Annotated in this window: 49 protein-coding genes and 3 tRNA genes; 19 read left to right on the plus strand and 33 right to left on the minus strand. The window is 73.2% G+C overall.

Annotated elements, in window-relative coordinates:
- Positions 1–169: 169 nt before the first annotated feature.
- Complete coding sequence (locus AB0I89_RS24635) at positions 170–643, minus strand: NUDIX domain-containing protein (protein WP_357131132.1); 474 nt, start codon at positions 641–643, stop codon at positions 170–172.
- Complete coding sequence (locus tag AB0I89_RS24640; RefSeq protein WP_357131267.1) at positions 640–1,362, minus strand: XRE family transcriptional regulator; 723 nt, start codon at positions 1,360–1,362, stop codon at positions 640–642. Before AB0I89_RS24640 ends, AB0I89_RS24635 begins: the two co-directional genes overlap by 4 nt.
- Positions 1,363–1,610: 248 nt before the next feature.
- Here AB0I89_RS24640 and AB0I89_RS24645 point away from each other — a divergent pair, with 248 nt between their 5' ends.
- Entirely contained in the window at positions 1,611–1,868 is a 258-nt protein-coding gene (locus AB0I89_RS24645) for a flavin reductase (protein ID WP_357131134.1), read from the plus strand.
- 2 nt (positions 1,869–1,870) lie between these two features.
- On the opposite strand, the gene recG is transcribed toward AB0I89_RS24645, so the two are convergent.
- Positions 1,871–4,069, minus strand: coding sequence for an ATP-dependent DNA helicase RecG (recG, locus tag AB0I89_RS24650; RefSeq protein ID WP_357131137.1), 2,199 nt, complete (start codon positions 4,067–4,069; stop codon positions 1,871–1,873).
- The gene (locus tag AB0I89_RS24655; RefSeq protein ID WP_357131140.1) at positions 4,066–5,679 is read right to left on the minus strand and encodes a DAK2 domain-containing protein; all 1,614 of its coding nucleotides are present in this window, start codon (positions 5,677–5,679) and stop codon (positions 4,066–4,068) included. The genes recG and AB0I89_RS24655 overlap by 4 nt, the downstream gene beginning before the upstream one ends.
- Positions 5,680–5,982: 303 nt before the next feature.
- Between AB0I89_RS24655 and rpmB the strand changes: the two genes are divergently transcribed.
- Positions 5,983–6,174: a 50S ribosomal protein L28 gene (gene rpmB / locus AB0I89_RS24660; RefSeq protein ID WP_091671657.1), complete on the plus strand. Its 192-nt coding sequence runs from the start codon at positions 5,983–5,985 to the stop codon at positions 6,172–6,174.
- Positions 6,175–6,267: 93 nt separating this feature from the next.
- On the opposite strand, the gene AB0I89_RS24665 is transcribed toward rpmB, so the two are convergent.
- On the minus strand, positions 6,268–6,729 hold the full coding sequence (locus AB0I89_RS24665) for a GNAT family N-acetyltransferase (protein ID WP_357131143.1): 462 nt from the start codon (positions 6,727–6,729) through the stop codon (positions 6,268–6,270).
- Between the two features lie 29 nt (positions 6,730–6,758).
- Positions 6,759–7,691, minus strand: a complete 933-nt coding sequence (locus AB0I89_RS24670; RefSeq protein ID WP_357131270.1) for a thiamine-phosphate kinase — start codon at positions 7,689–7,691, stop codon at positions 6,759–6,761.
- Between the two features lie 153 nt (positions 7,692–7,844).
- Between AB0I89_RS24670 and AB0I89_RS24675 the strand changes: the two genes are divergently transcribed.
- Complete coding sequence (locus tag AB0I89_RS24675) at positions 7,845–8,078, plus strand: Lrp/AsnC ligand binding domain-containing protein (RefSeq protein WP_007456453.1); 234 nt, start codon at positions 7,845–7,847, stop codon at positions 8,076–8,078.
- A gap of 9 nt (positions 8,079–8,087) precedes the next feature.
- Entirely contained in the window at positions 8,088–8,768 is a 681-nt protein-coding gene (locus AB0I89_RS24680) for a DUF3515 family protein (protein ID WP_357131146.1), read from the plus strand.
- A 52-nt stretch (positions 8,769–8,820) separates the two neighbouring features.
- On the opposite strand, the gene AB0I89_RS24685 is transcribed toward AB0I89_RS24680, so the two are convergent.
- Both AB0I89_RS24685 and AB0I89_RS24690 read right to left on the minus strand, forming a co-directional pair.
- Positions 8,821–9,921 (minus strand): D-alanine--D-alanine ligase family protein, encoded by a 1,101-nt coding sequence (locus tag AB0I89_RS24685; RefSeq protein WP_357131149.1) that lies wholly within the window; start codon positions 9,919–9,921, stop codon positions 8,821–8,823.
- Positions 9,922–10,092: 171 nt separating this feature from the next.
- Positions 10,093–10,311 carry a hypothetical protein gene (locus tag AB0I89_RS24690; RefSeq protein ID WP_088946586.1) on the minus strand — a complete coding sequence of 73 codons (219 nt, stop codon included), beginning with the start codon at positions 10,309–10,311 and terminating at the stop codon, positions 10,093–10,095.
- A gap of 274 nt (positions 10,312–10,585) precedes the next feature.
- On the opposite strand from AB0I89_RS24690, the gene AB0I89_RS24695 reads away from it, so the two are divergent.
- On the plus strand, positions 10,586–11,431 hold the full coding sequence (locus AB0I89_RS24695; protein WP_357131152.1) for a helix-turn-helix transcriptional regulator: 846 nt from the start codon (positions 10,586–10,588) through the stop codon (positions 11,429–11,431).
- 7 nt (positions 11,432–11,438) lie between these two features.
- On the plus strand, positions 11,439–11,639 hold the full coding sequence (locus AB0I89_RS24700) for a DUF397 domain-containing protein (protein ID WP_357131155.1): 201 nt from the start codon (positions 11,439–11,441) through the stop codon (positions 11,637–11,639).
- A 73-nt stretch (positions 11,640–11,712) separates the two neighbouring features.
- Here the strand turns inward: AB0I89_RS24700 and AB0I89_RS24705 are convergent, their stop codons facing one another.
- From AB0I89_RS24705 to AB0I89_RS24725, 5 genes are all read right to left on the minus strand, one after another.
- Positions 11,713–12,762: an ROK family protein gene (locus AB0I89_RS24705; protein ID WP_357131159.1), complete on the minus strand. Its 1,050-nt coding sequence runs from the start codon at positions 12,760–12,762 to the stop codon at positions 11,713–11,715.
- 192 nt (positions 12,763–12,954) lie between these two features.
- Positions 12,955–13,740 carry a putative protein N(5)-glutamine methyltransferase gene (locus AB0I89_RS24710; protein ID WP_357131162.1) on the minus strand — a complete coding sequence of 262 codons (786 nt, stop codon included), beginning with the start codon at positions 13,738–13,740 and terminating at the stop codon, positions 12,955–12,957.
- A complete protein-coding gene (locus AB0I89_RS24715) occupies positions 13,741–14,859 on the minus strand; it encodes a cystathionine gamma-lyase (RefSeq protein WP_357131165.1) in 1,119 nt (372 codons plus the stop codon). It lies immediately after the preceding gene.
- A 7-nt stretch (positions 14,860–14,866) separates the two neighbouring features.
- Positions 14,867–15,874: an NAD(P)H-dependent glycerol-3-phosphate dehydrogenase gene (locus AB0I89_RS24720; protein WP_357131168.1), complete on the minus strand. Its 1,008-nt coding sequence runs from the start codon at positions 15,872–15,874 to the stop codon at positions 14,867–14,869.
- Complete coding sequence (locus AB0I89_RS24725) at positions 15,871–16,605, minus strand: lysophospholipid acyltransferase family protein (protein WP_357131171.1); 735 nt, start codon at positions 16,603–16,605, stop codon at positions 15,871–15,873. Before AB0I89_RS24725 ends, AB0I89_RS24720 begins: the two co-directional genes overlap by 4 nt.
- Positions 16,606–16,733: 128 nt before the next feature.
- Between AB0I89_RS24725 and cofC the strand changes: the two genes are divergently transcribed.
- The 5 genes from cofC to AB0I89_RS24750 are packed head-to-tail and all read left to right on the plus strand — an operon-like array spanning position 16,734 to position 22,441.
- Complete coding sequence (gene cofC, locus AB0I89_RS24730; protein WP_357131174.1) at positions 16,734–17,381, plus strand: 2-phospho-L-lactate guanylyltransferase; 648 nt, start codon at positions 16,734–16,736, stop codon at positions 17,379–17,381.
- A gap of 51 nt (positions 17,382–17,432) precedes the next feature.
- Positions 17,433–17,630, plus strand: a complete 198-nt coding sequence (locus AB0I89_RS24735; protein WP_007456426.1) for a hypothetical protein — start codon at positions 17,433–17,435, stop codon at positions 17,628–17,630.
- Positions 17,631–17,684: 54 nt separating this feature from the next.
- The gene (locus AB0I89_RS24740; RefSeq protein ID WP_357131178.1) at positions 17,685–20,030 is read left to right on the plus strand and encodes an RNA degradosome polyphosphate kinase; all 2,346 of its coding nucleotides are present in this window, start codon (positions 17,685–17,687) and stop codon (positions 20,028–20,030) included.
- 24 nt (positions 20,031–20,054) lie between these two features.
- Positions 20,055–21,575, plus strand: coding sequence for a CYTH and CHAD domain-containing protein (locus AB0I89_RS24745; RefSeq protein WP_357131181.1), 1,521 nt, complete (start codon positions 20,055–20,057; stop codon positions 21,573–21,575).
- Positions 21,563–22,441: an NUDIX hydrolase gene (locus tag AB0I89_RS24750; RefSeq protein ID WP_357131184.1), complete on the plus strand. Its 879-nt coding sequence runs from the start codon at positions 21,563–21,565 to the stop codon at positions 22,439–22,441. The genes AB0I89_RS24745 and AB0I89_RS24750 overlap by 13 nt, the downstream gene beginning before the upstream one ends.
- Positions 22,442–22,577: 136 nt before the next feature.
- Here the strand turns inward: AB0I89_RS24750 and AB0I89_RS24755 are convergent, their stop codons facing one another.
- The 4 genes from AB0I89_RS24755 to leuC all read right to left on the minus strand — a co-directional run bounded on the left by AB0I89_RS24755 (position 22,578) and on the right by leuC (position 27,674).
- Positions 22,578–24,638, minus strand: coding sequence for an endonuclease/exonuclease/phosphatase family protein (locus AB0I89_RS24755; RefSeq protein WP_357131187.1), 2,061 nt, complete (start codon positions 24,636–24,638; stop codon positions 22,578–22,580).
- Positions 24,639–24,783: 145 nt separating this feature from the next.
- Positions 24,784–25,455: an HU family DNA-binding protein gene (locus AB0I89_RS24760; protein ID WP_357131190.1), complete on the minus strand. Its 672-nt coding sequence runs from the start codon at positions 25,453–25,455 to the stop codon at positions 24,784–24,786.
- 171 nt (positions 25,456–25,626) lie between these two features.
- Entirely contained in the window at positions 25,627–26,214 is a 588-nt protein-coding gene (gene leuD, locus AB0I89_RS24765) for a 3-isopropylmalate dehydratase small subunit (RefSeq protein WP_357131193.1), read from the minus strand.
- Positions 26,215–26,228: 14 nt separating this feature from the next.
- Positions 26,229–27,674, minus strand: coding sequence for a 3-isopropylmalate dehydratase large subunit (gene leuC / locus AB0I89_RS24770; protein WP_357131196.1), 1,446 nt, complete (start codon positions 27,672–27,674; stop codon positions 26,229–26,231).
- 49 nt (positions 27,675–27,723) lie between these two features.
- Here leuC and AB0I89_RS24775 point away from each other — a divergent pair, with 49 nt between their 5' ends.
- Positions 27,724–28,410, plus strand: coding sequence for an IclR family transcriptional regulator (locus AB0I89_RS24775; protein WP_091671614.1), 687 nt, complete (start codon positions 27,724–27,726; stop codon positions 28,408–28,410).
- 433 nt (positions 28,411–28,843) lie between these two features.
- On the opposite strand, the gene AB0I89_RS24780 is transcribed toward AB0I89_RS24775, so the two are convergent.
- The 4 genes from AB0I89_RS24780 to AB0I89_RS24795 form a co-directional block, all read right to left on the minus strand.
- A tRNA-Glu gene (locus AB0I89_RS24780) sits at positions 28,844–28,916 on the minus strand.
- Positions 28,917–29,263: 347 nt separating this feature from the next.
- Positions 29,264–29,336, minus strand: a tRNA-Glu gene (locus tag AB0I89_RS24785).
- 135 nt (positions 29,337–29,471) lie between these two features.
- Positions 29,472–29,543: transfer RNA gene (locus AB0I89_RS24790), tRNA-Gln, on the minus strand.
- A gap of 108 nt (positions 29,544–29,651) precedes the next feature.
- Positions 29,652–30,455 (minus strand): fumarylacetoacetate hydrolase family protein, encoded by an 804-nt coding sequence (locus tag AB0I89_RS24795; RefSeq protein WP_357131201.1) that lies wholly within the window; start codon positions 30,453–30,455, stop codon positions 29,652–29,654.
- Positions 30,456–30,845: 390 nt separating this feature from the next.
- On the opposite strand from AB0I89_RS24795, the gene AB0I89_RS24800 reads away from it, so the two are divergent.
- Together AB0I89_RS24800 and AB0I89_RS24805 are read left to right on the plus strand one after the other, a co-directional pair.
- A complete protein-coding gene (locus AB0I89_RS24800) occupies positions 30,846–32,234 on the plus strand; it encodes a hypothetical protein (protein ID WP_357131273.1) in 1,389 nt (462 codons plus the stop codon).
- Between the two features lie 34 nt (positions 32,235–32,268).
- Complete coding sequence (locus tag AB0I89_RS24805; protein WP_357131204.1) at positions 32,269–33,132, plus strand: 3-methyladenine DNA glycosylase; 864 nt, start codon at positions 32,269–32,271, stop codon at positions 33,130–33,132.
- An 8-nt stretch (positions 33,133–33,140) separates the two neighbouring features.
- Here the strand turns inward: AB0I89_RS24805 and AB0I89_RS24810 are convergent, their stop codons facing one another.
- From AB0I89_RS24810 to AB0I89_RS24850, 9 genes are all read right to left on the minus strand, one after another.
- The gene (locus tag AB0I89_RS24810; RefSeq protein WP_357131207.1) at positions 33,141–33,734 is read right to left on the minus strand and encodes a TetR family transcriptional regulator; all 594 of its coding nucleotides are present in this window, start codon (positions 33,732–33,734) and stop codon (positions 33,141–33,143) included.
- A gap of 74 nt (positions 33,735–33,808) precedes the next feature.
- Positions 33,809–34,807 (minus strand): aldo/keto reductase, encoded by a 999-nt coding sequence (locus AB0I89_RS24815; protein WP_357131210.1) that lies wholly within the window; start codon positions 34,805–34,807, stop codon positions 33,809–33,811.
- Positions 34,808–34,919: 112 nt separating this feature from the next.
- Entirely contained in the window at positions 34,920–35,345 is a 426-nt protein-coding gene (gene arfB / locus AB0I89_RS24820) for an alternative ribosome rescue aminoacyl-tRNA hydrolase ArfB (protein WP_357131213.1), read from the minus strand.
- 34 nt (positions 35,346–35,379) lie between these two features.
- Positions 35,380–35,676 carry a hypothetical protein gene (locus AB0I89_RS24825; protein ID WP_357131218.1) on the minus strand — a complete coding sequence of 99 codons (297 nt, stop codon included), beginning with the start codon at positions 35,674–35,676 and terminating at the stop codon, positions 35,380–35,382.
- 99 nt (positions 35,677–35,775) lie between these two features.
- Positions 35,776–36,636 carry a trypsin-like peptidase domain-containing protein gene (locus AB0I89_RS24830; RefSeq protein WP_357131220.1) on the minus strand — a complete coding sequence of 287 codons (861 nt, stop codon included), beginning with the start codon at positions 36,634–36,636 and terminating at the stop codon, positions 35,776–35,778.
- A 34-nt stretch (positions 36,637–36,670) separates the two neighbouring features.
- A complete protein-coding gene (locus AB0I89_RS24835; RefSeq protein WP_357131223.1) occupies positions 36,671–37,630 on the minus strand; it encodes a VWA domain-containing protein in 960 nt (319 codons plus the stop codon).
- Entirely contained in the window at positions 37,627–38,652 is a 1,026-nt protein-coding gene (locus AB0I89_RS24840) for a DUF58 domain-containing protein (protein ID WP_357131226.1), read from the minus strand. The genes AB0I89_RS24835 and AB0I89_RS24840 overlap by 4 nt, the downstream gene beginning before the upstream one ends.
- Positions 38,649–39,698 carry a MoxR family ATPase gene (locus AB0I89_RS24845; RefSeq protein ID WP_357131229.1) on the minus strand — a complete coding sequence of 350 codons (1,050 nt, stop codon included), beginning with the start codon at positions 39,696–39,698 and terminating at the stop codon, positions 38,649–38,651. The genes AB0I89_RS24840 and AB0I89_RS24845 overlap by 4 nt, the downstream gene beginning before the upstream one ends.
- Before the next feature lie 232 nt (positions 39,699–39,930).
- Positions 39,931–40,440: a hypothetical protein gene (locus tag AB0I89_RS24850; protein ID WP_357131232.1), complete on the minus strand. Its 510-nt coding sequence runs from the start codon at positions 40,438–40,440 to the stop codon at positions 39,931–39,933.
- A 295-nt stretch (positions 40,441–40,735) separates the two neighbouring features.
- Between AB0I89_RS24850 and AB0I89_RS24855 the strand changes: the two genes are divergently transcribed.
- Positions 40,736–41,737, plus strand: a complete 1,002-nt coding sequence (locus tag AB0I89_RS24855) for an endonuclease/exonuclease/phosphatase family protein (protein ID WP_357131235.1) — start codon at positions 40,736–40,738, stop codon at positions 41,735–41,737.
- Between the two features lie 162 nt (positions 41,738–41,899).
- On the opposite strand, the gene cimA is transcribed toward AB0I89_RS24855, so the two are convergent.
- Positions 41,900–43,483 (minus strand): citramalate synthase, encoded by a 1,584-nt coding sequence (gene cimA / locus AB0I89_RS24860; RefSeq protein WP_357131238.1) that lies wholly within the window; start codon positions 43,481–43,483, stop codon positions 41,900–41,902.
- Between the two features lie 246 nt (positions 43,484–43,729).
- On the opposite strand from cimA, the gene AB0I89_RS24865 reads away from it, so the two are divergent.
- The 3 genes from AB0I89_RS24865 (at position 43,730) to AB0I89_RS24875 (ending at position 45,651) form a co-directional block, all read left to right on the plus strand.
- A complete protein-coding gene (locus AB0I89_RS24865; RefSeq protein WP_357131240.1) occupies positions 43,730–44,260 on the plus strand; it encodes a carboxymuconolactone decarboxylase family protein in 531 nt (176 codons plus the stop codon).
- 129 nt (positions 44,261–44,389) lie between these two features.
- On the plus strand, positions 44,390–44,848 hold the full coding sequence (locus AB0I89_RS24870) for a PRC-barrel domain containing protein (protein WP_357131243.1): 459 nt from the start codon (positions 44,390–44,392) through the stop codon (positions 44,846–44,848).
- A gap of 56 nt (positions 44,849–44,904) precedes the next feature.
- Complete coding sequence (locus AB0I89_RS24875) at positions 44,905–45,651, plus strand: tyrosine-protein phosphatase (RefSeq protein ID WP_357131246.1); 747 nt, start codon at positions 44,905–44,907, stop codon at positions 45,649–45,651.
- Between the two features lie 61 nt (positions 45,652–45,712).
- Here AB0I89_RS24875 and AB0I89_RS24880 read toward each other — a convergent pair whose 3' ends face one another.
- A complete protein-coding gene (locus AB0I89_RS24880) occupies positions 45,713–46,810 on the minus strand; it encodes a branched-chain amino acid aminotransferase (protein WP_357131249.1) in 1,098 nt (365 codons plus the stop codon).
- A gap of 163 nt (positions 46,811–46,973) precedes the next feature.
- Positions 46,974–48,005 (minus strand): 3-isopropylmalate dehydrogenase, encoded by a 1,032-nt coding sequence (locus AB0I89_RS24885; RefSeq protein ID WP_357131252.1) that lies wholly within the window; start codon positions 48,003–48,005, stop codon positions 46,974–46,976.
- Between the two features lie 224 nt (positions 48,006–48,229).
- Between AB0I89_RS24885 and AB0I89_RS24890 the strand changes: the two genes are divergently transcribed.
- The gene (locus tag AB0I89_RS24890; protein WP_357131255.1) at positions 48,230–49,072 is read left to right on the plus strand and encodes an FAD:protein FMN transferase; all 843 of its coding nucleotides are present in this window, start codon (positions 48,230–48,232) and stop codon (positions 49,070–49,072) included.
- Positions 49,073–49,246 lie beyond the last annotated feature (174 nt).

Consider the following 49,246-nt stretch of genomic DNA (forward strand, 5'->3'; position numbering starts at 1 on the left):
GGGGGTGCCACCCCCCCCCCCCTCCCCCCCGCCCGCGCCCCCCGGCGGCGCCCCCCCCCCGCGGCCCCCCGCGCCCTCGGTCGTTGTGCGTTGACAGCATCTGCGGTGCAGTCAGCGGTCCCGCCCTCCGCAAGCAGGAGAGGGTCGTCAGCGCGCCAAGGAATCGACGCTATCCGAGATAGGGAGTGTCACGGCCTTCGAGGTGATGCTTGAGGCGGAGTCGAACGGTGTCATGGATGGGGATGTGAGGGAATTCGGCAGGGTCGATGAAGCGGACGTCCGTCGACTCGTCGCTGATGCTGATCGTGCCGCCGATGACGTGGGCGCGGTAGGTGACCGTGAATTCCTGGCGGACTTCGCCGTCGGGGTAGGCGATGACGTGCGCAGGGTCGCTGTAGATGCCCAGCAGACCGGTGACCTCGACGTCCAGGCCGGTCTCCTCCCGTACCTCGCGGACGACGCACTGTTGCAGGGTTTCGCCGATGTTCATTGCGCCGCCGGGTAGGGACCAGTTGCCGGAGTCGCTACGCCGCTGGAGCAGCACGCGGCCGTACTGGTCGGTGACGACGGCGGCGGCGGCGGGGACGAGACTGTTGGCGACCGGTGCTTGCGGGTCGTGGTAATAGTCGCGCCGGCCGGTCACCGGGCTTCCCTCGGGTAGGCGGTGGTGGTCTGCCATACCTGCTCGAACTGGTCGGCGTGGGCGGCGAAGATGCCGTGCGGCGAGAGTTCGCGCAGGTGCAGGGCGGGGTGTTGGTAACCGCGTGCGCGGTACAGGTGCGGGGTGACGATCATCTGGTGGTCGAACCGGAACACCGAGTTGTACAGATGCACGGCGTGCAGGCCGATCTCCACACCGGGCACGTCGTGGAGGGGTGCGCAGAAGTTGAGGGCGTTGCGGATCCGGCCAGGTAGTGTGCCCCCGATCTGTTCGAGGGCGTCGCGTTCGGCGACGTGCGGGCAGTCGGGATCGGCGAACGCGAGCCGGACCTGAGCGCCGTCCGCAGCCTTGTCGGAGATGAGCTGCATCGTGTTGGGCAGCAACTCAAGCAGAAACGGGTAGGCGTAGCCGAGCAGGTCGATCCGAGTGGTCGCGCCGGTGAGCAGCGCGGCCCAGACATGGTGCGGGATGTCGGCGCGGTGGGCGTAGGCGGCGACGACCTCGGCGGTGGCCTCCGCGCCGGGCGCCTGGTCGGGACGGGTCTGGGGCCAGAGGTCTGCTTCGGTCTCGCCGAGGGCGTCGGCGACGGCGAGCCGGGTGCGCTGGTGCGGGACGCGGCCGGCGAGCCACCGGGTGACGGTCTTGACATCGACACCGACAGCCGTGGCAAGAGCGGCCGAGTCGAGGTGGGCGCGGAGCATGGCCGCGCGGAGGCGGTGACTCATACCGCCCCACGGTAGTGGACACGTCGGGACGCATCAGGGGCGTGGAAGTGTCCGGCATGGTGTCTATCGGGACGTTGGGGTGCCGTGGGCCGGCTCTTAAGTTCAGCGGCAGGGCCTCGCCGGTCCGCTTGCGGCAGATTCGCCGGGCTGGCGAGCGCCAGGGGGAAGGGGTCCTCGACTCCCCCGGAGGGCCTCTTCCCCTCTCCAAACTATCCAGGAGGGTGGTGGGACTGTTGTCTGCGCATCAGCCGGTACGGCCGCAGTGGACCTGCACGGCGTGCGGAGCACCGTGGCCGTGCAGAACCAGGAAACGGCAGCTCATCGAGGAGTTCAGGGGCGCGCGGATATCGCTGCTGCTGTATCTGTCCGCGTACCTGGTACAGGCGTGTGCCGACCTGCCGCTTACGCCGTCTGGGCTGTTGCACTCGCGGTTTCTCGCCTGGCCGCGCTCAGCCCCCCTGCGCGACGAGCCGCCGCAGTGACGTCAGCCCTTCTCCAGGTACTCCGCGCGGTCCTCGTCCACCAGCGCGGCCACCGACGCGGCCAGCGCCGGATTGCGGGTCAGCTCCGGGTCGTCCCCGATCAGGCTGATGGCCTCGGCGCGGGCGTCGCGGATCAGGTCGGCGTCGCGTCGCAGGGACAGCAGCCGCAGGTGCGAGCGGTGCCCGGACTGGGTGGCCCCGAGCACGTCGCCTTCGCGACGCTGTTCGAGGTCCAGTTCGGCGAGCTTGAAACCGTCGCTGGTGGAGGCCACCGCGTCCAGCCGCTCCCGCGCCGACGAGCCCTCGGCCGCCTCGCTGACCAGCAGGCAGAGCCCGGCGGCCGCGCCCCGGCCGACGCGGCCCCGGAGCTGGTGCAGTTGCGAGACGCCGAAGCGGTCGGCGTCCAGCACGATCATCACCGTGGCGTTCGGCACGTCCACGCCGACCTCGATCACCGTGGTCGCCACCAGCACGTCCAGGTCGCCGGCCGCGAAGGAGCGCATCACCGCGTCCTTCTCGTCGGCGGGCAGCCGACCGTGCAGCACCCCGATCCGCAGCCCGTGCAGCGGTCCCTCGGCCAGCAGCGGCGCCACCTCGGTCACCGCCAGCGGAGGCCGCCGGCCGTTGTCGTCCTCGGGCGGCGGCTCCTCGTCGGACACCGGGCCGTCCCCGATGCGCGGGCACACCACGTACGCCTGGTGGCCGGCGGCCACCTCCTCGCGCAGCCGACGCCAGGCCCGGTCGAGGAAGGCCGGCTTCTCGGCGGCCGGGACCACGTGCGAGGCGATCGGCGACCGTCCCCGGGGCAGCTGGGAGAGGGTGGACACCTCCAGGTCGCCGTAGACGGTCATCGCCACCGTTCGCGGGATCGGCGTCGCCGTCATCACCAGCGTGTGCGGCGGCTGGTCGGCCTTGGCGCGCAGCGCGTCGCGCTGCTCCACCCCGAAGCGGTGCTGCTCGTCGACCACCACGAGACCCAGGTCGGCGAAGTCGACGCCCTCGTAGAGCAGCGCGTGGGTGCCCAGCACGATGCCGGCGGCACCGCTGGCCACCTCACCGAGCGCCCGGCGACGGGCCGCCGCGCCCAGCGAGCCGGTGACCAGCTCGACCCGGGTGGCGTGGTCGGCGGAGTCCAGCTCACCGGCCCGGCCCAGCGGCCCGAGCAGGTCGAGCATGCCGCGGTAGTGCTGCGCGGCCAGCACCTCGGTGGGGGCCAGCAGCGCGGCCTGCCCGCCCGCGTCGACCACCTGGAGCATGGCCCGCAGGGCCACCACCGTCTTGCCCGAGCCCACCTCGCCCTGCAGGAGGCGGTGCATCGGGTGCGCGGCGGCCAGGTCCTCGGCGATCTCCGCGCCCACCTCGCGCTGGCCGGCGGTCAGCTCGTACGGCAGCCGGGCGTCGAACGCGTCCAGCAGCCCATCGACGCGCGGCGGCCGGGGCCGGGCCGGCCAGTCGGCGGCCCGGTGCTTGCGCTGCACCAGCGTCAACTGGACGGCGAACGCCTCGTCCCACTTGAGCCGCCGTCGCGCCCGGTGCAGGGCCTCCTTCGTGGACGGTCGGTGGATCTCCCGCAGCGCCGCGCCCAGGTCGACGAGGTTGCGGCTGGCCCGGACGGCGGCCGGCAGCGGATCGTCCGGCGGGGTGAACGTGTCCAGGACGACCCGTACACAGCGGGCGATGACCCAGGTCGGTACGGCAGCGGCGGCCGGGTACACGGGGATCAGCGCGCCCGCGAACTCCTCGATCTCGTCGTTGACCGCCGCCTCACCCTCGCCGCCCTCGCCGAGCAGGACGTACTCCGGGCCGTTGAGCTGCCGTTTGCCCCGGAACTCGGTGACCTTGCCGGCGAACAGCCCCCACCGGCCGGGCCGCAGCTCCCGTTCGCGCCACGCCTGGTTGCCGAAGAACGTCAGCGTCAGAACACCGCCGGAGCCGTCGCCGACGGTCACCTCGAGCAGGTTGCCCCGACGTTGCCGCATCGGCCGTACGGCGGTGCGTTGCACCTGGGCCAGCACGGTGACCTGCTCGCCGACGTCCAGCGACCGGATGTCGGTGTGCTCGCCCCGCTCGTCGTAACGGCGCGGGAAGTGGTAGATCAGGTCGCCCGCCGTGTGCAGGTCGAGCTGGGAGGCCAGCGCCTTCGCCGTCTTGTCGCCGACGAGCTTCTTCAGCGGCGTGTCCACCGTGGCCGGCTCACTCATTCGACCCCCACCAGGAGCGGATAGAACGGCTGACCGCCCGGGTACGCCTGCACCTCGACGAACGGCCAGCGTCGCGCGACGTGCGCGCGGACGGCATCGGTGAGCCCGGCGGGGGCGTCCACCCCGGCGAGCAGGGTGACCAGATCCCCGCCACCGCCGAGCATCCGGTCGACGACGGCGGCGCAGGTGTCGGTGAGGTCGGTGCCGATCAGGTGCACCTCACCCTCGACCAGCGCCAGCACGTCACCTGGGCGGCAGGGGCCGGCGACCGTGAGCGCCTCGCGGCTGGCGTGGCAGACCTCGGCGTAGCGGCAGGCGCCGGCCGCCTCGGCCATCGCGATCACGTCGTCCTCGAACCGGCGGGTGCCGTCGCGGACCGCGAGGGCCGCGAGCGCCTGCACCGGTGAACGGGTCGGCACCACGCTCACCTTGACGCCGTGCCGGTGCGCCTCGCGGGCCGCCGCGCTGGCGACCGCCTCCGTGTTCGGATCGTTCGGCAGGACGACCACCCGGGCCGCCCCGGTGCCGCGCACCGCGGCCAGCAGGTCACCGATGGACGGGTTGCCGCGCACCACCGTCGCGCCCTCGGCGGCGAACAGCTCGGCGATCCCGACGCCGGTGGCCACCACCACGGCGGCCCGGCCGTCCTCGGTCGCACCGCCGGACGGCTCCGGCTGATCGGCGAAGCGGGTCACCGAGATCCGGTACGGACGGCCGGCGGCGATCCCCGCCTCGACCGCCGCGCCCACGTCGTTGACGTGCACGTGCACGGTCCAGGTGCCGTCCGGCTCGCGTCCGTCACCAACGACGACCAGCGAGTCGCCCAGCGCGTCCAGGGTGCGGCGCAGCGCGGCCACCGCGTCGGCGGGTGCGTCGAGCAGGTACTGCACCTCGTAGGCGTACTCCTCGGAACCGGTCTCGCGCGCGACGGTGGCCGCCGGACGGGCGGTGCGCGGCGGCGGCGCGGGTGGGGTGGCGCTCTCCCCGGTGAGGACCTCGACCAGGGCGTCGAGCAGGACACAGAGCCCGCGCCCGCCGGCGTCGACGACGCCCGCGCGGGCCAGGGCCGGCAGTTGCTCGGGGGTACGGGCCAGGGCCTCGGCCGCCCACCGCGCCGCGTCCCGGGCCACCACCGCCAGGTCGTCGCTGCCCGCCTGCTCGGCCCCGGTGGCCGCGGCGGCGACGACGGTGAGCAGGGTGCCTTCGACGGGACGGCCGACCGCGGTGTACGCGGCGGTGGTCGCCGCCCGCAGCGCGCCGGCCAGGGCCCGCCCACGCACCGCCGGCACGCCGACGACCGCGTCGGCGAACCCGCGCAGGATCTGCGAGAGGATGACGCCCGAGTTGCCCCGCGCGCCCAGCAGCGCGCCCTGCGCCATCAGCCGCAGCGCGTGCCCGTGGGCGGTCGGGCCGCTGTCGGGGAGGGTGTCCAGGTCCATCGAGAGCGCCTGCTGCGCCGAGGTGAGGGTGAGCACCAGATTGGTGCCGGTGTCGCCGTCCGGCACGGGGTAGACGTTGAGCTGGTCGATCTCGCCCTGGTGGCGCTTGAGCGCGACCAGCCCGCTCGCGCACCAGCGGCGGACCGTGGCGGCGTCGAGGGTGTCCAGCACGGGCAGAAGCCTACTGGCGCGCGCCGACACACGTCGGACTCGTCCGGCGTGTCCGGTTGCGCCGACGCCCGACGGGCCCCCACCCTCCCGGCCCGCACGAGCGGGATCCGCCCGCCAGGTACAGTTGCCGCCGGAACCACCCCCGTCACCCGGCGGGCCGGCCACCAGCCACTGAGCGGTGGGGCGGCTGCTCCGCGGGTCAGGGCGGTTGGTCACCTCGGCGGGGCATCGGGTAGGCTGACGCGGTTGCCCGGGCAGCACCTGCCGGCGACCTCATGAACGTTTCAATCCCAGGAGTATCCCGTGGCTAGCGTGTGCGACGTCTGTGGCAAGGGACCGGGCTTCGGCCACAACGTGCCCTGGTCCAAGAAGAAGACCAACCGCCGCTGGAACCCGAACATCCAGTCGGTGCGCACCCCGGCCGGTGGTGGCAACACCAAGAAGCTGCAGGTCTGCACCTCGTGCATCAAGGCCGGCAAGGTCACCCGCGCCTGACGCGGCAGCACCAACTCTTCTCGTTCGGCTCAGCCGGCGGGCCCTGCGGCCCGCCGGCTCTGTCGTGTCCGCACCCGGCTTGACGCCGGCCGCTCAGAGCGTGCGGCCGAAGGAGACGCAGCCCTCCGCGTCCTGGTAGAACCCGAAGTTGGGAATCCGGTCATAACCGGCGGACGCGTACATGGCGATCGCCTCGGGCTGCTTGTCCCCGCACTCCAGGACCATCCGCTTGCGGCCGTGCTCCCGGGCCGAGCGCTCGACGGCCGCGAGGACCGTCCGCGCCACGCCGCGTCCACGCGCGGTCGGGGCGGTGTACATCCGCTTCAGCTCGGCGGTGTCCGTGCCGTGGCTGCGCCAGCCGCCGCAGCCGACCGGCTCACCGGCCAGGTAGGCGACGAGGAACGCGCCGTCCGGCGGCTCGAACTCGCTCGCCGCCACCGGGGTGTCGTCGCCGGTGCCCCCGTACCGGGCGGCCAGGTCAGCCAACGCGGCCTTGATCAATTGTTGCGCCACCGGCGCGTCGAACCGCACCAGCCGAATCTCGATCTCACTCACGGTATCCAGGGTACGGCCGCCGCGTGGCCTCAGCGGAAGTGGTCCCAGCCCCGGGGCCCGTCGTAGGCACCGCCGTCGACCGTCACCCCGACACCGTCCGTCACCGTGCCGATGGGCCGCCACTGCGGCGGCAACGCCACCGTCGCAGGGAAGGTCGCGGCCAGCGCGTGGTCCTCGCCACCCGCCAGGATCCAGGTGTACGCGTCGACACCGAGCGCCTGCGCGGCATCCGCCATCTGCCGGGGCACCTCGAAGGCGTCGCGGCGCACGTCGATCGCCACACCGCTGGCCCGCGCCACGTGCCCCAGGTCGGCGAGGAGCCCGTCCGAGACGTCGATCATCGAGGTCGCGCCGAGCTGGGCGGCCTGCGGCCCGGCCGGGTAGGGGACGTTCGGTCGCCGGTACGCCTCGACCAGCAGCCGGGGAGTGCGGAAGCCGCGGCTGAGCACGGTCAGCCCGGCCGCCGCGTACCCGATGCGGCCCGCCAGGGCCAGCACGTCGCCGGGACGGGCGCCGGAGCGCACCACCGGCGCCCGGCCACCGAGGTCGCCCAGCGCGGTCACCGCGATGGTCAGGGTGGGGCTCGACGACATGTCCCCGCCCACCACGCTCGCGCCGACCGTGGCGGCCTCCGCGGCCAACCCGTCGGCCAGCTCCTCCGCCCAGCTCGCCTCGAGGTCGGCGGGCATGCAGAGGGCGACCAGCAGTGCGGTCGGGACGGCGCCCATCGCCGCGACGTCGGCCAGGTTGGCGGCGGCGGCCCGGTGACCGACGTCGCGCGCCGACCCCCAGTCCCGCCGGAAGTGCCGCCCCTCGACGAGCACGTCCGTGCAGGCGACCACCCGGCCGTCCGGCGCGGCCACCACCGCCGCGTCGTCACCCGGACCGAGCACCGTCGTCGGGCCCATCGCCAGGCGGGCGGTGACCCGCCCGATCAGCCCGAACTCGCCGATCCCGGCCACGCTGGCGGCACTGCCGGCGTTCGACCCGTTCTGCCCGGCACCGCCGCGCTCGCTCACCGCTGCTCCTTGACCACCGATAGGGATCAGACCTGGTCCGTAAGGTAGTTTCACCCTTCGGGCCGCCTTCGGGCGGCGACGGACGGAGGTCGAGTCGTGGTACAGGCGTACATCCTCATCCAGACCGAGGTCGGCCGCGCACGGGACGTGGCGGGTCTCATCGCGGACATCGCCGGCGTGGTACGCGTCGACGCCGTCACCGGGCCGTACGACGTGGTCGTCCTCACCGAGGCGAACACCGTCGACGAGCTCGGCAAACTCATCGTCAGCAAGGTGCAGATGGTGCCCGGCATCACCCGCACCCTCACGTGTTCGGTGGTGCGGCTGTAAGTGGACGAGATGACGACCCCCTCGGCGGTTCGGGACGACGGCGAGCGGGAGCCGGCGGACACCGCGCCCGAGCCGGCTGAAGGTACCCACGCGGACGCCGATCCGGCCGTCGACGCGCCGGCCGGCCGGGACCGGACCGTCCGGGGAGCGGCCCTGCTCGCCACGGTGATCGCACTACCGGTCACGCTGCTGGTGGCCGTGCTGGCCTTTGCCAAACTCGCCCCGGAGACGCCGACCGCCGCGCCGAGCCCGTCGGCGAGCACCACCCGGGCACAGTCCAGCGCGCCGGTCGAGATGGCCGCGCCGGCGCTGGCCGAGCGCCCGGCCACGGTCTGCCGGGCGCTGCTCTCCCAGCTCCCGCAGACCATCCGCGACCTGACCCAGCGTCCGGTCACGGCGGGCCCCGAGCAGAACGCCGCCTACGGCGACCCCGCGCTCACCGTGGCCTGCGGCGGCGCCGAGCCGACCATTCCGGCCACCGACGAGGTCTGGGTGGTCAACCGGGTCTGCTGGCACCCCGTCGAGGGGACCGACATGACGGTGCTCACCACCGTCGACCGGGAGACGCCGGTGACGGTCCGGATCCCGCGCTCCTACCCGCAGCCGCTGCAGTGGGCCGCCCCGATCTCCAGCGCCATCGTGGCGTCGGTGCCCTCGGGCGGCGCCGTCCCCGCCGGCTGCCAGGGCTGACGCGCCGACGCATGGCCCGTACGACGGGCCACGCGTCGAGGACGTCCTCGGCTCAGTGCAGGCCGACGCCGCGCCGCTGGGCGGTACGGATCAGCCGGCTGACCAGCTTGGGGTACTCCAGGCCGGAGGCCGCCCACATCCGGGGGAACATCGACGTCGGGGTGAACCCGGGCATCGTGTTGATCTCGTTGAGGTAGACGTCCAGGTCCGGGGTGACGAAGAAGTCGGCCCGAGCCAGGCCGGCGCAGTCCAGCGCGGTGAACGCGCGGACCGCGTACTCCTGCACCTGGCGGGTCACCTTGTCGGGCAGGCCGGCCGGGATGTCGTACTCGCAGGAGTCGTCGAGGTACTTGGCCTCGAAGTCGTAGAAGTCGTGGTCGGCGACGACACGCACCTCGGCCAACACGGACGCCTCGGGGGTGCCACCGGCCTCGCCCTCCAGCACACCGCACTCGATCTCGCGGCCGACGATCGCGGCCTCGATAATGACCTTGGGGTCGAACTGCCGGGCGGTGGCGACCGCCTCGTCGAGCTGCGCCCAGTCGGTCACCCGTGTGATGCCGAACGAGGAGCCGGCGCGCGACGGCTTCACGAAGACCGGCAGGCCGAGCCGCTTCTTGTCCTGCTCGCTCAGCGTCATCCCGTTGCGCAGCACCGCGTACGCGCCGACCGGGATGCCCTCGATGGCGCAGAGCTTCTTGGTGAACTCCTTGTCCATCGCGGCGGCGGAGGCGAAGACGTTCGCCCCCACGTAGGGGATGCCGGCCATCTCGAGCATGCCCTGGATGGTGCCGTCCTCGCCGTACGTGCCGTGCAGCACGGGGAAGACCACGTCCACGTCGGCCAGCGCCCGGGGCCCTTCGGTCGGGTCGAGCACCATCAGCCCGTTGCCGGTGGGGTCGGCCCGTAGCACGATGTCCGCGCCCGACTCGGCGGTGATCTCCGGGAGCTGGCGGGCGTCGATGGCGAGTTGGGCGGGATCGCCACTGGTCAGCACCCACTGGCCGGCGCGGGTGATGCCGACCGGCACCACCTCGTACTCGTCGGGGTCGAGGGCGCCGAACACGCTGCCGGCGCTGACGCAGGAGATGCCGTGCTCCGGGCTGCGGCCGCCGAAGACGATCGCCACGCGGGTCTTGCCTGGGGTGGTCACTCCGGTCACCTCTTCGTACGCGGCTGCGGCTGGTCGTGCTCGCCGGTGGCGCTCACCCGGTTGACCTTACTGTGCGTGGCGATCAGGCGCGGCGATACCCGGCGAGCCACGACGCGACACGGCATTCGGTCAACAGAGCATATACGGTGTGTGACGGAATGGTGGGGTCGATCAGTCCCGGGAGTGCCGGCGACCGACCGCGATCACCTTGACCCGCTGCCGGCCGGCCCGGACCATGCCCAGCGCCATGAAGGCGCCGGCGATCCGGTCGGCGGCCTCCCTGCTGCTCGCGCCCACGACCTGGCGGCGACGCTCGGGGGCGACCCGCTCGTTGCGGTCGATGCCCTCGACGGGACGCACGTCGGTGAGCACGACCAGGAAGCGGGTCATCCCCGAACCCCGGGGCGCGGGGGCGGAGACTTCGGACCGGTACGCACGTCGTCCCCTTCCGGCGGTCGGGCACGGGCGGCACGCGGCGATCGGGTACGGGGGAGAAACCCGATCGCCGCGCGCCCTATCCCCTCCGGTCGCTCACCACCACCGTCGCCACGACAACCGGCGGTGAGGACGCGATAACAGATTGACACGTCTACAGCCATGAATGCAACTCTCATCGGCCATCTCTCATGTACCCGTTCCCATAAATGTGTGCGACCATCGATGCATGGCCCCCAAGACCGCCCGTGCCCGCCGACTCGGCATCGCCCTACGCCAGTTCCGGGAAGCCGCCGGGCTGACGCTGGAGTCCGCCGCAGACGAGATCAACAGCACCCGCAGCACCCTCTCGCGCTACGAGAACGCCCAGACGCTGATCAGCCCGGCCACCGTGCGCGCCCTGCTCACCTCGTACGGGGTGACGTCCGAGGAGGTGGCCGCCGCGGTGCAACTCGCCAAGGACGCCCGCAAACCGGGCTGGTGGGTGTCGTACTCGTACCTGCTCGACCCGCGCACCATCGACTTCATCGCCCTGGAGGCGGAGGCCACCGCGATCTCCAACTTCGAGCCGTCGGTGGTGCCCGGCCTGCTGCAGACCGCCGACTACATCCGCGGAGTGATGCGCGGCGGCCCGCACACCCTGGGCGACGAGCTGGTCGAGCAACGGGTCAAGATCCGGCTCGACCGCCAGCAGCGGCTCACCGCCGACACCCCACCCATCCTCGACGCGATCATCGACGAGGGCGCGCTGCTGCGCCCCGTCGGCGACGAGTCGGTGATGGAGGGCCAGCTGCGGCACCTCGTCAAGATGGCCGAGCTGCCGAACATCACCGTCCAGGTGATTCCCCTCTCCGCCGGCTACCACCGGGGCACCCGTGGCTCGCTGCACATCCTGGAGTTCGCCGATCCGGAGGACCCGATCATCGCGTCGGTGGAGACCGTCGCCGGTCAGATGATCCTCGACCGGGCGGGCGAGACGCGTACCTGCACCAAGATCATGGAGCATCTGCGCAGCGTGGCGCTCAGTCCGGCGGACAGCCGGGCGATGCTCCTGTCAGTCCTGAAGGGACGGTAGGAGACCGATGACACCGACGATCTCAGCGGCGTTGGCCACGGCGGCGTGGCGCAAGAGCAGCCGTAGCGGCGACGAGGGAGCCTGCGTGGAGGTGGCCGCGATCCCCCGACTGGTGGCCGTCCGCGACTCCAAGGACCCGGCCGGCCCGGCCCTGCTGTTCCCCCCGGCGGCCTGGGCCACCTTCGCCCAGGCCCCACCGCGCCGCTGACCACTCAGTAGGACCCGCGCCCCGCCGACCGGGCTGGACACAGCCCGGAACGCGGGGCGCGGCCAGGTGGGGGTCAGGCGACCAGCGGGCGGGGCTCCGGCGCGGCACGTACGGCCTCCAGGGCGGCGATCGCCACGCCACGGGCGCCGGCCATGTCGCGGTCCGGCACGAGCGCGAAGGTGGCGACGGCGGCCTGCTCCGCGCGGAGCACGGTGTGCTCGCGGACCGTCGCCAGGAACCAGTCCCGGAATGCCGGCGCGGCCTCCACCACACCGCCACCGACGAAGTACGCGTGCGGGTCGGTGAAGTTGGCCGCCAGGGTGAACAGGCGGCCCAGCGCCATCGCCTGCTGGGTGAAGAGGTCCCGGGCCAGCGCGTCACCCCGCTCGCCGTAGCCCCGCACGAGCTTCGCCGCCCGTGCCACCGGCTCGGCCGCGAGGGGGTGGTCGGGATACCGGGCCAGCCAGTACGGCAGCAGGTTGCGCTCGATGCCGGTCAGCGACGCGATGCTCTCGACATCGCCGGTGAAGCCGCAGGCGCAGGTCGGCTCCGACTGCTCCGCGCCGAGCAGGCCGCCCAGCGGGATGTGCACGTGACCCAACTCGCCGGCCATGCCGGCTGCGCCGGCGATCACCCGGCCGCTCTCGACCACCCCGCCGCCGAGGCCCGTGCCGACGATCGCCGAGACCGACGACCGGGTCATCGCCTCGTCACCGAAGTACACGTGGTGGGCGTAGAGCGCGGCCGCGTTGCCGTCGTTGTGGTAGATCACCGGCAGGCCCAGCCGACGCTCCAACGCGCCTCGGACGTCGAAGCCACGCCAGGCCGGCTGCGAGAAGTTGGTCGAGCCGCGCGACGAGATGACGCCGGTCGCGCTCGCGGGTCCGGGGGTGTCGAGCCCGACCGCCCGGACCAGCTCGCGCGGAACAGCGGTCTGCGCCAGCGCCCCGTCCAGCGCCCGCGCCAGCGCCTCGATCGCCGCCTCCGGGCCGGCCTGCACCTCGCTGGGGATCTCCAGCAGGCCGTCGACCAGGAAGCGGCCGTCCACCGTCAGCACGGTGGCGTTGTTGCTGGTGCCGCCGTTGTCCAGGCCGACGACCACCGGCACCCCTGCGCTGCCCACCGCAACCGCCTCCCGCCCTCATGAGTGTGAGCCGAGGCTAGTGCCAACCCCGCTCCCCCGCCACGTCACTCCCCCTCCCGACCCCGGATCCCCGCGATCTTGCACTTTCTGTGGCGACAAAGGGCACGTATAGCCACATCTAGACCACCGAAAGTGCAAGATCGCGGCGAGCAGGCGCGCGGGAGAGCGGGGTCAGCGGGGGCGGCGGGCTGTTATGGCTGTCGCGTCGCGGTCTTCGTCGTGGTGGACGGCGGGGGTCAGGCCGGCTGCCTGGAGGGCCGCGCACAGCGCGTCCACCTGCGTCTCGCCGGCCTCGACCACCAGGTGACCGCCCGGGGCCAGCCAGGTAGCCGCCTCGACGCCCACCCGGCGCAGCACGGCCAGCCCGTCCGGCCCGCCGTCGAGCGCCACCGGGGCCTCGTGCAGCCGCGCCTCCGGCGGCATCAGGGCCACCGCGTCGGTCGGCACGTACGGCGCGTTGGCGACCACCAGATCGAGTCGCCCCCGCCAGCGCTGGGGCAGCGGGGCGAACAGGTCACCCTCGTACACCTCGGCGGCCAGCCCGGCGAGGTTGCGCCGGGCGCAGGCCACCGCCACCGGGTCGATGTCGGCGGCGGCCAGCCAGCGCGGCGCGAGCCGGTGCGCCAGCGCGACGGCGGCAGCCCCGGAGCCGCAGCAGAGGTCGACCACGGCCGGGGCGGGACCGGTCAGCTCGACCGCCACCTCGACCAGCAGGGCCGTCCGGCCGCGCGGCACGAAGACGCCCGGGTCGACGCCGATCCGGAGGCCGCAGAACTCCGCCCAGCCGAGCACGTACTCCAGCGGCTCACCGGCCACCCGGCGGTCGGTCAGCTCGGCCAGTGCCACCGGATCGTCGGTGGCGGCGAGCAGCAGCTCGGCCTCGTCCTCGGCGTACACACAGCCGGCGGCGCGCAGCCGACCCACCAGGGCCGACCGGTCGATCGGCGGTGACTTCACTCAGGCCCCCGCGCTGGCGTCCAGCGCGGCGGCGATGTCGGCCACCAGATCGGCCGTGTCCTCGGCGCCGCAGGAGAGCCGGACGAAACCGGGGTCCGTGTCGTCGCCCCACTGGGCCCGCCGGTCCGCCGTGGTGTGCAATCCGCCGAAGGAGGTGGCAGCCGCCACCAGCCGGGCGGCCTCGACGAAGCGGGCTACCCGATCGGCGTCGCCCAGGTCGAACGACAGCACCCCGGGCATCCGGCGCATCTGCGTCGAGGCCACCGCATAGGCGGGGTCGGCCGGCAGCCCCGGCCAGCGCAGCCCGGTCACGTCCGGACGGGCCGCCAGCAGGTCGGCGACGGCGGCGGCGTTCGCGCTCTGCCGGGCCAGCCGCAGGTCGAGGGTCGCCAGCGACCGGTGGGCCAGCCAGGCGTCGAACGCGCCCGGCACCGAACCGGTGCTGGTACGCCAGAGCGTCACCGCCTCCACCACCTCGGCGGACCGGCTGGCCAGGTAGCCGAGCAGCAGGTCGGAGTGGCCGGTGAGCGCCTTCGTGCCGGAGGCCACCACCAGGTCGGCGCCGAGGTCCAGTGGACGCTGCCCGAGCGGGGTGGCCGTGGTGTTGTCGACCGCGAGCAGGGCGCCGGCGGCGTGCGCCCGCTCCGCCAGGGCGGCCACGTCGACCACGTCCAGGCCCGGGTTGGCGGGGGTCTCCACCAACACCAGCCGGACGCCCTCGAACGACGGGTACGGGCCGACGGTCGGCACGAAGAGCACCCGTACGCCGATCGTCTCCAGCACGGCGGTGGCGAACGCCCGCACCGGGAAGTACCCGTCGGAGGGCAGCACCACCGTGTCCCCCGGGCGCAGCAGGGTGAACAGCGCACCGGTGATGGCGGCCTGACCGCTGGCGAAGACGCGGCAGTCCCCGCCCTCCAACTCGCCCACCGCGGCTTCCAGCAGCCGCCGGGTCGGGTTGTCCGGGCGGCCGTAGCCGTTCGGCGACGCGTCCGGCCCCTGCCGCGGGTCGAGGTGGTACGGCGCGGCGAACACCGGCCCCGGCAGGAACGGGTCACCCGGTGCCGGCTCCGGCAGGCCGGCGCGGACACAGCGGGTACCGTCTCCCCACTCGCTCATCAGGTCCTCACTCGTACGACTCGGGCTTGGCGGTGCGGCTCATCAGCGCCTGGACGGCGAGGCGCGGGTCCATCCCCTCATGGCAGATCCGTTCGACGTGCTCGGTGATCGGCATCTCGACGCCGTGCGCCCGCGCCAGGTCGCGGATCGCGAGGCAGCTCTTGACGCCCTCGGCGGTCTGTCGCGTGGCCGCCTGGGCCTGTTCCAGGGTCTCGCCCCGACCCAGGTGCTCGCCGAAGGTGCGGTTCCGGGCCAGCGGCGACGAGCAGGAGGCGACGAGGTCGCCCATGCCCGCCAGGCCGGCGAAGGTGATCGGGTCCGCGCCGAGCGCCACGCCCAGGCGGGCCGTCTCGGCCAGCCCCCGGGTCATCAGCATGGCCCGGGTGTTGTCGCCGAAGCCCATCGCCGTGGCGATGCCGTAGGACAGCGCGATCACGTTCTTGACCGCGCCGCCCAGCTCGCAGCCGATCACGTCGTCGTTGGTGTACGGGCGCAGGTACGGCGTCCGGATCGACGACTGCACGAGCGTGGCCCGGTCGGCGTTCGTGCCGGCCACCACCGTCGCGGCCGGCTGCTCGGCGGCGATCTCCGGGGCCAGGTTCGGGCCGGAGACGACCACCACCCGGTCCGCGGCCACCCCGGCGGTCTCCACGATGACCTCACTCATCCGCCTGGTGGTGCCGAGTTCGATGCCCTTCATCAGCGACACGAGCGTCGAGTCCGGGTGCAGGTGCCGGGCCCACTCGGCGAGGTTGCCGCGCAGGGTCTGCGACGGCACGGAGAGCACCACCACCTCGGCGCCGGTGATCGCCTCGGCGGCGTCGGTGGTGGCGGTGACCCGGGCCGGCAGCAGCAGGTCCGGCAGGTACTCGGGGTTGCGACGCTCGGTACGGATGCTCTCGGCGACGGGGGCCCGGCGGGCCCACACCGTCACGTCCCGGCCCGCGTCGGCCAGGATCTTGGCGAAGGCGGTGCCCCAGGAGCCGGCACCGAGCACCGCGACGTGGCCGCTCATGCCGCTTCGCCCTCAGGCCGCTCGACGGACCGTCGGACCGGCCGTTCCCACAGGGGTGGCGGGGTCCCGCCCCGGATCTCGGCGAGCATGTCCCGCAGCCGCAGCATGATGGCGTCCGTCATCTCTTCGAGGGTTTCCCGGGTCGGCGGCGCGTCCGCCCAGCGGCTGAGGTCGACCGGGGCGCCGGCGACCACGGTCACCGGGATCCGGGGGCGCGGGTTGAGCCGGCTGGTACGCGGGTCGAAGATCCGCTCCGGCCCCCACATCACCACCGGCACCACGGGCGCGCCGGTGGCCAGCGCCAGCCGGGCGGCACCGGTCTTGGCCTTCATCGGCCACAGCTCCGGCTGCCGGGTGGTGGTGCCCTCCGGGTAGATCACGACCGCACCGCCCTCGTCGAGCGCGGCGACCAGCGCGTCCAGCGAGCGGACCGCCTCGACGCTGCCCCGCTCGACCGGGATCTGCCGGCAGCGGTGCAGGATCCAGCCGACCACCGGCACCCGGAACACGCTGGCCTTGCCCAGGAACTGCGGCCACCGGCCGGAGTCGTAGACGAAGTGCGCGGAGACCAGCGGGTCGGCGTGCGAGATGTGGTTCGGCACGATGATCACACCGCCGTCACCGGCGAGGTGTTCCTGGCCGCGCCAGGTCCGCCGGGTCCAGACGGTCATCACCGGCTTGACCAGCCCCACGGCGAACCGTTGCCAGAACCCCAGCCTCCGCCGTGCCACTGTGCCTCCTCGTCGCGCCCCGACCACACGCGCGCGCCCCACCCGCGACACCCGCAGCGGAAATCATGCCTGCTCGCCCCCGGTACGGCCAGCGAGGGTCCCGTCGTCCGGCTGGCAGGATTGCGGACGTGAGTCAGCCGAGGTGGGCCGTCGTGGTGCCGGTGAAGCGTCTGACCGAAGCCAAGAGCCGGCTGCGGGGCGCGCTGCCCGGCGTACCCCATGAGGAGCTGGCGCTGGCGCTGGCGGCCGACACCCTGCGCGCGGTGCTGGCCTGCCCGGCGGTCGCCGAGGCCCTGGTGGTGACCGACGACCACCGGGTGGCGCGGGCGGCGCGGGCCCTCGGCGCGCGCACCCTCGCCGACCTGCCGGACGCCGGCCTGAACGCGGCGTTCCGGCACGGCGCGGCACAGACCGAGGCGCGGTGGGTGACCGGACTCACCGCCGACCTGCCGGCGCTGCGCCCGCAGGACCTGGCCGCCGCGTTGCTCGCGGCGCTGCGCGGGGCCGAGGGGGTACGCCGGTTCGTCGCGGACGCGCCCGGTACGGGGACCGTGCTGCTCACCGCCCCGCCGGGCGTCGACCTCGATCCGCGGTTCGGGATCGACTCGGCGGCGGCGCACGAGGCGAGCGGAGCGCTGCCGCTGACCGGCGACTGGCCGAGTCTGCGACGTGACGTGGACACCGCGGACGACCTGGCCGAGGCCGCCCGCCTGGGTCTGGGACCGCGCACGGCCGCGCTGCTCGCCACGGTCCGCCCGGCGCGCGCCACGAGCTGAGGGTGCCGGCCGCGCAGCACCGGGGTGACCCCGCCGGTGTACGGTGCCAGCATGCAGGGCACGGTGGCCAGCTACGACGCGGCGACGCGCAGCGGCGTCCTGCTGCTCGACGACGGCACCGAGCTGCGCTTTCCCGCCCGGGCGTTCGACGCCTCCGGCCTGCGGCTGCTCCGGCTCGGCCAGCGGGTCCGCATCGACACCGATCCCGACGGCGAGGTCGTCCGGGTGACATTGCCGACGATGAACTGAGCTGGCAGGGCCAAGTTCATTTTGCGTTAACTCGAATCGGGTGATTATGAGCGGGTGAGCACCCCTCGCGAGCACCCGGTCACCCCGCCCGCCACCGACCCCCGCAACGGCGCCCGCATCCGCGGCACCGACGGCCGTTTCCGCCCGTCCCGGGCCGAACGGGCCGGCGCCGCCCGCGCCGACACGCTCGCCGACGACCCGGGGGGCGCCTCCTCCGGGCTGGACGAGGTCCTCGACCCCGCCGTCACGACCACCGAGACGGACGGCCCGGCGGCCGGTGGGGTCCAGCCGGGGTCGCCATCCGCCGGGGACGACGAGCAGGCACCGACCCCTCCCCCGCTGCCGGAGGACCGCTTCCTCAACCGCGAGCTGTCCTGGCTCGACTTCAACGCGCGGGTGCTCGCCCTCGCCGAGGACCAGCGCACTCCCCTGCTGGAGCGGGCCAAGTTCCTGGCGATCTTCGCGAGCAACCTGGACGAGTTCTACATGGTGCGGATCGCCGGTCTGAAGCGGCGGCTCTCCGCTGGCCTGCCGGTACGCGGCGGCGACCGCCTCCCGCTGCGCACGCAGCTCGAACTGATCGCCGAACGGACCGCCGAGCTGGGCGCCCGGCACGCGGCCTGCTTCGTCGACGACGTGCTGCCCAAGCTGGCCGACGAGGGCATCCGCATCCTGCGCTGGGGCGATCTGGGCGACGGCGAACGGGAGCGGCTGCGCACCTACTTCCGGGAGCACATCTTTCCGGTGCTGACCCCGCTCGCGGTGGACCCGGCGCACCCGTTCCCGTACATCTCGGGACGGTCGCTGAACCTGGCGGTGGCCGTCCGCGACCCGGACGGCGGCTCCGAGCTGTTCGCGCGGGTGAAGGTGCCCAACAACGTCCCGCGGTTCGTACGCGTCGACCGGGACCAGCCGGGCGTACGGATGCTGCCGGTCGAGGACCTCATTTCGGTGCACCTGGGTCAGCTCTTCAGCGGCATGCAGGTGGTCGAGTGTCACCTGTTCCGGGTGACCCGTAACGCCGAGGTGGAGGTCGACGAGGACCGCGACGAGGACCTGCTCCAGGCGCTGGAACGGGAGTTGGCCCGCCGCCGGTTTGGTCCGCCGGTGCGGCTGGAGGTCGCCGCGTCCATCTCCGACCACATGCTGGAACTGCTCGTCCGCGAGTTGGACATGGACGACCAGGACGTACTTCGGGTGCCCGGCCTGCTGGACCTGTCCGCGCTCTGGCAGGTGTACGGCGAGGCCGATCGCCCGGACCTGAAGGACCCGCCGTTCGTACCGGCCACGCACCCCCGGCTCACCGAGGGCGAGGTGCCGCGCAGCGTCTTCTCCACCCTGCGCGACGGGGACATCCTGGTGCACCACCCCTACCACTCGTTCGCGACGAGCGTGCAGCGATTCATCGAGCAGGCCGCCGCCGACCCGAACGTGCTCGCCATCAAGCAGACGCTCTACCGGACCAGCGGTGACTCGCCGATCGTGGACGCGCTCGTGGACGCGGCCGCCGCCGGCAAGCAGGTGGTGGTGCTGGTCGAGGTGAAGGCCCGCTTCGACGAGGTGGCCAACATCGGCTGGGCCCGGACCCTGGAACGCGCCGGCTGTCACGTGGTGTACGGGCTGGTGGGGCTCAAGACGCACTGCAAGACCGCGTTGGTGGTCCGGCAGGAGGGCAACCAGATCCGCCGGTACTGCCACATCGGCACCGGCAACTACCACCCGAAGACCGCGCGGCTGTACGAGGACTTCGGCATGCTCACCGCCGATCCGGAGATCGGAGCGGACCTCACCGACCTGTTCAACGTGCTGACCGGCTACAGCCGGCAGACCGCGTACCGGCGGCTGCTGGTCGCCCCCCAGGGCATCCGCAGCGGACTGATCGAACGGATCGAGCGGGAGATCGCGCACGTCCGCCTCGGCATGCCCGGCCTGGTCCAGTTCAAGGTCAACTCACTGGTCGACGAGGGCGTGACCGACGCGCTGTACCGGGCCTCCCAGGCCGGCGTCCACGTCGACCTGCTCATCCGGGGTATGTGCACGCTGCGTCCGGGGGTGCCGGGGCTGTCGGAGAACATCCGGGTCCGCTCGATCCTGGGCCGGTTCCTGGAGCACTCCCGCATCTTCCGCTTCGGCAACAACGGCGAGGCCGAGTTCTGGATGGGCTCGGCGGACCTGATGCACCGCAACCTGGACCGGCGGGTGGAGGCGCTGGTGCAGGTGAGCGACCCGATCGCCCGAGCCGAGTTGGACCACGTGCTGACCGCCGCGATGAGCCCGGACGTCGACGCGTTCGAGCTGGCCGGCGACGGCACCTGGACCCGGCGCGCCGGCGGCGACGAGACGTCCCGCGTCCATCTCCAGGAACTGTTGCTGCGCCGCGTCGGTGGCACGGCCGGCTGAGCGATCACCGCCTAGGCTGAGCTGATGGTCGAGGAGGAGCAGAAGTACGAGGTGGACGACACCTTCGTGATACCCGACCTGTCCGCCATCGCACCGGTCGGCGGCCGGGTCCGGGCGCTGCCGCCGGTGACGCTCGTCGCCCGCTACCTCGACACGGTCGACCTGCGGCTGGCCCGCGCCGGGGCGTCCCTTCGCCACCGTGACGGGGACGAGCCGCCGTGGACGGTGAAGCTGCCCACCGGCACGCCCGGCGTCCGGCACGAGATCTCCCGTCCCGGGCCGGCCGGGCAGCCGCCGCCGGAGCTGGTCGAGCTGGTCACCGCCCTGCACCGGGGTACGCCCCTGGCACCGGTCACGGTGGTGCGTACCGTCCGGCACGCCCACGAGGTGCGCGCCGAGGACGGCACGGTGCTCGCCGAGGTGGTGGACGACCGGGTGCGCGTCCTCGACGACGCCGGCGCCACCACGGGTGAGTTCCGCGAGGTGGAGGTCGAGCGCAAGGCCGGCGACCGCAAGCTGCTGGGCCGCATCGGGGCGGTGCTGCGCGACGCCGGGGCGCGAGCCGGCTCGTTCACCCCGAAGCACGTACGGGCGCTGGGGGCCGTGGCACAGGCCGAACCGGACCTGGTCGCACCCGGCGAGCTGGCCGACGACCCGAGCGCCGGGGAGGTGGTCACCGAGGCGGTCCGCAAGGAGGTACGCCGGCTGCTGGCGCACGATCCCCTCGTCCGGCTGCACCACTCCACCGGCGACGGCGACAGCGCCGTCCACCAGATGCGGGTGGCCTGCCGACGGCTGCGCAGCGACCTGCGGACCTTCCGTCCACTCGTACGTCGGAGCTGGGCCCGTCCACTGCGCGACGAACTGCGCTGGCTGGCCGGGGTGCTCGGCGGGGCGCGCGACGCCGAGGTGCTGCGCGAGCGGCTGCGGCGCACCTCGACCGCCGACCCGCTCAGCCCACTCGACGCGGACGCGGTCGACCGGCTCGACGACGCGCTCGCGCAACGGCAGCGGCAGGCGCTCGCCGCCATCGACGAGGCGCTGCGCTCCCCGCGCTACCTGGCCCTGTTGGACGCCCTCGTGCTGGCCGCCCGCGCGCCCCGGCTCACCCGGCGGGCGGCCACCCCGGCGGCCCGGACGCTACCGAAGCTGGTGGCCCGACCATGGCGGCAGCTCACCGGCCCGGACGGCGTCGACGGGCTCGACCCGCTCGCGCCCGACGACCGCTGGCACGCCGTCCGCAAGCAGGGCAAACAGGCCCGGTACGCGGTCACCGCCGTCCTCCCGGCGGTCGGCCGGGACGCACGGCGGCTGGCCCGCGCGCTGGCTCGCGTCCAGGACGTGCTCGGTGAGCACCAGGACGCCGCGGTGGCCGCCGAGACCTGGCTCGCCCTCGCCGCCCAGCGTCCCGGCGACCACGAGATCGCGGTCACCGCCGGGCGGCTGGCCGAGCGGGAACGCGACACGGTCCGTCGGATGCGGGCCCGGTTCCCCGACGCGTGGCACCGGGCGACCCGGCGACGGCGGACCAGATGGCTGCCGTGACGGGCATCCGGGCCGCCGGCGGGGTCTGCTGGCGACCGACCGACGACGGCGTACGGGTCTGCGTGGTGCACCGCCCGCGCTACGGGGACTGGACGCTGCCCAAGGGCAAGCTGGAACCGGGCGAACACCCGCTCGTCGCGGCGGTCCGCGAGGTGGCCGAGGAGGCCGACGTGCGGGGCGTACCGCAGGTGCGGCTGCCGTCGGTGCGCTACCGCAGCGAAGGACAGGCCAAACTGGTCGACTACTGGTCGATGCTCGCCGTCGCCGAGGGGGGTTTCCAGCCGGGCACCGAGGTCGACGACATCCGGTGGTTGACCGTCGACGACGCGATCCGGCTGGTCAGCTACCCGCACGACGCCGAAGTGCTGGCCGCGTTCGCGGAGCTGCCGTCGGTGACCGCGACGATCGCGCTGGTCCGGCACGGGCACGCGGGCAAGCGGGCCACGTGGACCGGCCCGGACACCGCCCGGCCGCTCGACGACGAGGGGTGGGCCCAGGCGTACGCGCTGGCGCCGCTGATCGCCGTGGTCCGGCCGGCCCGGCTGCTGTCGGCGTCGGCACGCCGCTGCGTGCAGACCCTGGACCCGGCCGCCGCGCTGCTCGACCTGCCCATCGAGGTCTGCGGCGACCTGGACGAGCCGCATCCCGGCCAGCAGCAGGACGAGCGGGTGCTGGCGACCGCCGCGCGGGTGCTGGAGTTGGCCTGCGCCGGCGGGCAGGTGACGGTGTGCAGCCAGGGCAAGGTGCTACCCGGCGCGTTGGAGCGGCTGACCGGCCGCGCCGAGGAGGACTTCACCACCCCGAAGGGCGGCGGTTGGCTGCTCGCCTTCGTCGGCGATCGACTGCTCGCCACCGATCGCCTCTGACGCCTGGGCGCTGATCCGTACCGATTCGTCGACGCACCGGACACCGCGGCATCGTCGGCCCGACGCACCGGGTCAGCGCGGCCTCGCCGGCACGGCGCACCGGGTCAGGACGGCATCGTCGGCCCGGCGCACCGGCTCAGCGCGGCGGCAGCGTGACGGTCACCGCCACCGGCAGGTGGTCGCTGGCCTCGCCACGCGGCGCGACCGGGTCCGCCGCCGTCAAACCGGGTGAGACGAAGACATGGTCGATCTGCTGCCGGGGGTCGTCGGCGGGGCTGGTCGCCAGCGGCCGGGCGGCCGCCAACGCGTCCACCAGACCCGCCCCCGTGAACTGGCCGAACGCCTCGTCACCCGGCTCGGTGTTCAGGTCGCCGGCCACGACGAGCGGGCGGCCCGCCGCGTACCGGATGGCGAAGTCGGCGACCGCACGGGCCTGGACCACCGGTCCCCGGCCGGGCGGCGGCTGGAGGTGGGTGCTCACCACGGCGGTACGCACCTCGTCGCCGAGGTCGAGGGTCACGGCGAGCGCCTGCGCGCCGGTCGGCGCCCCGACGGCCGACAACGGCAGGGACTCCGGCGCGGTGACCGGCCAGCGGCTGAGCACCGCGTCACCCCACACCGGGTCGGCGGCCGGCCCGAAGACGTACGGCATGCCGAGCCGATCGGACAGCAGGTCCAGCGTGTCGTGGCCGCCGTTGAGCAGCCAGCCCCGGTCCACCTCGCTGAGCAGCACGACGTCCGGTCGCTGCCGGTTGATCGCGGTGGCCAGTCCGGCCAGGTCGAACCGGCCGTCCAGGCCGAAGCCCATCCGGATGTTGTACGCCACCACCCGCAACCGCTCCGGCGGGCCCTCCCGGTTGCTGGCAACCGGAAGCTCCTCGTTGACCAGCGGCGCGAGCAGGGCCAGCACGGTCACCACGGCCGTGGTCGGCAGGGGCGACAACGGTCCGGGGAGCCGGCGGCGGAGGGGACGGGCCGTCACCGCCACCACGGCGACCACCGCGGCCACCACCACCGGCACGGCGGCGTTGGGGTAGCCGAGGTCGTAGGCGGAGTAGTAGCCGATCGAACCGACCACGAAGACGAGCATGCCGGCGGCCAGCGCGTACCCCCGGCGGGCCGCCGCCCGCGGTCCATCGCCCGCCTCGTCCGCCCGTACCCGGTCGGGGCCGGCGTTGTCGGCCCGGCCCGCGCTGTCGGCCCGGCCCGCGTTGTCGTTCCGGCCCGCGCTGTCGGTCCGGCCCGCGCTGTCGATCCGGCCCGCGTTGTCGGTCCGGCCCGCGCTGTCGATCCGGCCCGCGCTGTCGATCCGGCCCGCGCTGTCGATCCGGCCCGCGCTGTCGGTGAGGGCCAGGCAGGCGCCGAGGCCGACGGCGCTGAGCAGCATGGCCGCGACCAGCAGATCGCCACGGTCGAGAGCGAACAGCACCGCGCCCGCCAGCAGGGCCACCGGACCCAGCGGGCGGGTCCACGGCCGGGTCGAGCCGGCCAGCGCGGCCAGCAGGAAACCGGCGACCGCGACCGGCACCGGCGCCAGGCCGAACAGCGGCGAACGGGCGACGGCCCCATCCGCTTGCAGGTACGACATCCCGGCCTGTGCCAGGGCCGGCGCGAGGGCCACCATGCCGGACAGCAGCAGCGTCGGCCCGAACAGCAGCCACGCTCGGGCCCCGCCGGGGCCGGGCGGCGCGGCGGGCAGGGCGGCGTCGAGCAGGAACAGCGCCACCGCGACGACGCTGAGCAGCCAGGCCGCCCAGCCGCCGCGCCAGACGAGGTCGTAGGTGTCCAGCAGCGCGTGACCAACGGCGTTGACCGCCAGCCCGAGCGCCAGCCCCGGCACCGGGCGGTCGGTGCCGGCGGCGACGCCGACCAGCCACACCAGCCCGGCCATCAGGCCCACGGTGGCCAACCAGAGCTGCGGGCGGCCACCAGGGGTCGCGGTGAGCGCGAGCCGGGCCACGGCCAGCACGACGGCCGCGGCGACGGTCACCGGGCGGGTACCGAGCCGACGGACCAGTGCCGGCGCGGCCAACGCCAGGACGAACCAGCCGAGCGCGAACGCGCCCATCAGCTCGGCCGGAGTGGAAGCGGCCTGCCCGAAGATGGTGATGATGCCGGGTAACCAGACGCGCAGCACGTCGATGAGCAGGATGACGCCCAGCGCGAGCGATGAGGTGGTGAGCTGGCGGTAGCGCACCGGCGCCCCACTTCCCGTCGACGGACCGGCTCGAAAGGGGGGAGCCGGCACGGCGATTCTGCGCGTACCGCCGGGTCGGGTCAACGGTTCCGACACGCACGAGGGGCGTCCACCACGCGGTGGACGCCCCTCGCAGCTCGGTCGGTCAGCGCTTGCTGGCCGCCTTCTTGGCCGGAGCCTTCTTGGCCGGAGCCTTCTTGGCCGCCGTGCTCTTGCTCGCCGCCGCAGTGGTCTTCTTCGCCGTGGCGGACTTGGTCGCCGCGGCGCTCTTCTTCGCCGGGGCGGTCTTCTTGCTGGCGACCGTCTTGGTCGCGGTGGTCTTGCTCGCCTTGGCCGGGGCGGTCTTCTTGCTGGCCGCCTTCGTGGCCGTGGTGGTCTTGCTCGCCTTGGCCGGGGCCGTCTTCTTGCTGGCGGCCTTCGTGGCGGTGGCCTTCGTGGCGGTGGCCTTGGTGGCGGTGGCCTTGGTGCCCGTCGCCTTGGCGCCGGCCGCCTTCGCCGTGGTGGTCGCCGTCTTCTTCGCCGCCACCGTGGCCTTCGGCACCTTGCCGCTGGCCACCATCTCCTTGAACCCGGCGCCGGGACGGAAGGTCGGGACGGACGTCTTCTTGACCTTCACCGCCTCGCCGGTACGCGGGTTGCGCGCTGTTCGTGCGCCACGGACACGCTTTTCGAATGCTCCGAATCCGGTGATCGCCACCTTCTCGCCCTTGGTGACCGCCGCCTGGACCTCAGTGAGGACCGCGTCGAGCGCGGCCGTCGCCGTTTTCCGGTCCCCCAGGCGAACGGCGAGCGCCTCGATGAGCTCGGCCTTGTTCACGACTTCCTCCCGATTGTGCAACTGACTCGACGCGAGCCATTCTGCGCGCACCGTATGCCCTGTAGTGCCTGGACACAAACATTCGGCGGAAAAAAGCCCTTGTGTCGTAACGGATTCGCCCCCACCGGTTGGACCGGTGAGGGCGAAATCCGATGTGGGGTGCGCCTACGGCTATGCCACGGAGGGCAGGAACGGCGGTCGGCCGGCCTCGTAGGAGTCGATGTCGGCGGCGTGTCGGAGGGTGAGTCCAATGTCGTCCAGGCCCTCGATCAGCCGCCAGCGGCTGAAGTCGTCCAGCGGGAACGACCAGGTCGCGTCCCCGGCCCGGAGCTGTCGGGCGGTCAGGTCGACGGTCACCGGCGTGGTCGGATCGGCCTCGACGAGATCCCACAACTCCTCGACGGCTTTCAATTCCAACTCGACCGGCAGCAAGCCCTCCTTGAGTGCGTTGCCGCGGAAGATGTCACCGAAGCGCGGCGACACGACCGCCCGGAAGCCCCAGTCCCGCAGCGCCCAGACCGCGTGCTCACGCGAGGATCCGGTGCCGAACTCCGGTCCGGCGACGAGGATCGACGCCCCAGAATAGGTTTCATCGTTGAGCACGAATGCCGGGTCTTCCCGCCAGGCGTTGAACAGCCCGTCGGCGAAGCCGGTACGGGTCACCCTCTTGAGGTACACGGCCGGGATGATCTGATCCGTGTCCACGTTGGACCGCCGCAGTGGCACGGCCGTACCGGTGTGGGTGGTGAACTTGTCCATCTCGTCGGTCCCTTCTACAGGTCGGCGGGGGCGGCCAGCCGGCCGACCACGGCGGTGGCGGCGGCGACCGGCGGGGACACCAGATGGGTACGTCCGCCCCGGCCCTGCCGGCCCTCGAAGTTGCGGTTGGAGGTGGAGGCGGAGCGCTCGCCCGGCTTGAGCGTGTCCGGGTTCATGCCCAGGCACATGGAACAGCCGGCGAACCGCCATTCGGCGCCCGCGTCGGCGAAGACCTTGTCCAGCCCCTCGGCCTCGGCAGCCTCGCGTACGGAGGCGGAGCCGGGCACCACGAGCATCCGTACCCCGTCGGCGACCCGGTGCCCGCGCAGCACGTCGGCGGCGGCCCGCAGGTCCTCCAGGCGGCCGTTGGTGCAGGAGCCCACGAAGACCACGTCGATGGGCAGTTCCCGCAGCGGGGTGCCGGGGCGCAGATCCATGTACTCCAGGGCCCGGCGTGCGGCGGCGCGCTCCGCGTCGGTGGTGAACTCCTCCGGGTCGGGCACCGGCGCGCTCAACGGTGCGCCCTGGCCGGGGTTGGTGCCCCAGGTGACGAACGGCGTGATCCGGCTGGCGTCCAGCGTCACCTCGGCGTCGAAGCGCGCGCCCTCGTCGGTGGGCAGCGTCCGCCACCAGGCGAGCGCCGCGTCCCAGTCGGCGCCCTGGGGCGCGTTCGGCCGACCCTTGAGGTACGCGAAGGTCGTCTCGTCCGGCGCGATCATGCCGGCCTTGGCGCCCCACTCGATGGACATGTTGGCGATGGTCATCCGCCCCTCCATGGAGAGGTTGCGGATCGCCTCGCCGCGGTACTCCACGATGTGCCCACGGCCACCGCCGGTGCCGACCTGGGTGATCAGCGCGAGCACCAGGTCCTTGGCGGTGACGCCCGGCGCGAGCTGGCCGGTGACGTTCACGGCCATCGTCTTCGGCCGGCTCTGCGGCAGCGTCTGGGTGGCCAGCACGTGCTCCACCTCGCTGGTGCCGATGCCGAAGGCGAGCGCCCCGAACGCGCCGTGGGTGGCGGTGTGCGAGTCGCCGCAGACGATCGTCAGACCCGGCTGGGTGAGCCCGAGCTGCGGGCCGATGACGTGCACGATGCCCTGGTTGTCGTCGCCGAGCGGGTGCAGGCGCACCCCGAACTCGGCGCAGTTGCGGCGCAGCGTCTCGATCTGCGTACGCGACGTCGGGTCCGCGATGGTGAGCAGGTCACCACGGCGGAGGCGGAACGCCGGATCGGCGTACCCGGTCGGGGTGTTGTGGTCCTCGGTCGCGAGGGTCAGGTCGGTACGACGCACCCGACGCCCGGCGAGCCGGAGCCCGTCGAACGCCTGCGGGCTGGTCACCTCGTGCAGCAGGTGCAGGTCGATGAAGAGCAGGTCCGGCTCACCAGCGGCGGACCGTACGACGTGCGCGTCCCAGACCTTCTCGGCCAGGGTCCTCGGCTCAGGAGTGACTCCCACCATCTGGACATCCTAAATTCTGGGAGGTAAGTTTCGGCTTGTGGGACACAGTATGAGCGGTGTCGGCGTTCTCGACAAGGCGGTGGTCATCCTGGCCGCCTGTGTCGACGGCGCCAGCCTTGCCGAACTCGTTGAACGCACCAAGCTGCCCCGAGCCACCGCACACCGGCTGGCGCAGGCCCTGGAGATCCACCGGATGCTGGTCCGGGACACCCAGGGCCGTTGGCGCCCCGGGCCTCGGCTCGGCGAGCTGGCCAACGCCGCACCGGACGTCCTGCTGACCGCCGCCGAGCCCCTGCTCGCCGCGCTGCGCGACGCCACCGGTGAGAGCGCCCAGCTCTACCTGCGCCGCGCCGATGAGCGCATCTGCGTGGCCGCCGCGGAGCGCGCCAGCGGCCTGCGGGACACCGTCCCGGTGGGCTCGGTGCTGCCCATGACGGCCGGTTCGGCGGCGCAGATCCTGCTCGCCTGGGAGCCGCCGGAGGCGGTGATGCCGCTGCTGCCACGCAGCAAGTTCACCGGCCGCACCCTGGCCGAGGTACGCCGCCGCGGCTGGGCACAGAGCGTCGCCGAGCGGGAGGCCGGTGTGGCGAGCGTCTCCGCACCGATCCGCGACCGCACCGGCCGCGTGATCGCCTCGATCAGCATCTCCGGCCCGATCGAACGCCTCGGCCGCCGCCCCGGCGAACGCCACGCCATGGCCGTGGTGCGAGCCGGCCAACGCCTCTCCGGCCTCTAACCCAACCCCCGCACCCGCACCCGCACCCGCGCCCCCGTCGCCCGTCGCCCGTCGCCCGTCGCCCGTCGCCCGTTCATCATGAAGTTGTTGTCCCGACACGCCGCCGCGCGTGGCAATAACTTCATGATCAACGGGCCGGGCCGGGCCGGGCCGGGCCGGAGCCGGGACGGGACGGGACGGAGCCGGGCCGGAGCGCAGCCGGGGGCGGGTGTGAGACCCCCAGACCGAGTCCAGCCAACCCCGCCCGCCGACCCGCCCGCCCACTCCCGGGTGATCAAGAGGTTTGCGTCACGACACGCCGATCCCGATGACGCAAACCTCTTGATCAACGGGACGGACCGGGTGGGCCGGGTGGGGTGGGTGGGGTGGATGCGGGTGGGGCGGGGGGACATGGAGAAGGCTCACCTCGCGGAGCGAGATGAGCCTTTGGTTGTAGCCCCGACCGGATTCGAACCGGCGCTACCGCCTTGAGAGGGCGGCGTCCTGGGCCGCTAGACGACGGGGCCAGAACTTTCCTGTTCACCGCCCTCGCGGGCGGTACGGCTTGTAGTCTAGCGGCACCGCCCTCGAGGACGAGAACCGGGTACGGGCAACGGCCGCACGTCCGGCGGCCCAGATCGACTCGGGTTTCGTGAAGTCGGGCTGTCAGCCGGCTCAGGACACCACGATTTCATGCAAGCCGAGTCGATCAAGCCAGGCCACGACCCGCAGGCCACGACCCGCAGGCCACGACCCGCAGGCCGCGACCCGCAGGCCGCGACCGGCAGGCCGCGACCGGCAGGCCGCGACCGGCGGGCAGGCGGCGGACACGAAACAGCCCGCCTCACCGCAGTGAGACGGGCTGTGCACGATGTAGCCCCGACCGGATTCGAACCGGCGCTACCGCCTTGAGAGGGCGGCGTCCTGGGCCGCTAGACGACGGGGCCAGAACAACTTTCGCTCCCCCACCCTCGTCGGGCGGAGGAGCTGCACTCCACCGGAGACCACTCTCCGCCCCCGTAGGGACGGAGTCGATCTCCGTCAGAATCCAGCGTCCGGGATTCTCGCGAATCCCAGCTGCGCTGGGGTACCAGGACTCGAACCTAGACTAACTGAACCAGAATCAGTCGGGCTGCCAATTACCCCATACCCCATCGGCCCCTTGCGGCGCCGGGAGTGAACATTACCCTCCCGGTGCCGGCAGGCCAAATCCGATCCCCCCGAAACACCCTTGAGCTGCGGAAACAGGGGCATCAGACCGATCAGGCGACGGGGACCACCGGGTTGCTGAGCTCGCCGATGCCCTCGATCCGCACGGAGACCGTATCCCCCTCGACGAGCGGACTAACCCCCGCCGGGGTGCCGGTGAGCACCACGTCGCCGGGCAGCAGCGTCATCACGTGCGAGATGTACGACACCAGGCCGGGCACGTCGAAGACCATGTCCTTCGTCCGGCCGAGCTGGCGTACCTCCATCTCGTCGGGGTTGCGACCGACCTCACACCGGATCTCCAGGTCGGAGACGTCCAGCCCGGTGGTGATCCACGGCCCGATCGGGCAGAACGAGTCGAAGCCCTTGGCCCGGGTCCACTGCCCGTCGGAGCGCTGAAGGTCCCGGGCGGTCACGTCGTTGGCGCAGGTGTAGCCGAAGATGGCGCGCTCGGCGGCGGCACGGTCGGCCCGGCGGGCGCCCGGAGCGCCGATCACGACGGCCAACTCCGCCTCGTGCTCGACCTGCTTGGAGAAGATCGGCAGCCGGATCGCGTCGCGCGGCCCGATCACCGAGGTGGACGGCTTGAGGAAGAGCAACGGTTCCTTGGGCACGTCGTTGCCGAGTTCGGCGGCGTGGTCGGCGTAGTTGCGGCCCACGCAGACCACCTTGCTGGGCAGGATCGGCGAGAGCAGCCGGACGTCGGAGAGGGCCCAGCGGGCCCCACTGAAGGAGAGTTGGCCGAACGGGTGACCCTCGATCTCGGCGATGGTCAGGCCCTGCGGCCCGGCCTCCGGCTCGCCCTCGACGGCTCCGAACGACATTCCCTTGGCATGAGCGAAACGAGCGATACGCACCCGGCCAATCTAGCCCCGCCGACGCGTCCACCGGCCACAACGCCCGGCGGGTGTGCGCAACCCGTCAGTGGCGCGGCACTTTAGCGCAGGTCGGGACGGCCGAGGCGGGATTCCGCACTTCGTACCCGCACGGAGGCCGGGCGGCCCTAGCGTCGGCTCCGGAGGTTCGTTCGTATGCCTGCATCGACACGACACCACAGAGCCCTCGCGGTGTTCGTACACTGCCTCGGCATCCTCGCCGCCGTGCCGGCCCTGCCCGCGGCGGCCCCGGAGGCGGCGGCCGCGCCACGACCGGCGGCCGTCACGCCACCGCCAGCCCTGCCACGACCGGCGGCCGTCACGCCACCGCCAGCCCTGCCACGACCGGCGGCCGTCACGCCACCGCCAGCCCTGCCACGACCGGCGGCCGGCACACCACAACCGGCCGCGCCACGACCGGCGGCAGGCACGCCACGACCGGCCGCGCCACGACCGGCGGCCGGCACGCCACGACCGGCCGCGCCGACGCCGACGACCGGTCCGACGGCGATCGGTCCGACGGCGATCGGGCCGCCGGTGCCGGTGGCCGCGCGGGCGACCAGCGCGGAGCCCACGCCGCCCTCGGCGCCACCGGCGGTGGCGACGCCCACGCGGGCCGTCGTTCCGGCGCCCCCGCCTCCGGTCACGGTGGCGGTAGCGCCCGAGAGCAGTCCGGCGCCGCGTTACCGGATCCACGTCCGCAACGTGGGCAACTCGCCGGTCGACACCACGGTGCGTCAGGAGCTGCCGTCCGGATCGTCGGCGACCGCGATCAGCGCGGGCGGCCGGTCCAGCCGTTCCGGCGGGTCGACGGCCGAGGTGACGTGGCGGTTGCGGTTGCCGGCCCACAGCAGCACGACGCTGGGCACGGCCCTCACCGCGACCGCGCCGGGTCAGCCGCTGACCGCGCCGGCCTGCGCGTTCACCAGTGACGGCAGCCGGCCGTACGACTGCGCCACCGCCACCTGGCAGGCGGCCGCCGCAGCCCCGGCGGCGGAGGCCACCGAGGCGCCGCCGTGGCGGCGGTACCCGGTGCTGCTGGCCGGGTTGGGGATCCTGCTGCTGATCAGCGCCGCCGTGGCGTGGGTGTGGCGTCGACGGCGGGGCCGCCGCGGACGACGGATAACCGCGGCCGCCCTGGCGGACGGTGGACGTGGAACGATCTACCCCCGCCCGGCGACGCCCAGCCCGAGCCGACGCCGGCGTACGCCGCCGGTCTGGCTGCTGGTCGGCGCCGCGGCGGTGGTCCTGGCCGGGGTGATCGGCACGGCCGGTTGGACGGCGACCCGGCAGGTCTCATCGATCGACACCCAGAAGCAGCCGACCAGTGGCGCGTGGCGGGGTAACGGGGTCTCCGGCCCGATGGGCGTGCCGCTGCGGGAGTCCGCGTTCGAGTTCACCGTCTACCGGATGACGTGCGGCGCGGCGGGTAGCGCGGCCACCGCCCCGGGGGCCAGCGCGCCACCGCCGGGCGCGCGGAGCTGTCAGGCCACCGTGGGTGTGCGCAACCTCACCGGGTCCCAGCAGCCCTGGCACGGCCAGTTGCAACGCGCCTACCTGCCCGGCAACCGCTGGGTGAGCACGGACGAGTCGGCCACCCGGGCGGCCAACCTGGGGCGGGACGTCTTCGCCAACCCGGTGGCCGCCGGCAGTCGGGTGGTGCTTCCGCTGGTCTTCACCGTCGACGGGCGGGACCCGCCCCGGCAGCTGGAGCTGCGCAGCGGGGTGTTCTCGGCGGGCGTCCGGGTGCAGATGCCCTGACCGGCGCGCGGGCGGCGGTCGTACCCTGGGTTCCGTGACCGCCGCCCTCGCCCCCGCCGTGCTCGACGTGGCGACCTGGCAGGCCCGTCGCCGGGCCCACGAGGAGCGGGCGGACGCCTGGCTGACGCCGCACCTGGCGCGGCGTCATCGTGGCGAGCGGCATCCGGTGGAGGACTTCCTCTTCACCTACTACTCGCACCGGCCGGCCCAGCTCCGCCGCTGGCATCCCGGCGCGGGCGTCGAGCTACGCGACGCCGACCCGGCCGAGTTCGGCCGGGACTACCGTGCCACGTCCGCCGGGGTCACCCTCGACACCGAGGGGGTACGCCTCAGACGCGGCGATTCGATCGCGTGGATCCGTTCGTTGCTGGCGGCCACGGCGGGCCGGACGCCGCACTTCGGCTGCTTCGGGATGCACGAGTGGGCGATGGTGTACCGGCAGACCCGCGAGGAGCTGCGTCACAACGCCTGGCCGCTGCGGCTGGCTCCGGAGCGGACCGCCGAGGTCGTCGAGGAGCGCGGCGTGCGGTGCAGCCACTTCGACGCGTACCGGTTCTTCACCCCGCCCGCCCGGCCGTTGAACGTGCTCAACCCGACGCGCGAGACGCAGCACGCGAACGAGCAGCCGGGCTGCCTGCACGCCAACATGGACCTCTACAAGTGGGCGTACAAGCTGTCGCCGCTGGTCCCGTCCGAGCTGGTGGCGGACTGTTTCGAGTTGGCCCGCGAGATCCGCACGCTGGATATGCGGGCCAGCCCGTACGACCTGGCGGCGCTCGGTCATCCGCCGGTGCGGGTGGAGACGCCGGAAGGTCGGGCCGAGTACGCGACGGCGCAGCGCGGGTTCGCCGACCGCGCGGCGGTGCTCCGCGACCGGCTGCTCGCGGCGGTCCCCTAGCCGCCTTGTCAGCGCGGGCGGGCCCGCAGTCCGTTGAGGAGCAGCGCGACCACCGCGTTCAGGTCGTCGTCGAGGCCCGGCTCGTCCCACTCCGTCCGGTGCGACGGGTGGTGGAAGCGTGCGGTGGCCTGGAGCAGCGCACGGCCGGCGACCGCCGCGTCGGGCACGGTGAACTCGCCGGCAGCCACCCCGTCGGCGACGATCAGACTGAGCTGACCGGCGAGGACCTCCAGGTGATTGGCGACCGCTCCCTCGGAGAGCGTGGCGAGCTGGTGGAAGTTGTCGAACAGCTCCGGGTCCTCGCGGGCCATCCGCCGCTTGGTGCCGCTCAGTTCGGCCAGCCACCGGCGCAGCCGTTCAGAGGCCGGATCGGTTGCGCTGGCGACGTCGATCAGGGGGGTCGACACCCGGGCCAGCCAGCGTTCGGCGACCGCCTCGCGCAGCGCGGCCTTGCTGGCGAAGTGCCGGTAGACGCTGCCGTGGCTGACGCCCAGCGCGCGGGCCACGTCGAGCACGGTGGCCTTCGCCGGGCCGTACCGGCGCAGCACCTCCTCGGCGGTGTCGAGGATGCGGTCGGCCGTCAGGGCGGTGGCGTCGCTCATCGTCCCAGCCTCCCTGACGACGTCGCCGGTCGTGGCGCGACCCCCGGCCCGGCTGTCGCGCCACGACGGAGCGGTCATGCCCGCTCGCTGTCCAGCATCGCCATCTGCGCGTCGCCGTAACGGCTGCCGGCCACCGCGTCGGAGGGCACGGCGGCCTCGATCGCGGCCAGGTCCATCTCGGTCAGGGTGACCGTGGCCGCGCCGAGCGCCTCGGTCAGCCGCTCCCGGCGACGCGCGCCGATCAGGGGCACGATGGTCTCGCCCCGGGACAGCACCCAGGCGATGGCGATCTGCGCCACGGTGACGCCCCGCGCCTCGGCGACGGCACGCAGGGCGTCCACCAGGGCGAGGTTGCGGTCCAGGTTCGCGCCGGTGAACCGGGGCAGGTCGGTGCGGAAGTCGCGGGAGGTCGTCTGGCGCTGCGGCGTCCAGTGACCGCTGATCAGGCCCCGGGACAACACCCCGTACGCGGTGATGCCGATGCCCAGCTCGCGGGCCGTGGGCAGGATCGCGGCCTCGGGGTCACGGGAGATCAACGAGTATTCGATCTGAAGGTCGGCGACGGGGTGCACGGCGTGTGCCCGTCGCAGCGTTTCGGCGCTCACCTCGGACAGGCCGATGTGCCGGATGTGGCCGGCCGTGACCAGGTCGGCCAGGGTGCCCATCACGTCCTCGACCGGCACGTCCGACGGGAGCCGCGCCGGACGGTAGATGTCGACGTGGTCGGTGCCGAGTCGGCGCAGCGTGTACGCCAGGAAGTTCTTGATCGCGACGGGTCGGAGGTCGTGGCCGATCCAGTTGCCGTCGACGTCGCGCAGGGCGCCGAACTTGACGCTGATCACGGCGTTGTGGCGGTTGCGGCCGCGCAGGGCGTCGCGCAGCAGCATCTCGTTGTGGCCCATGCCGTAGAAGTCGCCGGTGTCGAGCAGGGTGACGCCGGCGTCCAGGGCGGCGTGGATGGTGGCGATGCTCTCCGCCTCGTCGGCGGGGCCGTAGAGGTCGGACATGCCCATCAGGCCGAGCCCGAGGGCGGAGACGGTGGGGCCGTTGCTGCCGAGGGTGCGGGTGTCCATCGGTCTTCCTCTCACGTGGGGTACCCAAATGACAGTACACCGATCGACTGACAGATTCCAGATTCTGTCACCCAGGGCGGCACGAGGCCCATCGAGATGACGTCGGGATCCGCTACTCGCCGTCCACGCGGCGGTCGCGCTTGCGCTGCGACTGGCGCTTCTTCTCGGCCAACCGGCGCTCCTTCGCGCCCCGCGACGGCCTGGTCGCCCGGCGCGGCGGCGGGGGCGGGGCGGCCGCCTCGCGCAGCAGCGCGGCCATTCGCTCGCGGGCCGCCTCCCGGTTGGCGAGCTGCGCCCGGTGCTCGCTGGCCGCGATCGTCAGCACGCCGTCGACGAGGCGGTTGGCGAGGCGCGCCAACGCCCGCGCCCGCAGCGACTCGGGCACGGCCGGCGAGTTCGCCAGGTCGTAGCTCAGCTCGACCCGGGAATCGGCGGTGTTCACGCCCTGCCCACCGGGGCCCGACGAACGGGAGAAGCGCTCCCGCAGCTCCCCGGCGGGGACGACCCACCGGTCGGTCACCCGCAGTCCGTCGTCCACGCCCCGAGGCTAACCCGCCGGGAGTCGCACCGGGTCACCGGTGTGCAGGCTCACCCTGCGTCGTGGACGAGGTGGGCGCCGGGCCGGCGGTCTCGTCGTCCGAACCGACCGCGGCGTACGCCACCGCGCCGAACAGCAGCAACCCCACGACCGCGGCCTTCACGGCGATCCCGCGGACCAGCGACCACGCGCCACGGCGAGCGCCGGGCACCGCTTTCTTCGCGGCCTGGTAGTCGGTCCACCCGCGCCGTGCTCGGGCGTACGCCGACCCCACCGCCCATCCGATGACCAGGCCCACCAGCAGGAGGACCGTAAGAAGAGGACGCTCCACCTGAGCCAGTATCCAGACCGAGCGTCATATTTCCATCCTCCGATGGCCTCGGGCCGGATATCCGACACTGGAGGCGGCCGGCAGGGCCGTTCGGGCAGGTCAGCCACCCTTGCCGATGATCGTGTCGGCGGTCTGCTGGACCTGCTCGATGGGGATGGCGAAGCCGATTCCGATCGAGCCGTTGCCGTCGATGGTGGCGATGGCGGTGTTCACTCCGACCACCTCGCCCCGGGCGTTGACCAGCGGCCCGCCGGAGTTGCCCGGGTTGATGGACGCGTCGGTCTGCACCGCGCGGTGCCGGTTGTTGCCCAACCGCACCTGACGGTCCAGCGCGCTGACGATGCCGGCGGTGACCGTCCCGGACAGGCCCAGCGGTGAGCCCACCGCCAGCACCGGCTCACCGACCCGGGTCGCGCCCGGCTTCGCCAGCGGCAGCGGGGCGAGTCCGGCCGACGGTGGCACCTTCAGCACCGCCAGGTCGCTGCCGGCCTCCCGGCCGACCACCTCGGCTTCGTACCGGCGGCCGTCGGGCAGCTCCACCGTCACCGGTCCGCCGCCGCCCTTGGCCAGGATGTGGTCGTTGGTGACCAGGTGCTGCTGGTCGTCGATGGCGAATCCCGAGCCCGTCGCGGACGCGCCGTTCGCGCCGCCGGCGAGCACCGACACCACACCGGGCACCGTCCGCTCGGCGGCGGTGACCAGCTCCGCCGGCACCGGCGCGGCGGACGCGGCGGCCGGCCCGCCGGCACCGTCCCGGCTGGCCACCACGCCCCCGGCGAGCGCGCCCGACACGGCCGAGACCGCCACGATCGCCAGCGCGGCGAGCAACCGACCGGATCGCCGCCCCCCGGGGTCACGGCCCGAGCCGGGAGCGTCCCACCACCCTCGCCCGTCCGGGTCGAGGTCCGGCGAGATGAACCAGGGACCGCGCGGTTCGCCCAGTCCGGTCTGCACTGCCATGCGTACTCCTCACGGTCGACGTCGGCGCTACGGGTCAGGGCAGTCGGGAGAACCAGCGCATCGATCCGGCGGCGGCCCCCATCGCGAACACCAGTCCGAGGCCGATGAACCGCGCCGAGACGTCCTGGCGTTCGGTGCGGTAGCCGACCGAGCTGCCGATGTCGTCGTAGACGGCGCGCAGTTCGTCGACGGTGCTGGCCTCGTGGAACATCCCGCCGGTCTCGTCGGCGACGGCCCTGAGCGTCTGCCCGTCGACCGGCACCTGGATCGGCCGTCCGCCCCGGTCCACGAACCCCGACGGGGTGCCGAAGGAGATCGCGTGCACCGGCACCTTCGCCGCGACGGCCTCCGCCGCCGCCTCCATCGGGTCCATTCCCGAGGTGTTGGCCCCGTCGGACAGCAGGATGATCCGGGCCGGCGGTGGTTCCTTCGCGGCCTCGCTGTCCAGGCTCTTGACCGCTCCGAGCGAGGTGTTGATGGCCTCGCCGATCGCGGTGCCCTGGACCCCGGTCACCCCCTCGGCCAGCCGGCCGATGCCCTCGTCGAGGGCGTCCCGGTCGGTGCCCGGTGGTACCAGGACGGCGGCGCTGCCGGCGAACGCGACGAGCCCCACGTTGAACTCGTCGGGTAGGCCCTCGACGAACCGTCGGGCCGCCTGCTTGGCCGCCGCCAGCCGGTCCGGCTCGACGTCGGTGGCGAGCATCGAGGTGGACACGTCGACGGCCACCATCACGGTGGCCCGCTCGCGGGGTACCCGGACCTCGGCGGTGGGCCGGGCGAAGCCGACCACCAGCAACGCCAGCATGGCCAGGAACAGCCCGGCGGGTACGTGCCGACGCCAGGCCGGCCGTTCGGGCGCCACCCGGTCCAGCAGCCGCAGGTTGGTGAAGCGGACGGCGTAGCGGGCGCGTCCGCGCTGCACCACCAGGTACGCGACGACAAGCGCGAGCACGCCCACCAGCAGCCAGAGCCGCAGCGGGGACTCCCAGCTCACGCGGCACCTCCCCGGGCGGCCCCGGCCGGCGCGGCGGCCATCCGTCGCTGGGCGTGCACGTGGCGGACGATGTCCGCGCTGACGTCGCGGTCGGTACGCAGCCCCAGGTGTGTCGCACCACTGCGGCGCAACGCCGCTCGGACCTGATCCCGCTGGGCGGCGGCTGCCGCGGCGTAGCGCTCCCGCAGGCGACGGTCCGATGTGCACACCTCGCGGCGACGGCCGGTCTCCGGGTCGACGAGCGTGATCAGGCCGACGTCGGGCAGTTCCAGCTCACGGGGGTCGGTCACCTCGATCGCCAGCACCTGGTGGCGCGCGGACAGCCGGCGCAGGGTCCGCTCCCAGGGCGGCGGGTCGGCGGGGTCGTCCGGAAGGCCGTCGAGGAAGTCGGAGACCACCACCACGAGTCCACGCTGGTTGGCCACCCGTTGCAACGCGTCGAGCCCGTCGGCCAGCTCCGGAGCCGGCGCGGTCGACCGTTGCCCCGGCCCATGGGTGGGCGCGCTGGCACGCGGGGCCGCGAGCAACGCCCGCAGCAGACCGAGCAGATGGGTACGCCCGCAGCGGGCCGGGAAGCGTCGCATCCCGTCGGCGCTCAACACCTGGGCGCCCAACCGGTTGCCGACGCCTGCGGTCAGGAACCCGACGGCCGCCACCGCGGTCACCGCCAGCTCCCGTTTGTCCAGCTCGGCGGTGCCGAACTCCATGCTGGCGCTGGAGTCGACGAGCAGCCAGGTGGTCAGTTCCCGGTCGGCGTCGACCTGGCGGACGTGCGGCACAGCGGTCCTGGCCGTCACCGCCCAGTCCATCCGGCGGACCTCGTCCTCCCCCGGCCGGTACTCCCTGCTGCCGGCGGGTTCGCTACCCGGCCCGGGCAGCAGGCCACGGTACTGACCGTGCAGCAGACCGTCGAGTCGCCGGGTGACGGTCAGTTCGAGTCGGCGCAGACGCTGGTCGGGGGTCAGCTCGGCCAGGCCGGGATCGGGTGCCGTGCGCACCGACTCACGGGCGGCGCGTCTCATGCCGCCGCCAGGTCGGGCGTCTGCTGGGGGTGCCCGGTGGCGACCCGGGGCGGGGGCACCGCCTCCACGAGTCGCCGGACGATGCTCTCCGCCGAGACCCCGTCGGCCACGGCGTCGAAGGAGAGCACCAGTCGGTGGGACAGGACGTCCACCGCCAACTCCCGGACGTCCTCGGGCAACACGTACTCCCGCCCGCGCAGCAGCGCCTGCGCTCGGGCGGCGGCGACCAGGCCCAGCGTGGCTCGGGGGCTGGCGCCGTACGCGAGCAGCGGCGCGATCTCCGCCAGGCCGAACCGGCCCGGGTCTCGGGTGGCGAGGATCAGCCGGACCACGTACTCGGCCAGGGCGTGGTGGACGAAGATCCGCTCGGCGAGCCCCTGGAGGTGTCGCAGCCGTTGCGGGTCGAGCACCTGGCGCGCGGTGGGCCGGTCGCTGCTCATCCGGTAGAGGATCGCCAGTTCGTCGGCGTCGCCGGGGTAGTCGACGACCACCTTCATGAGGAACCGGTCGCGCTGCGCCTCGGGGAGCTGGTAGACCCCCTCGGACTCGATCGGGTTCTGGGTGGCCAGCACCAGGAACGGCACCGGTACGGGCCAACTGCGCCCGCCGATGGAGACCTGCCGTTCGGCCATCGCCTCCAGCAACGCCGACTGGACCTTGGCGGGCGCCCGGTTGATCTCGTCGGCCAGCACCAGGTTGGCCATGATCGGACCCAGCTCGATGTCGAAGGTCTCCTTCGAGGCCCGGTAGATCCGCGTGCCGACGATGTCGGAGGGGACCAGGTCCGGGGTGAACTGGATGCGGGAGAAGGTGCCGCCGACCACGGTGGCGAGGGTCTGCGCGGCGAGGGTCTTGGCGACGCCGGGCACGCCCTCCAGGAGGCAGTGCCCGTTGGCGAGCAGTGCGGTGAGCAGACGCTCGACGAGCCGATCCTGCCCGACGATCACGCGTTTGACCTCGAAGAGGGTCTGTTCCAGGTCGGCGCCGGTCGGCTCGGGATCGACCGAGGTGGGCATGCTGGCCAGGGTGTCCGAGATGTCCGTCACGGTGCTTGCTTCCCGGCCGGGACCCCCGGCAAACGTGGGATTGTGCGGGCCGGACCGGCCGGGAGCACCCGCAACGGGCACGGGCCGCGCGAAAGAGTGACGAGCCACGCGAGCCGGCCGCGCGGGGTCGAATCACCCACGGGGGGGCGACCAGGAGGGCACGCCGGCCGAGGGCCCGACACGCGATCCGGCCCCCGCGCGGGTGCGCGGGGGCCGGGCCGTGTCACCTCGCTCAGAAGGTGTGCGTGAGCAGCGTGAAGCCCAGGTCGGCCGGCACGCCGGACGAGTTGTACGTCTGGACGAAGACCGCGTTCGGGGTGCTCAGGCGCGGGGCGACCGAGACCTCGCCGGCGGGTGGGACGCAGCAGGAGTTGGCGCTCGAGATGGTCGCCAGGTAGGCACCGGTCGAGACGTTCACGCCGAACTGCACCTCATACTGGCCTGGGCCGTACTTGATGAGGGTGCCGGTGCCGCGGACCTTGGTGCCGTTGGCGTTGACGACGGTGTAGTAGGTGGCCGTGGCCAGGGTGCTGGCGCCGTTGGCCTTCAGCGCGGTCTTGGCCGACCGTGCCGACTCGGCCGTGACCGGCGGCTGGTCGCCTACCCGCTTCGCCGCCGGCTGGACGGCCGCCTGCGGCGCCTTCGCCGACGGCTGGGCGACGGCGATGCCCCCACCCGCCAGGGTGAGTGCCGCGACCGCGAACCCGATCGCTGCCGCCTTACGTCGGAAGGATGTACTCATGACAGGTCCCCCTTGTGTGACCGTGCGAATTCGGCCGACCCGCGGGGCGGGACGGATGACTGCCAACAATGAATTGGACGGTTGATTACTCGGTGAGATTCACCCGCCCTGAGCTGGGATTACTACTCAGAGTTGCGTCGTTTCAACCAGATGGAACGTAGCACCGCCAAAAGCCGCAGGTCAATAGTTGATCTCGCATTATCGACCTGTCATCCAGCCGTCAGATAATTGTGAAAGGTGAACGGAGAACCATTCACGAAATTGCTCGGCCGCGACCCCGGTTAGGCTGAGCGCCATGATCGTCACCGACGACCCGCCCGCGCCGACCCGCCGCCGAAATCTGATCCGCACCGCCCTCTGCTGGGTGGTCGTCGGGCCTACGGCCACCTGGGCCGCCGTACGTCTGGCCGGGCTGGACCGGGGACCGCTGGTGCAGGCGCTCGCCTTCACCCCGTACGTCGCCGGAGTGAGCGTTCTGGCGCTCGGGCTCAGCGTCGCCCTGCGGCGCTGGTGGCCGGCGGCGGTCGCGGCCCTGGCCGCCGTGGCGCTACTCGGCGTGGTCGCGCCCCGGGCCCTGGCCGCGCCGCAGCCGACGGCTACCGGCCCGACGATCCGGCTGCTCACCGCGAACCTGCTCGCCGGGGCCGCCGACGCGTCGGCGCTCGTGGAGCTGGTCCGGCGGCACCGGGTCGACGTGCTCACCGTGCAGGAGTTCACACCCGACGCGCAGGCCGCGCTGGACCGGCTCGGGCTCGACCGACTGCTCCCCCACCGGCAGCTCAACGCGCACGTCGGGACGCCCGGCTCGGGGCTCTACTCGCGCTGGCCGATCAGCGACGTCGGCATCCGTAACAACCGGGGCCAGGGCGGCTGGGGGTTCACCCAGGCGTACGGCACCGTGGCCGTCCCCGGGGCGCCACCGGTCCGCGTCGAGTCGGCCCACCCGTCGGCGCCGTCCGCGCTGGACCAGGTCGACGCGTGGCGTACCGACCTGACCGCCCAACCACCCGCCACGCCCGACGGTGAGCTGCGGATCCTCGCCGGGGACTTCAACTCCACCCTGGACCACGGGCCGCTGCGAGCGCTGCTGCGCACCGGTTACGTCGACGCCGCCGACGCGACCGGCAAGGGGCTGACCGGCACGTGGGGCCCGTACGACGGCGACCTCATCCCCCCGGTCACCATCGACCACGTGCTGGTCGACCGCCGGATAGCCGTCGACACAGTGAAGGTCCTGGCCCTGCCAGGCAGCGACCACCGCCCCGTCCTGGCCACCGTCACCCTCCCAACCCGGTAACCCACCGGTGCGGGGGCACGCACCCCGGTGCGGGTGATGCCGGTGAGTCATCTAGATGACTCACCGGCATCACCCTCAACCGACTCCCCGCTTCCCGTCCGGCGAGGTACGGCACCGCCGACGCGCCGGACCGACGGCGATGTGCGCCGCGGTGGTCTGCGGTCAGACCGGGGCGGGAGCCAGGCCGTAGGTGAGGGCGTCTACCAGGGCGTGCCAGCTCGCCTCGACGACGTTGGGGTGTACGCCCACCGTCGTCCAGTCCCGGCCGGTGCCGTTGGCGGTCTCCAGCAACACCCGCGTCACCGCGCCCGTGCCGTGGCTGCCCTCCAGGATGCGCACCTTGTAGTCGGCCAGCTCGAAGTCACGCAACTGCGGGTAGTGCCGCGCCAGCCCGACCCGCAGCGCCTCGTCCAGCGCGTTGACCGGGCCGTTGCCCTCCGCCGTGGCGATGACCCGCTCGCCGCGTACCCGGATCTTCACGGTCGCCTCGGAGACGACCGCGCCGTCCTCGCGGTGCTCGACCAGCACCCGGTACGACTCCAGGGTGAACGGCCGCGCCGGGCCGCCCTCGGGCAGTTCGGAGCGGACGAGCAGCTCGAACGAGGCGTCGGCGGCCTCGAAGGACCACCCGCCCGCCTCCAACTCCTTGACCCGCTTGGTGACCCGGGTCAGCGCCTCCGGACGGCCGGCCAGGTCCAGGCCGAGTTCGCGGCTCTTGAGCTCGACACTGGCCCGGCCGGCCATCTCGGTTATCAGGATCCGCATGTCGTTGCCCACCACCGACGGGTCCACGTGGTTGTAGAGCAACGGGTCGACCTTGATCGCGCTCGCGTGCAGCCCCGCCTTGTGGGCGAAGGCGGCGGCCCCGGCGTACGCCTGGTGGGTGTCGGGGGCGATGTTGGCGATCTCGGCGATGGCGTGCGAGACCCGCACCATCTGGGCCAGGCATCCCTCCGGTAGGACGGGCATACCCAGCTTGAGCTGGAGATTGGCGACGACGGCGAAGATGTCGGCGTTGCCGGGGCGTTCGCCGTACCCGTTGGCGGTGCCCTGCACGTGCCGGACCCCCGCCTCGACGGCGGCGATCGTGTTGGCGACCGCGCAGGCCGTGTCGTTCTGGGCGTGCATGCCGAACAGCGCGGCGTCGACCCCGAGCCGGCCGGTCAGGTCGTGGATCGCGGCGGTCACCTGGGACGGCAGCATCCCGCCGTTGGTGTCGCAGAGGACCATCCGCTCGGCGCCCGCGGCGAGCGCGGTCTGCGCCACGGCGGCGCCGTACGCGGGGTCGTGGCGGTAGCCGTCGAAGAAGTGCTCGCCGTCGACGAAGACCCGGCGTCCCTCGGCGACCAGGTGGGTGACGGTGTCGTGGATCATCGCCAGGTTCTCCGCGCCGGTGGTGCGCAACGCGCGCTCGACATGGCGGATGTCGGCCTTGGCGACCAGGGCGACCGCCGGGGTCTGCGCGTCCAGCAGGCCGCGCACCTGAGGGTCGTCGGCGACCGCGACACCGACCTTGCGGGTGGCGCCGAACGCCACCAGCACGGCGTGACGCAGGGTCAGCTCGGTGCGGGCGCGGCGGAAGAACTCGGTGTCCTTGGGCACCGCGCCCGGCCAACCGCCCTCGATGAACCCGACGCCGAACTCGTCGAGCAGCCGGGCCACCGCCAGCTTGTCGACCACCGAGTAGGTGAGCCCCTCGCGCTGGGCGCCGTCTCGCAACGTCGTGTCGAAGACCTGGAACGTCATCAGGATCCTTTCTCGGAGCAACAAAAAGACCCCCCGCGGGATGCGGGAGGTCTGCGCGCTCGGCGGAGGGGAGAGCCGGCGCGCTAGGTCGCAATAATCAGGGCGGTGCAGATCACGATCGCCACTCTGCCACCCGCTCCCGCTCTTGGGAGAGACAATCCATATGGTGGGACATCCCGCCCACAAGGAGGCCCCGTGCGCACCGTGTCGCTCGACACCGACACCCCACCCGCCGAGGACTGACCCGTGGGACTGGACACGATCCGGGCGGCCCTGCCCGCGTACGCCACGGACATCGCCCACAACCTCGACTCGACGATCGGCGCGGCGACGCTGACCCCGGCGCGGACGTGGGGCACGGCGCTGGCCTGCGCGGTGGCCGCGCGCAACCCGCTGGTACTGCGCGAGATCGCCGCCGAGGCGCTCGACCACCTCGGGCCGGACGGCGTCGAGGCGGCCAAGGGCGCGGCGGCCGTCATGGCGATGACCAACATCTACTACCGCGCCACGCATCTCATCGGCGACGAGGAGTACGCCTCGATGCCGGCCCGCCTCCGCATGCAGCTCGTCGCCCGACCCGGCGTGGACAAGAGCGACTTCAAGCTGTGGTGCCTCGGCGTCTCCGCGATCATCGGCTGCGAGATCTGCCTCCAGACGCAGGAGAAGGCGCTGCGCCGTCGTGGCGTCCCCCGGGAGCAGGTGCACGAGGCGTTGCGGATCTCCGCCGTCGTCCACGCGGCGGCGGTCACGCTGGACGCCGAGGCCGCCCTGGCCTGAGGCCCCTCGTGCGGCCCGGACCGGCCGGCGCTCCGGTCCGGTCGCCGTTTCCGGGCCCCCGCAGCCGGGTAGCTCCTCAGGGGCGGGCACGACAGCCCGGGACGTCGGCGACAGTCAGGAGCGAACGGCATGGACAGGATCGACCCACACGCCGCCCACGCCGGGCCGGACCCGCTGCGCGGCGGCGACCAGGGCGCCGTGGCCGGCGGGGCGCCGGCCGGCACGTTCGACCCGTGGCGCTACCGCGACACCGCCGGCGTGGCCGACGCCGACCTGGTCGGCTACAAGGTCGAGGCCAGCGACGGCGGTGTCGGCAAGATCGACAGCGCCAGCCACGAGGTCGGCGGCAGCTACCTGGTCGTGGACACCGGGCCGTGGGTCTTCGGCAAGAAGGTGATGCTGCCCGCCGGCACGGTCAACCTGGTCGACCACGACCAGCGCACCGTCTCCGTCGACCGCACCCGCGACCAGATCAAGGCCGCCCCCGAGTACGACGAGGCCAGCCACAGCGACCCGGCGTACCGGGATCAGCTCGGCGGTTACTACGACGAGACGTACGGCGCGCTTCCCCCGGGCACCGCGCGCTGACCGATCCGACCCGACGGCCGGTGGGACATGAGCCCGCCGGCCGTTACCGTGTGCACGTGGACGCCATCGACGACGAACGTCACATCACGCTGCCCGCGACCTTCAACTTCCGCGACGTCGGCGGCTACCTCGGCCACGACGGCCGTACCGTGCGCCGTGGTCGCCTCTACCGCTCCGACTCCCTGCACCGGCTCCACGAGCAGGACCGCGACGCGTTCGCCGCCATCGGCATCCGCACCGTCGTCGACCTGCGCCGCCCCACCGAGGTGGAGCGCGACGGTCGGGTGCCGGCCTACCAGGGGCTGACGTACCGGCACATCCACCCGGAGCACGAGGACTGGGCGCTGACGCCGCACGAGAAGGGCACCGACCTGGCGCGCTACCTCGCCGACCGCTACGCCGACCTGGCCCAGACCGGCACCGCGGGCCTGGGCGAGGCGATCGGGCTGATCGCCGACTCGGCGAACGCCCCGGTCGTCGTGCACTGTGTGGCCGGCAAGGACCGCACCGGCATCGTGTGCGCCCTGACCCTCGCCGTGCTGGGCGTCGACGACGCGGACATCACCGCCGACTACGCGCTGAGCACCGAGGCGTCGGCCCGGTTCAGCGCCTGGCTGGCCGCCACCATGCCGGACGCCGCGGAGGTGCCGGCGCCGTTCCTGGCGTCGCCCGCCGAGGCCATGCAGATGTTCCTTGACGAGCTGCGTGAGGGGCACGGCTCGATCGAGGCGTACCTGCGGCATGCCGGGGTGACCGACAAGCAGCTCGCCGCCCTACGCGACCACCTGCTCGACGAGGGTTAGGGCGCGTGTCCCAGCGCCGCGGCCGACCGGCCCGTTCGACGGGTCGGTCGGCCGACGGACGTCAGAAGACCTGGTGCACCCAACCGTGCGGGTCGGCGGCCTTGCCGCGCTGGATGTCGACCAACTGCTGACGCAGCGACATGGTGACCCGGCCGGGCTCGCCGCCACCGATCAGGAACTCGCCGTCGGGGAAGCGCACCCCGCCGATCGGGGTGATCACCGCGGCGGTGCCGCAGGCGAAGACCTCGCGCAGCCGGCCGCTGGCCGCGTCGGCCTGCCAGTCGGCGAACGAGACCGGCCGCTCCTGCACCTGGTGCCCCGCCTTGCCGGCCAGCGTGATGATCGCGTCGCGGGTGATGCCCGGCAGGATCGTGCCGGTCAGCGGCGGGGTGACCACCGTGTCGTCGTCGTAGACGAAGAAGACGTTCATGCCGCCCAACTCGTCGACGAAGCGGCGCTCCACGGCGTCGAGGAAGACCACCTGGTCGCAGCCGGCCTCGATGGCCTCCGCCTGGGCCGCCAGCGACGTGGCGTAGTTGCCGCCACACTTGGCCGCGCCGGTGCCGCCGGGCGCCGCCCGGGTGTAATCCGGGGAGACCCAGATCGTGACCGGCTTGACGCCACCGGTGAAGTACGCGCCGGCCGGCGAGGCGATCACCATGTACAGGTATTCGTTGGCCGGACGGACGCCGAGGAAGACCTCGCTGGCGAACATGAACGGCCGCAGGTAGAGACTGCCGTCCTCGCCGGTCGGGATCCACTCCCGGTCGATCTCGATGAGCTTGTGCAGTGAGTCGACGAACACCTCGGGCGGCAACGCCGGCATCGCCATCCGCTTGGCCGAGTCGACGAAGCGGGCGGCGTTGGCGTCCGGCCGGAACATCGTCACGCCACCGTCGGCCGTCCGGTAGGCCTTCAGCCCTTCGAAGATCTCCTGCGCGTAGTGCAGCACCGCGCTGGCCGGGTCCATCGGGATCGGCGCCCGCGCCTCCACCCGGGCGTCGTACCAGCCCTTGCCCTCCGCGTAGCGGATCGTGATCATGTGGTCGGTGAAGACGCGGCCGAATCCGGGGTTGGCCAGCAGGGCAGCCCGGTCGGCGGCGGATACCGGCGTGGGATTCGGACGGATCTCGAAGTCGAGCTTGTCACCACCGCTCATCGCGCTGACCTCCCTGCGGGACAACGGCATGCGGGATCGCACACCGACATGGCTGTGCCAGAAACTTACCCCGAACGACCGTTCAGAAGGTAGCGCCGCTCGGGACCGGGTGGACTGCCCGGACAGGCGAAGACCGCCCCGGCCGCGATGCGGCCCGGGGCGGTCAGGCTACGGCGTGGGCGGCGAGCCGGTCGCCGACCTCGGCGGTGCGCAGCGTCGCGCCCGGGGTACGGCCGGCCAACTCGGCGGCGACCGCCGCGTCGACCCGGGCCGCCGCCTCGGTGTGCCCGAGCTGCTCCAGCAGCAGCGCCACGGAGAGCACCGCGGCCACCGGGTCCGCGACGCCCTGCCCGGCGATGTCCGGCGCCGAGCCGTGCACCGGCTCGAACATCGAGGGGTACGCGCCCTCAGGGTTGATGCAGCCACTGGCGGCCAGCCCGATTCCGCCGGTGACGGCGGCGGCGATGTCGGTGAGGATGTCGCCGAAGAGGTTGTCGGTGACCACCACGTCGTAGCGCTGCGGCTGGGTCACCAGGAACATCGCGGCCGCGTCGACGTGCTGGTACTCCGTCGCCACGTCCGGGTGTTCGGCCGCGACCGCCGCGAAGGCGCGCGACCACAGCGACCCGGCGTGGGTCAGTACGTTGGTCTTGTGCACCAGCGTGACCTTGCGCCGCTCCCGACGACCGGCCCGCGCGAACGCGTCACGGATCACCCGCTCCACGCCGTGCCGGGTGTTGAGGCTCTCCTCCGTGGCGACCTCGGCGGGCGTGTCGCGGTGCAACGTCCCGCCCGCGCCGGCGTACAGCCCCTCGGTGCCCTCGCGGACCACCACCAGGTCGACCTCGCCCGGCTTCACGTTGCCCAGCGGCCCGGCGACCCCGGGCCAGAGCCGCGAGGGGCGCAGGTTGACGTACTGGTCGAAGGCGAACCGGAGCTTGAGCAGCAGGCCGCGCTCCAGGACACCCGGCGGCACCGTGGGGTCACCCACCGCGCCGAGCAGGATCGCGTCGTGCCCGGCCAGCTCGGTCAGCACCGAGTCGGGCAGGACCTCTCCGGTACGGTGCCAGCGGGCGGCGCCGAGGTCGTACTCGGTGGCCTGCACACCGGGAAGCACCGCGTCGAGGACCTTGCGGGCCTGCGCGACCACCTCGGGCCCGATGCCGTCCCCGGCCACCACCGCGATCCGCGTCACGCCCGCTCTCCCCACGCTCGACTGCCCTGTCCGGCAACGGTACGTCGCCGTCCCGACTCCCGGTACGAAGCTTCCAGCATCTGAGACAGGAGGATGCACAGCACCCTCTCAGCTGGGATTCATGTAGCGATCATCTGCGCTGCCTACGGTAAGGGACAGCGGGTCAGGGGGCCCGCGAACGGTGGTCGTGACGACGCGACGTCAACTGCGAGGGGGCAGGCGCCATGCGCATCGACGAGCAGCCGCGGACCCGCTGGCCGGACCTGTCGGCGTTCCGGCACCGCCGGCCCGACCTCCGCCTCGGCAGCCGCCGTCGCCGGTTCGACCCGGCCGCCGCCACCCAGGGCCGCATCGCCGTGCAGCACACCGTCCGCACCGCCACGGCGGAGTACACCCTGCTGCTCAACGCCCCCGAAGGGCTCGGCCGCCGGGGCGTCGGCGAGGCGTTGCGGGACAGCGTCGCCGAACTGCGCGCGATCGACCTGACCTACGGCCCGAACCGTCCGGAGAGCCTGGTCTCCAGGCTGCGCCGGGGCGAGATCAGCCCCGCGTCGTACGCCCCGCTGGCCGACCTGGTGGACCGCTGCACGGCGATGCGCGCCGCCACCGACGGCTGGTTCGACGCCTGGGCGGTCCCCGGCGGCTTCGACCCGGGCGGCCTACTGGGCGGCTGGGCCGTGGACCGCGCCGCCGCCCGGCTGCGCGCGGCGGGCGTGCACGACTACGCCGTACTCGCCGGCGCCGACCTCGTGGTCCGGGGCCGCGCGCCGCACGGCGGACCGTGGCGGGTCGCGGTACACCACCCGACGGCGCCGGACCGCGCGCCACTGATGCTGGAGATGACCTCGGGAGCAGTCGGCACCTCCGGGGTGTCCGGACGGCGGGGACACGTCGTCGACCCGCACACCGGCGAGCCGGCCAACCACCTCATCGCCGCGACCGTCGTCGGCCCGGACCTGACGGTCGCCGACGCGTACGCCACCGCGCTCTACGCCGCCGGCCCCACGGGCCTGGCCTGGTTCCGGGGTGGCTCCGAGTACCGGGCGCTCTTCGCCCACCGGCGCTGAGGGCCCGAGGGCCTGTTTCATAAGGGCGGTCGAGCCGAGGCAGAGTCCGGGCGGCGATCCGGCAAGGCGCGGTTTCGTCCGGATACCGGTGTTGTATCCGGACGAAACCGCAACGCCGCCGGTCGTCGTCCGGGCCCGCCGCAGGCCGGCCAGTTCTTATGAAACAGGCCCTAG

The organism is Micromonospora sp. NPDC049801 (assembly GCF_040656575.1).
Lineage (GTDB): Bacteria > Actinomycetota > Actinomycetes > Mycobacteriales > Micromonosporaceae > Micromonospora.

What these genes read in the sequence shown, in the direction of transcription:
- AB0I89_RS24750 (WP_357131184.1), top strand. Translation starts at nt 21,563, where the DNA reads ATGGCTGCCGTGACGGGCATCCGGGCCGCCGGCGGGGTCTGCTGGCGA.
- leuC (WP_357131196.1), bottom strand. Translation starts at nt 27,674, where the DNA reads ATGGTGGGAGTCACTCCTGAGCCGAGGACCCTGGCCGAGAAGGTCTGG.
- leuD (WP_357131193.1), bottom strand. Translation starts at nt 26,214, where the DNA reads ATGGACAAGTTCACCACCCACACCGGTACGGCCGTGCCACTGCGGCGG.
- AB0I89_RS24715 (WP_357131165.1), bottom strand. Translation starts at nt 14,859, where the DNA reads ATGAGCGAGTGGGGAGACGGTACCCGCTGTGTCCGCGCCGGCCTGCCG.
- AB0I89_RS24840 (WP_357131226.1), bottom strand. Translation starts at nt 38,652, where the DNA reads ATGAGACGCGCCGCCCGTGAGTCGGTGCGCACGGCACCCGATCCCGGC.
- AB0I89_RS24850 (WP_357131232.1), bottom strand. Translation starts at nt 40,440, where the DNA reads ATGAGTACATCCTTCCGACGTAAGGCGGCAGCGATCGGGTTCGCGGTC.
- AB0I89_RS24815 (WP_357131210.1), bottom strand. Translation starts at nt 34,807, where the DNA reads ATGGACACCCGCACCCTCGGCAGCAACGGCCCCACCGTCTCCGCCCTC.
- recG (WP_357131137.1), bottom strand. Translation starts at nt 4,069, where the DNA reads ATGAGTGAGCCGGCCACGGTGGACACGCCGCTGAAGAAGCTCGTCGGC.
- AB0I89_RS24680 (WP_357131146.1), top strand. Translation starts at nt 8,088, where the DNA reads ATGACGACCCCCTCGGCGGTTCGGGACGACGGCGAGCGGGAGCCGGCG.
- AB0I89_RS24880 (WP_357131249.1), bottom strand. Translation starts at nt 46,810, where the DNA reads ATGAGCGGTGGTGACAAGCTCGACTTCGAGATCCGTCCGAATCCCACG.
- cimA (WP_357131238.1), bottom strand. Translation starts at nt 43,483, where the DNA reads ATGACGTTCCAGGTCTTCGACACGACGTTGCGAGACGGCGCCCAGCGC.
- AB0I89_RS24870 (WP_357131243.1), top strand. Translation starts at nt 44,390, where the DNA reads ATGGACAGGATCGACCCACACGCCGCCCACGCCGGGCCGGACCCGCTG.
- AB0I89_RS24690 (WP_088946586.1), bottom strand. Translation starts at nt 10,311, where the DNA reads ATGACCCGCTTCCTGGTCGTGCTCACCGACGTGCGTCCCGTCGAGGGC.
- AB0I89_RS24720 (WP_357131168.1), bottom strand. Translation starts at nt 15,874, where the DNA reads ATGAGCGGCCACGTCGCGGTGCTCGGTGCCGGCTCCTGGGGCACCGCC.
- AB0I89_RS24735 (WP_007456426.1), top strand. Translation starts at nt 17,433, where the DNA reads ATGCAGGGCACGGTGGCCAGCTACGACGCGGCGACGCGCAGCGGCGTC.
- AB0I89_RS24640 (WP_357131267.1), bottom strand. Translation starts at nt 1,362, where the DNA reads ATGCTCCGCGCCCACCTCGACTCGGCCGCTCTTGCCACGGCTGTCGGT.
- AB0I89_RS24810 (WP_357131207.1), bottom strand. Translation starts at nt 33,734, where the DNA reads ATGAGCGACGCCACCGCCCTGACGGCCGACCGCATCCTCGACACCGCC.
- AB0I89_RS24890 (WP_357131255.1), top strand. Translation starts at nt 48,230, where the DNA reads ATGCGCATCGACGAGCAGCCGCGGACCCGCTGGCCGGACCTGTCGGCG.
- AB0I89_RS24775 (WP_091671614.1), top strand. Translation starts at nt 27,724, where the DNA reads ATGAGCGGTGTCGGCGTTCTCGACAAGGCGGTGGTCATCCTGGCCGCC.
- AB0I89_RS24830 (WP_357131220.1), bottom strand. Translation starts at nt 36,636, where the DNA reads ATGGCAGTGCAGACCGGACTGGGCGAACCGCGCGGTCCCTGGTTCATC.
- AB0I89_RS24700 (WP_357131155.1), top strand. Translation starts at nt 11,439, where the DNA reads ATGACACCGACGATCTCAGCGGCGTTGGCCACGGCGGCGTGGCGCAAG.
- AB0I89_RS24855 (WP_357131235.1), top strand. Translation starts at nt 40,736, where the DNA reads ATGATCGTCACCGACGACCCGCCCGCGCCGACCCGCCGCCGAAATCTG.
- AB0I89_RS24695 (WP_357131152.1), top strand. Translation starts at nt 10,586, where the DNA reads ATGGCCCCCAAGACCGCCCGTGCCCGCCGACTCGGCATCGCCCTACGC.
- AB0I89_RS24745 (WP_357131181.1), top strand. Translation starts at nt 20,055, where the DNA reads ATGGTCGAGGAGGAGCAGAAGTACGAGGTGGACGACACCTTCGTGATA.